The sequence below is a fragment of the Geobacillus zalihae genome (assembly GCF_030414215.1).
GTDB lineage: Bacteria > Bacillota > Bacilli > Bacillales > Anoxybacillaceae > Geobacillus > Geobacillus zalihae.
This window is the reverse complement of sequence record NZ_CP129217.1, coordinates 2,408,744-2,464,886: the sequence shown is the minus strand read 5'-3', so window position 1 is coordinate 2,464,886 and position 56,143 is coordinate 2,408,744. Positions and strand designations below refer to the sequence as shown.

Here is a 56,143-nt window from a genome sequence, read left to right as displayed (position 1 = left end):
AAAGAGGGATTGCGCCCTGGGCAGACCGTTGCCATCCCGGGATACGCGCCGATCGATACGTGGGAAGCGCTCGCTGACCGCCTATCGCTGCCGACGGAGGTGCTGCGGCGGCTGCCGGGGGCGATGGCGGTCATCAACGGAACAGCGCCGCTGCCGAAGCGGATTTCGTCCCCGGTCATCCGCAGCGTCCGTCCGTATGATTTTGCCGCTTTGATGGAGGATATCACCGCCCTCGTCTGTCGCTATCCGTTTGTGCGCCAGCGGACGATCGGTCATAGCGTTCTCGGCTTGCCGCTCGTTGAACTGCAAATCGGCCGAGGACCGGTGCGCGTGCATATGAACGGATCGTTCCACGCGAATGAGTGGATCACGACGGCCGTGATCATGGCGCTCATCGACGAGTACGCGAGGGCGTTGGTTAACGATGACGAGCTTAATGGCCATCGGGTGCTTGATTATTACCGTAAAGTGACTCTTTCCGTTGTGCCGATGGTCAATCCCGACGGCGTCAATCTTGTGCTGAACGGCCCGCCGGAAGAAGAGCCGCATCGGAGTGAAGTCGTCTGCATCAACGGTGGATCGCTCGACTTTTCGCAATGGAAAGCGAACATCCGCGGCGTTGATTTAAACAATCAATTCCCAGCTAACTGGGAAATAGAACAGGCCCGCAAACCGCCGAAAGCGCCGGCACCGCGTGATTTTCCAGGATTCGCCCCGCTTACGGAGCCGGAGGCGAAAGCGATGGCGGCGCTCGCCGAGTCAGGCGATTTTGCGATGGTCGTCGCGTTTCATACACAAGGCAAGGAAATTTATTGGGGATATGAAGGGTTCGAGCCGCCGGAGGCGAAGGCAACGGTTCAGGCGATGGCCGAAGCAAGCGGCTACCAGGCTGTTCGCTACATTGACAGCCATGCCGGCTACCGCGATTGGTTCATTCAAACGTGGAAGCGGCGCGGTTACACCGTAGAGCTCGGCGAGGGTGTCAATCCGTTGCCGCTCTCGCAGTTTGCACGAATATACCGCGACAGCCTCGGCCTGTTTTTAGCAGCGCTCAAAATGGCATAAAAAAACGCAAGAGGCATGATTGGCCTCTTGCGTTTTCAGTGCGTGCCGGTTGGAATGCCGTGATGTAAAATGGTCATAATGGTAAACCAGCCGAATACGGCGGTAGTGGCAAGTCCAAACAAAAATCCGAGCACGTTTTTCTCGCGCAATGTACGGAGCATTCCATAAAGGGCAAGCAGCGTTACAAGTGCAAAAATAATGACCGTACCCATCGTTTTACCCCCTCATGAAACAGTATGTACAAACGTGTCCATTCTTTTTCATTGTAATCTTTTTTCCCCCATTTGTCGAGGTCCCTTTCTCTTTTCTCTTCCATCGCTTGAAAAAAAACAGTAAAATAAAGTTAAATATTGGACATGCCAAGAAAAGGAGGAGATCGTATGGAATGGACGCGCATCCCTGTCGGTCCGATTCAGGCCAACGCTTACTTGTTGTCGTCTGCAGACCGACAATGCCTGATCGTTGACCCCGGCGCGGAAGGCGCGGCGCTTGTCCGACGGATCGAGGAAAAAGGGCTGACCCCGTTGGCGATTTTGCTGACGCATGCGCATTTTGACCATATTGGCGGCATCCCGGACGTGCTTGCCCGCTGGGACATTCCAGTGTATGTGCACGAAAAGGAAAAACAATGGCTGCAAGATCCGGCATTGAATGGCTCGCTTTATTTCGGCGGTCCGGTCGCTGTCCGCTGCGAACCGACATGCCTGAAAGGACCGACGGCGCTGAACATTGGTCCGTTTGCGTTGGATGTCCGCGAAACGCCGGGTCATTCCCCGGGCAGCGTCTCGTATTATTGCAAACAAGCCAATATTGTGTTTTCCGGCGATGCGCTGTTTGCCGGCAGCATCGGACGCACGGATTTGCCAGGCGGCAACCATCAGCAGCTGTTGAAAAGCATTCATGACGAACTGCTTACGCTGCCGGAGGAAACGATCGTTCTTTCAGGCCATGGGCCAGAGACGACGATCGCCGCAGAGATGGATGCAAATCCGTTTTTGCATGGGTTTTCGTAAGAAAAAAAGCCGTCTACGCCGGCTTCACACAAGCAATCCCCTCGGGCAAACGCAGGGGGCTCCTTTGGGCAAGGAAAAGCGCAACCGAAGGCCTCCTGGCGCCGGAACACAAAAAAACCGGCTCTTCACCACAACATGTACTTGACAAGCAATACGGTTTCCTGCCCAAAGATGTGCAAAAATCACTGATTTGTTGATTTTCCCTCACAAGCGTAAATAGAGTATGTTCAGAAAAAATCAAGTACAACTTTTGGTGAAGAGCCAAAAAACCCTTCTTAGCCGCGCCAAGAAGGGTTTTTGGGGGATGTTCTATCCACAATAATGGGAGGGGATATAGTTAAGCTGCTACTATAACAATATATGATTATTTTCACTATGTCAACAGTAAAAAAGTGAACGACTCCCACTTCACTTTGCTTGAGGCGGGAGCTTCTTTCGGAATGATGAGGAAGACGGGGTAGAGAAATGGTGATGGATCGATTGTATGAACAGATTGCCGCGGCGCCGGGTGGGCGGGTGTCGTACGCCGATTACATGCAGATGGCTCTTTACGATGAACGATTCGGCTACTATATGCGAGAGCGGGCGAAAATCGGCAAGAGAGGCGATTTTTTTACGAACAGCTCATTCGCGCCGGTGTTTGGCAAAGCGCTTGCTTCGCTTTGGGTTCGGATGGTGGAACAGAGCGGCCTGCCGCCGGCTGTTTGCGAGTGGGGGGGCGGAGACGGAAGATTGGCGCTTTCGGTATTGGAAGAATGGAAGAAAAAAAGTCCACATACATACGACCGCTTGTCGTATACGATCATCGACCAAAGCCCGTTCCACCGCCGGCGCCAGCGCGAAACGCTTCAACCCGCAGCCGAGAAGGTGGAGCAATATGACGATGTCTCTCGCTGGCTGGCCGAGCGTGGGCCGTTTTCCGGCATTGTGTTTAGCAACGAATTTTTTGATGCGTTTCCCGTTCACGTCATTGTAAAGGAAGGCGGCGTTTTGCACGAATGTTTTGTCGCCGCCCGCGATGGCCGGCTCGTTGAAGAAAAGGCGCCGCTTTGCCGTCCCGCTATTGTCCGCTATTTACATGAGCGCGGATTGGATCTTGCTGAAGGGCAAAGGCTTGAGGTGCCTCTCGCGATGAAGGCGTTTTGGCTCGAGGTTGGGCCGCTGTTTCATCAGGCGGTGATGGTGACGATCGACTATGGCTATACGGACGAACAGTTGCGCGCCCCGGCGCGGCGGCATGGAAGCTTGCGCGGATATTTCCGCCATCAGCTTGTTGCCGACCCGCTTCGCCATCCGGGGGAGATGGACTTGACGAGCCATGTACAATGGGATGCGCTTCGCTTGTACGCCCGTCAGGCTGGGTGGGAGGAAGTGGCGTTCGTTCGCCAAGATCGGTTTTTGCTCGCAGCCGGCCTTTTGCATGAATGGGACGTTTCAGAAGGCGACGATGTCTTTTCGCCGGCAAGCCGCCAAAATCGAATGATCCGCGCGCTGATCGCTGACGATGGCGTCAGCCGCTTTTTTGACGTGCTGATCTTGCAGAAAGGGATGAGTTTTGCCGCGCGCGACTTTTGGCCAGCGCCCGAGTTTTTGCCGGCCGATTAACGGCTTCCTTCGCTGATCTGCAATGGAGAAAAGGAGTTCTGGTCAAAGCGGCAAAAAAACAGGCAGGAGGTTCTGCCTGTTTTTTATTCGCCCATGCCGGGCACCATCATAAACGTCGTCCAATACGTAAACGCCGCGAAGAAGATCGTCAAATACGCCCCGAAAATGTAAATGTACATTCTTTCGGTCAGCTTTAAAAAGCCGAGGAACAGGAAAAACACCGTTTGCCCAAAGAAGATGAGCGACGTCGTATGCATGTGGCCGAGGTAAAACATGACAGCAAAAATGCCGGTCCAAAAGGCGAGCACGCGGAACATGCGGTCCATTCTATATCCCTCCTTTGTTTGAAACCATTGGTCCTTACTTATTATAATGTACAACGATTGGGAATGTAAATAACGCTTTCGGACAAGGGGCAAGAAATAAAGCTAAGGCCGGCCGTTGATTTTTTCAGACAAAAAAGAAGGAAGGAGGGACGCTGTCACGGACGGATGACGATGCGGTAGGCGCAGCGATGGCTGCCTTCCATCATATTTTCCGTTTCCGTTACTTCAGCACCGGCAAACAGCGTCTCGACCATTCCTTCCAAAAAGGAGTGATGCATACCGCAAACCGTATCAGGTGCTTGCGCTGCGATTTCCTTGAACGGGCAGTTGAAAATATCGAGGTAAAGCACTTCTTTTTCTTCATCATGGTGCAACTGCGGCAAACATCCAGCCGCTTCGGCCGCTTCTTCCATTATAGCGATTTTGTCTGCCATGGTGAGCGCGCTCGCTGCGCTGTTATGTGGCAAACGGCTGGCGACGAGCTCACGGCCGAATCGTCTTCCTGTTTCACGCAACGCCTCGCTTCCAACGGGACCGAGTTTGGCCATCGTTTGAATGGCGATGCGGGCGAGGAGTTGATAATCGCGGAACGGAAAATACAGCCCGATCACTTCGTCGGACAGCCGATACAGCCGGCTCGGCCGTCCGCCTTTTCCCGTTTTTTGCGTATCCGATACGACCATTCGAACGTCCTCAAGCTTCGTTAAGTGCAGGCGTGCGACATTTGGATGGATATGGAATTTTTCTGCGATTTCTTGAACGGAAACTTCGCGATGCACTTTTGCCATGTATTCATAAATATGAAATCTTGTCGGGTCAGACAACACGCTTGTGATTTTCAATGTTTGTTCCATCGGTTTCCCTCCCAAATGAATCATTGATATGGTTATTATAATGAAATCGTCCAAAGCGAGGAATGATTTTTGTCACTGCTTTCAGTGAGTGGACTGACATTCAAAAAAATTTCACAAAAAAGCTGCGCCAAAAGCAGGATAACGACTCATGCTCGTCGAAATAGAAAGCAACCTGTCGAAAGGAGGGAATCTGTGCTGAACGAGATCGAACAAACGGCAAACCGCCTCCTCGCTGAAGCGGTGCAGCGCCGCGCCTCGGATCTCCACCTCGTTCCGCGCCGCCGTGATGCCGCCGTTCGTCTTCGGCTCGATGGCATGCTTGTCGACGTTGGCGCTCTTCCGAAAGAAACGGCGGAACGCCTCATCGTTCACTTTAAATTTTTAGCCGGCATGGACATCGGGGAACGACGCCGTCCGCAAAGCGGCGCCATGGAAGTAGCGGAGTTTGGGGAAACGGTGTATTTGCGTTTATCGACATTGCCGACGCTCTACGATGAAAGCCTCGTCATTCGACTTCTGCCGCAGCGCCTCTCGCTGCCGCTTCGCGAACTATCCTTATTCTTCCACTCCACCGCACGATTATTTTCCTTCATGCAGCATCCGCAAGGACTCGTGCTGTTGACCGGTCCGACGGGGTCAGGAAAAACGACGACCCTGTACACCCTTCTTGATCTTTGTCAAGCGGAAAGGCAGCGCAATATCATCACGCTTGAAGATCCAATCGAAAAACAGAACGAACGACTGTTGCAAGTGCAAATCAATGAAAAAGCAGGCATCACGTACGCAGCTGGGTTAAAAGCGGCGCTGCGTCATGACCCGGATGTGTTGATGGTCGGCGAGATCCGCGATCATGACACGGCGGCCATTGCCATCCGTTCAGCATTGAGCGGCCATTTGGTCGTATCGACGATGCACGCCGCCGATGCAGTCGGCGCCGTCTACCGGCTGCATGAATTCGGCATTCCGCTCGGCGATTTGGCTGAGACGCTGCTTGCCGTCTCTGCCCAGCGGCTTGTCGAGCTTTGCTGCCCGTTGTGCGGCGACGATTGCCATCCATCGTGCGGCCGTCTTGGGCGCCGCCGGCGCACGGCTGTTTATGAGTTGCTTTGCGGTTCAGCCCTGGAGGACGTGATTCATTTTCTCTCCAATGGGAGAGGGAAGCCCAAGCGCTCTTATATGACGCTCGCTCGCTTGATCCGCAAGGGGATTGCGCTCGGCTACCTGCCCGTCCGCATGCTTGAGCTCGTCGGAGGGGAAGAAAGATGAAGCGCAAAATGTGGCCGCTTGTTGAACAGGCGTTGTTTTTCACCCGGCTCGGCCGGCTGCTCGAACGCGGTTACCCCCTTGGGCAAGCGCTTGAGTTTTTGGCCATCCAAGCTCCAACACACCGGCGGCTGGAAATAGAGCGCTGCCTGCAGCAGCTGCGCGCCGGGCTGCCGCTGTTTGCGGCTGTCGAAGCGCTGTCGGTCGACCGCATGGCGGTGAACCTTCTCTTTTTTGCCGAACGGCATGGCGACTTGCCGCGCGGCATGGCAGAGACAGGGGAAACGCTGGCGCAAAAAGCGCGCTTCCACGAGCAACTTCGCCGCTTCAGCCGCTATCCGATGTTCCTTCTTTCTTTGCTCATCATCATGCTCGTCTTGATGGAATGGTGGCTGCTGCCGCAGTTTGAACGGGCGGCGGCGGCGTTTTCTCCACAACGCGGGCACACCGCTTGGCTGCTTGCGGTGGTCGCCCATGCCCCTATGGCGATGGCGGCCATCGCCGTCTTGGCGGTGTTCTCCGGGCTGTTTTACACCGCTTGTTTCCGCCGCTGGCCGGTCTCCCGAAAACTTCAATTCGCTTTGCGAATTCCAGGGCTTGCTTCTTTTCTGAGACTGTTTGTCACCTGCCTGACCGCCCGCCAGCTCGGGCGCCTGCTGCAGGCCGGATTGTCGGTTTATGATGCGCTCGGCGTGTTCAGCGAGCCGTCGTCCTGGCCGTTTTTGCAAATGGAAGGCCGGCGCCTTCGCGACGGGTTGATGAAAGGGATGACGCTTGACGGATTAATCGGCGCCGCCCGCTATTACGAACAAGAGCTGGCGCTTGTCATCCGCCACGGCCAGTCGAACGGCGAACTTGGCAAAGAACTTGAACATTACAGCGAGTTTTTGCTGCAGGTGATGGAACAACGAATCGAGTCGGTCTTAAAATGCATGCAGCCGCTTTTATTGGCAGTCGTTGGCTCGTTTGTCGTCGGGATGTATTTGGCGATTTTGCTGCCGATGTTTTCGATGTTGAATGAAATGTAGCAAGGATGGGACGGCTCTGTAGGAACAAGATGCTTAATCTTGATGGGTTGGCTCCTTGGAAGAGGGGCGCGCCCCTCCTCCCAAGGCCCAATCAATGAACAGATTCGATGGTAAAGGAACCGATCGAACTAAACCGATCATTCGCTAAGCGCTCTTTCTGAAATTTCGTATGCGAGGAGGAGTGACAATGAATCAAAAGGGATTCACATTGATCGAAATGTTGATCGTGATGATGGTGATTTCTGTTCTGTTGCTGATTGCCATTCCGAATATAACAAAGCACAACAGCATGATCAATTCGAAAGGATGCGAGGCGTTTTTGAACACCGTGCAAGCGCAGGTGAAAGCGTATGAGATGGAGCATAACAAAATTCCGACGGTGCAGGAATTGCTCGCTGGCCGCTATATCAAGTCGGACAAATGTCCGAACGGTCATGCGATCCAAATCAGCACGAACGGCGATGTGAGTGAAAGTGGCTCGTAACGGCGGGTTTACGCTGCTTGAGATGCTGATCGTTTTCTCGGTGGTGCTCGTGCTTGCCGGGCTGGCTGTTCCGACGCTTGGCGGCGCTGTGCGCCATCAAGAGGAGATGTATATGCTGGCTGTGCTGCGCGCGGATTTGTATGGCGCGCAGCAGCATGCCATCGCCCGGCGGGTGAATGTAGCGGTTTTTTTTACCGACGGTGGCGCTGGGTACAAGGCGATTGATGCAGCGAGCGGCCGGCAGGTTGTCGCTCGTTCGCTCCCTTCTCCGTGGCGGTTTCGGCTCGGCACGCTGCGCAATCCGCTCATCTTTACCGACAACGGCAACATTGAACGGGCTGGAACCATTTGGATAGGGGGTGGCCCAATGACGTATAAAGTCACCTTTTTGCTGGGGAAAGGGCGATTTTATGTGCAAAAAATGTAGCGGCGGATTTTTGCTTGTTGAAGCGTTGTTCGCTTTGGCGCTGCTATGGACGACAGCGGCCGTTCTTCTCCCGCTGTTGACGCAAATGGCGCAAGAGCGCAACAGCCTCATTCTCGAGGAGAAAGCGCGCCGGCTGTTGGCCATCGCGCTGTATGAGGAGCCGCTTGTCGGAGAAACCACCATTGCCGACGGGCGCACGGTATTTCGGCTGCAAGCGAGCGATGAAGGGGGGCGAATGTGGAAAGTATGCGTGCGTTGGAACGATTACGCCGGCCGCGAGATGGAGCGGTGCGGGTATGGCAAGCGGTAGCGGCAAAAGAAAACGGGTTTACGATGATCGAAGCACTGTTGGCGCTGGCGGCTGCGATGGCGGTGGCGGCGGCCGTTCCGGCGCTGTTGTCCGTCCGCTTGCTGGCTCCGGAGCCGACGGACGCGTTTTCCCGATTGGAATGGCGGCTGTTTGTGCAACAGCTGCAAATCGAGCTGAATGAAACGAAGCAATGGTCGACTGGCGGCCGTGTCCTCTATTTGCAAAAATGGAGCGGTGAGACGGTCAGTTTTTCTGTTGTTGCGTCAAGAGCCGAACTGATCCGCCAGGTGGACGGCGCTGGCAATGAAACGGCGCTCCGTCATGTGCGCACTGTTTCGTACCGCGCCGGCGCACGCGGGATATTTTTGCAAGTGACGGCTGATGACGGCACCGTTTGCGAGGCGTTTGTGGCACGGGCGTTTTAGCGGGCGGCTTGTACGGTGAGACCCCCTTGACCGCCGCTTCCCCCTTTTAGACTGGAAAAACGAGGGGAAGGGGAAATGGGTCGACAAGATGGCGTCATGTTTCCGATTGTGGCTGTTGTTTCTTTGTTGCTTGTCTTTTCTGTCATGCATGTCTTGCTCCTCTATGAAGCGGAACGACAGGCGGCTTATGCGGCCCGGCAGGCAGCCGAGGCGGACGAGCTTGTGCAGATGGCCGTGTTTGACGTAAAAGAACGCATCGCATCAGCAGATCCGTCGACCGCGGGAGAGGCTGGGGAATGGACCTATCCGCGCGGAATGGCCGCCTACCGGTGGGTGCGGGAAGATGCAGCGCACGTTCGGGTTTCTTTGTCCATCCGTTCGGCCTCTGGGCTGAGGCGCGCTGTCATGTTTACTGTCACGCTTCCGGCGCTTCATATTGTCGAATGGAGCGAGCAAAACGGTTAAAAGAGGAAAGAAGCGGAAAAACTAAAAGAAAAAAGGGGGGATTTGATGGCGGTCAATGATTATGTCAAGTTTGTCACCCAACAATTTGTCGCCTACATGGACTTGCCGAAAGAGGAGCGGAGGCAGCGGCGTCAGGTGCGGAAACAAGAGCAGCTTCCGCTTTCATACCGATTGTTTGGCATGGTGCCGCTTTCGCTTCGCTTGCTGTTTCGGCGCCGCCCGTAGCAGCCGCCCGCTGGCCTAGGCCGGCGGGCGGTTTTCGTGTGCGCCCGGCATGGGTGCAGTCTATAGGGTGAAAGTCCCGAACTGCGAAGGCAGAAGTAGCAGTTAGCTTAACGCAAGGGTGTCTGCGGCGACGCAGAATCTGAAGGAAGCGGGCGGCAAACTTCCGGTCTGAGGAACACGAACTTCATAGGAGGCTGGGTATCATTGGGTGAGTTTGCACGACAAAACGAAGCCCTTTCTGCCGAAGGTGATACCGAGTAAATGAAGCAGATGGATGGAAGGAAAGACTGCACTCTTACCCGGGGAGGTCTGTCCGGGAAGCCAAGTGCGCTTGGCAACCGTTGGAGCGATCCAACGCTGAACGGACAGAAGTCAGCAGAGGTCATAGTACCCGTCTAGCTTAGATAGAAGGGGAAGGACCGAACCATGAAGGAGAACGGCCACTAGGCGTTCATCTTCTTTGATGAAGCAGATAACCCGAAAGGGCCTGCTTGAGGGGGGAAATGGTGAAGTCCATGGGGAACCTCAAGAGGGTGGAGAAGAAGATGGCACAAATAGAACGGACCGTTCACGTAGAGAGGAAGAATCGGAATGTGGATGAAACAGGTAATGTCACGGGAGAATCTCCTGCGAGCACTCAAACAAGTGGAAAAGAATAAAGGGTCCCATGGAACCGATGGAATGTCCGTCAAAGACCTGCGAAGACACCTCGTGGAACATTGGGACGCGATACGGCACGCTTTAGAAGAAGGGACCTACGAACCTTGCCCGGTCCGACGGGTCGAAATCCCGAAACCGAACGGAGGAGTCAGGTTACTAGGAATCCCGACCGTGACAGACCGGTTCATCCAACAGGCCATCGCCCAAGTGCTCACGCCGATCTTTGACCCATCCTTTTCGGAACACAGCTACGGGTTTCGTCCCGGTCGAAGAGGACACGACGCGGTGAAAAAGGCGAAGCAGTATATTCAGGAAGGATATACATGGGTGGTAGATATCGACTTGGAAAAGTTCTTTGATCGAGTCAACCATGACAAACTGATGGGGATATTAGCGAAACGAATTCCAGACAAAATCCTCCTAAAGTTGATACGGAAGTATCTACAGGCAGGGGTCATGATCAACGGGGTGGTCATGGAAACACAAGAGGGGACTCCACAAGGAGGGCCGCTCAGTCCACTCCTGTCCAACATTCTCCTGGATGAGCTGGACAAAGAATTGGAAAAACGAGGGCACAAGTTTGTACGGTATGCGGATGACTGCAATATCTACGTAAGGACGAAGAAGGCCGGGGAACGGGTGATGAAATCGATCACGGCATTCATCGAAAAGAAACTCCGGCTGAAAGTCAACGAAACCAAATCGGCAGTGGATCGTCCGTGGAGGAGAAAATTCCTCGGTTTTAGCTTCACCCCAAGTAAGGAGCCAAAAATCCGAATTGCAAAGGAAAGCATTCGGCGCATGAAGCAAAGGATACGCACCATGACGAGCCGATCGAAACCGATTCCCATGCCCGAACGAATCGAACAGCTCAATCAATACATTCTGGGATGGTGTGGATACTTTTCGCTAGCAGAGACCCCAAGTGTGTTCAAAGAACTAGATGGATGGATTCGACGAAGGCTGCGCATGTGCCAATGGAAAGAGTGGAAACTTCCGAGAACCAGAGTCCGAAAACTGCAAAGTTTAGGAGTGCCCAAGCAGAAAGCATATGAATGGGGAAACACTCGGAAGAAATATTGGAGAGTGGCCGCCAGTCCCATCCTGCATAAAGCCCTTGGCAACTCCTATTGGGAGAGCCAAGGGCTGAAGAGTCTTTATCAACGATATGAATCTCTGCGTCAGACTTAATGGAACCGCCGTATACCGAACGGTACGTACGGTGGTGTGAGAGGACGAGGGTTAGTCACCCTCTCCTACTCGATGCCGACGGAAGGGGGTTCGTCGGTTTGAGCGTTCCGAGCCGGATGGACCCATCTCGGAGTTGATTCACGATGAGCGGGGCAGCAAATAAAACAGTCCGCCGTTGATGACGGAAACGGTGATGCGCGGCTTGTACTGCTTTTCCAACGCTTCCTTCTCAATATAATAGCACTCCGGCTTTTCTTCGCAGTCTTTGTAAAATTCATCAAGCAACGCCAAATCGTCGGCCCAGCGTCGGCGCGCCTCATCCGCCCACGCATGGTCGTCGGCGGCGATGCGGCTGCGTATGTATTGCTCGAGACGGCCGATGCCGCTTCTCGGCTTAATGAGCGGGGAGATGGTGAAACAGTAATCAGGGATTTTCGGCGTCAGCCGTCGCTCGCGCATCCGCTCATGAAACGACTCGACGATCGTTCCGCTAATGAGATGAAGGCCAAGGGAGACGATTTCATCTTTTTTTCGGTCGCATTCGTACGAAATCGTGACGTTCATGCCGAGCCATGGATGGAGGGCGGCGTTGCCGTCCAAAGGCGCGCTTGGCTCCTCATACAGGCGGATGAAGCTGCCGCGTTTTTGCGCTGAGCGGAACAACTGGTGCAGCCGGGGAGCGCCGAAATGGAGGCGCTCGCCTTTGAGTTTGTCCGTCCGCTCGCTCGCGCGGGTGATGAGCGTCAGTCGCATCGGCTGCGGGACGCCGCCTGTCCGTTCAATATAATGCCAGTAAAACGGCCGATTCATCAGCTCTTTGTCCATTTCTGCCGTCAGTTGCACGGTAAGGTAGTCGTCGTTCGCCTCAACAAACGTGCAGCCGTTAGCGGCAAAATAGCGTTCGACAAAGCGGCGGATTTCATGTTGCTGCATGCCGCTCTCCTCCTTCCTTTCCGAGCTGCTCCGCCAGCTCGATCATCGCGACGATGTTTTCCATTTTGATTTTCATCTCCCCTTCGCTCCGTGAATGAACGAAGGCGTCTTCGAAGTAGCGCTCCAGGTTGGCGAGGTTCATTTTCGCCAAAATGTCGTCCAGCTCGCCGACGACTCGTTCGAACAGGCGGATTTTTTCGTACAGAAGCGTTAAAATATGTTCTTCGACCGTCTGTTTGACAGCGAAGTTATAAATGTAGACGTCATCCGTCTGCCCGAGCCGGTGGACGCGGCCGATTCGCTGCTCAAGGCGCATCGGGTTCCACGGCAAGTCGTAGTTGATGACATAGCGGCAAAACTGCAAGTTGATGCCCTCGCCGCCCGCCTCGGTGGCGATGAACACTTGGGCGTGGTGTTTAAACAGTTCCTGCATCCAGTCTTTTTTGCCGCGCCGGAAGCCGCCGCGAAACGGAACGGACGAAATGCCGTGCTGCTTTAAAAACCATTGCAAGTACAGCTGCGTCGCTCGATATTCGGTGAAAATAATCACTTTGTCATTGATCGAGCGGATGAGCTCGAGCGCTTTTTCAGCCTTTGAATTCGTCTTGACGGCGTTGATTTTTTCCAATACGCGTTCAAGCGGCTCTGGAACCGCTCCACCGCATTTATCGATCATGTTTTTGATCGTGAGAAACAGCGCCTCGCGGCTGCTGCACGCCTCGCGAAGAAGCGTGATGAGCGAAAACGAGCCGGCGAACGATTCGCGGCGGAGCGCCTTGACCGCTTCATACAGTTCCCGTTCCTCATTCGTAAACTCGATCAGCACCGGTTCAACGTGGCGCTTCGCCCATTCGATCGGCGTATCGGCGCGGCGGTTGCGGATCATCACTTTGTTGACGAGCGCTTTTAAATGGTCGTTCGTCTGTACGGCCCGCGTTTTTCCATACGTTTTGGCAAACTGTTCCGAGCTGCCTAAATGACCGGGTTTCAACAGCGAGACGAGGTTGAAAATTTCTTCGATCCGGTTTTGGATCGGCGTCGCTGTCAGGAGCAAACAAAACTTCTTTTTTAAATTTTGCACAAACTCGTAGTTTTTCGTTTTGTTATTTTTCAGTTTGTGCGCCTCGTCGATGATGATCATGTCGTACGACTGCCCGTAGATGATGTCACGGTGCGGCGGTTTTTTCGCCGTGTCGATCGAGGAAACGACGATATCGCACTGCTCCCAGACGTAGCTCTTTTTCTGCTGGACGGCCGGGATGAAAAATTTTTCGTTCAACTCTCTCACCCATTGCGAAACAAGGGAGGCGGGAACGAGAATCAGCGCTTTTTTCACAAGGCCGCGAATCATATATTCTTTTAAGACGAGCCCGGCCTCGATCGTTTTTCCAAGCCCGACTTCATCCGCCAAAATGGCTTTGCCGTTCATCTCCTCGACGACGCGGCGCGCCACTTCAAGCTGGTGCGGAAGGATCGTCAAGTGGGGCAGGTGTTTGGGCGCCTGCAAGCCATGAAATTCTGGGACGCTTAAATGATGGGCGGCCTCAAGCGCCAGTTCGTACATTTCCCAGCTCGCCCACGGACCGTCTTTTTCGACGCGTGCCAAAAATTCCTCCTTCCATGTTTCATCCATTTCAAGGTCAATGTTCATGGCGATCCCCTTCCCTTGTTGCGAATGTTTATATAGATTGCATGTGGTATGTTGGGTAAAACAAGAACATTATTATGACTAATTGCCATGAAAGTTCGATTATTTCCTATTGCCCTTTGACTGTGATTGATGGTAGTATAAATTTAGAACATTCTCATGACTCGTTGATCAGGGTGTTTGTTAGTATGCCCGATATGGAAACAATTTATTGATGGGCGGATGACGGCAAGGGGAGAGACTACGGAATGTAGCGCCGAAGGAGCAAGCGGAAACGCGAATCTCTCAGGCAAAAAGACTCTTGCTTGACGCAGCTCTGGAGAGCGCCTGCGTTCACGCAGGCCACCCAAGAGGAAACCGATCGGCCCCATGGACCGCGAACGGACGCGCCAAACGGGCCGGCGGGAAACTTTCAGGTGCCAGGACAGAGCCCCCTTACTTGTTGATAGGGGGAAGTCTGTCCTTTTTTGTGTGACGTGGATCAAAGGAGGGAATCAGATGCTAAAGCGCACGCCCCTATTCTCGGTGTACGCCCGTTACGGCGCCAAAACGATTGAATTTGGCGGCTGGGAAATGCCGGTGCAGTTTTCCAGCATAAAGGAAGAACATGAGGCTGTAAGAACGCGCGCCGGGCTGTTTGACGTCTCCCATATGGGGGAAATTGTCGTCCGCGGCCGTGGGAGCCTCGCGTTTTTGCAAAAGCTCATGACCAATGACGTCGCCAAACTGCGGCCCGGCCGGGCGCAATATACGCTCATGTGCTATGAGGACGGCGGCACAGTCGATGATTTGCTCATCTATCAAAAAGGAGAGAATGACTACTTGCTGGTCGTCAACGCGGCGAATACGGAAAAAGACTTCGCTTGGCTAAGCGGGCATGTTGAGGGCGACGTCGAGCTTCAAGATGTATCGTCCGAAACGGCTCAGCTTGCCTTGCAAGGGCCGGCAGCGGAGCGCGTCTTGCAGCGATTGACGGATTTTGATTTGGCGGCGCTGCGCCCGTTTTCATTCGCTGACGGCGTCGAAGTCTCGGGCGTGAAGGCGCTCGTTTCGCGCACCGGCTATACGGGGGAAGACGGGTTTGAGCTATATTGTAAAGCGGAAGACGCCGCCGCGCTATGGGAGGCGATCCTAGCGGCCGGAGCTCGTGACGGCGTTCTCCCATGCGGACTGGGGGCGCGCGATACGCTCCGCTTTGAAGCATGCCTGCCGCTTTACGGTCAAGAGCTGTCCGACTCGATTTCACCAGTTGAAGCCGGGCTTGGTTTTGCCGTCAAAACGGAAAAAGAGCCGCCGTTTATCGGCCAAGCTGTATTGAAACGGCAAAAAGAGGAAGGGCCGCCGCGCCGGCTCGTCGGCATTGAAATGATCGACAGAGGCATTCCGCGCCACGGATACCTTGTATTTGCCGACGGCGAAGAGGTCGGGTTCGTCACGACCGGCACGCAGTCGCCGACGCTGAAGAAAAACATCGGCTTGGCCTTGGTGAAAGCGGATGTGGCTGCCATCGGCCGGGAGGTGGAGGTGGACATCCGCGGCAAGCGGCTGAAAGCGAACATCGTGCCGATTCCGTTTTACAGGCGGGCCAAGTGACGATTCCAAAGCGACAAGGAAAGGGGAAAAACGCAGTGCTCCATCGTTATTTGCCGATGACGGAAGAAGACAAACAGGAGATGCTGAAGACGATCGGCGTTGCCTCGATTGACGACTTGTTTGCCGATATTCCAGAACAAGTCCGCTTCCGCGGCGAGCTGAAGGTGAAACCGGCCAAATCCGAGCCGGAGCTGTGGAAAGAGCTTGCGGCCTTAGCGGAAAAAAACGCCAGCGTAAAACAATACGTTTCCTTTTTAGGAGCCGGGGTGTACGACCATTATATTCCGGCTGTCGTCGACCATGTCCTGTCGCGCTCTGAATTTTATACGGCCTATACGCCGTATCAACCGGAAATTTCCCAAGGCGAGCTGCAGGCGATTTTTGAGTTTCAAACGATGGTGTGCGAGTTGACCGGCATGGATGTCGCCAACTCGTCGATGTACGACGGCGGCACGGCGCTTGCCGAAGCGGTGCTTCTTAGCGCCGCGCATACGAAGCGGAAGAAAGTGCTCATCTCGACCGCCGTTCATCCGCAATATCGGGAAGTCGTGCGCACGTACGCCAAAGGACAGAAGCTCGAAGTGAAAGAAATTCCGTATGACGGCGGCATCACCGATCTTAAGGCGCTTGAAGCGGAAATGGGGGATGATGTGGCGTGCGTTGTCGTCCAATACCCGAACTTTTTTGGTCAAATCGAGCCGCTGAAAGCGATCGCGCCGCTTGCGCATGAAAAGAAAAGTTTGTTTGTCGTCGCCAGCAACCCATTGGCGCTTGGTGTGTTGACTCCACCCGGAGCGTTTGGCGCCGACATTGTGGTCGGCGACATGCAGCCATTTGGCATCCCGACGCAATTTGGCGGCCCGCATTGCGGCTATTTCGCTGTCAAAGCGCCGCTCATGCGCAAAATTCCAGGCCGTCTTGTCGGGCAGACGACCGATGAGGACGGGCGCCGCGGGTTTGTCTTGACGCTTCAAGCGCGCGAACAGCACATCCGCCGCGATAAGGCGACATCCAACATTTGCTCCAATCAAGCGTTAAACGCCTTGGCCGCTTCCGTTGCGCTGTCGGCGCTTGGCAAGCGGGGCGTGAAAGAAATGGCGGCGATGAATATGCAAAAAGCGCATTATGCGAAGGTGGAACTTGAAAAGCGCGGACTGTCGTCGCCGTTTGCCGGTCCGTTTTTCAACGAGTTTGTCATCCGGCTTGGACGGCCGGTTTCTGATGTGAACGATCGCCTGCTCGAAAAAGGAATCATCGGCGGCTATGACCTTGGGGCTGACTATCCGGAGCTTGCCGGTCATATGCTTGTTGCTGTCACCGAACTGCGGACAAAAGAAGAAATCGATCGGTTTGTCAATGAATTGGGGGATGGCCATGCGTAACGATCAACCGCTCATTTTCGAACGAAGCAAGCCGGGGCGCATCGCCTACAGCCTGCCAGCGCTTGACGTGCCGGCTGTCGATGTCAGCGAGCTCGTGCCGGCCGATTATCTTCGCACTGAAGAGCCGGAGCTCCCGGAAGTGTCGGAGCTTGACTTAATGCGTCATTATACGGCGCTCTCGAAACGAAACCACGGCGTCGATTCCGGGTTTTACCCGCTCGGGTCGTGCACGATGAAATACAATCCGAAAATCAATGAAAACGTCGCCCGCCTCGCCGGGTTTGCTCACATTCATCCGCTTCAGCCAGAGAAAACGGTGCAAGGGGCGCTTGAGTTGATGTACGACTTGCAAGAGCATTTAAAAGAAATCACAGGCATGGATGCGGTCACCTTGCAACCGGCGGCCGGCGCCCACGGCGAATGGACCGGGCTGATGATGATCCGTGCTTACCATGAAGCAAACGGCGACTTCAACCGGACGAAAGTGATCGTCCCGGATTCAGCGCACGGCACGAACCCGGCGTCGGCAACGGTCGCGGGTTTTGAGACGGTGACGGTCAAATCGACCGCCGATGGACTTGTCGATTTAGAGGACTTAAAGCGCGTCGTCGGTCCGGATACAGCGGCGCTTATGCTCACGAATCCGAACACACTCGGGCTGTTTGAAGAGCATATTGTCGAAATGGCCGAAATCGTCCACAAAGCCGGCGGCAAGCTGTATTATGACGGCGCGAATTTAAACGCGATTCTTGGCAAGGCGCGCCCGGGGGACATGGGCTTTGACGTTGTTCATTTGAACTTGCATAAAACGTTCACCGGCCCGCATGGCGGCGGAGGCCCAGGCTCGGGCCCGGTCGGGGTGAAAGCCGACCTCGTTCCGTTTTTGCCGAAGCCGGTCATCGAAAAAGGGGAAAACGGTTATTACCTTGATGATGACCGTCCGCAATCGATCGGCCGCGTCAAGCCGTTTTACGGCAATTTCGGCATCAATGTTCGGGCGTACACGTACATCCGCTCGATGGGGCCGGACGGCTTAAAAGCGGTGAGCGAATATGCGGTGTTAAACGCCAACTATATGATGCGTCGGCTTGCTGAGTATTACGATTTGCCGTATGACCGCCATTGCAAGCACGAGTTCGTTCTCTCTGGCCGCCGGCAAAAGAAACTCGGTGTCAGAACGCTCGACATCGCCAAGCGACTGCTTGATTTCGGGTTTCATCCGCCGACGATTTACTTCCCGCTCATCGTTGAAGAATGCATGATGATCGAGCCGACGGAGACGGAGTCGAAAGAGACGCTCGACGCGTTTATTGACGCCATGATCCAAATCGCCAAAGAGGCGGAGGAAAATCCGGAAATCGTTCAAGAAGCGCCGCATACGACCGTTGTGAAGCGACTTGATGAAACGACCGCGGCGCGCAAGCCGATTTTGCGCTATCAAAAACCAAAACATAGCGACAACTGATGTTTGAGCATTGATGAGCGCTCGCTCCCTAACGGAGCGGGCCGTTTCTTTGTACGACGGATGAGTCATTGACAGAAATGTTGAATTAGTTTATTATATAAACTAAGATCAAGAAAGAAAAAGCATGTGTCCATATGGAGAAGTTAGCCTTAACAGTCGGTGCACGGGCGCCCGACGGCTTGGGCGAAAAAGCTGATGGTCAAGAGTCGAACACGGCAGGAATCGACGGATGCAGCAACCGCCATAATAGCGAGGCGCCCCTGCCCTTTCGCAAGACACATTCGATCAATCAAATGAAAAGGATGACAGAGACGTGCGGACAGGAAACATTTCTCTTGTAAAAAAAATGAATAAACAGCTCGTCTTAAAATTGATTCGCGACCAGCATCCGATTTCGCGCGCCGATATCGCCAAGACAACCGGATTGAACAAGGCCACTGTCTCCGCGCTTGTTGACGAACTGATCGCCGAGCATTTCGTCCATGAAAGCGGAATCGGCGAGTCAACCGGCGGGCGCCGGCCGCTCATGCTTCGCTTCAACGCCGACGCCGGCTCGCTTATCGGCGTTGAGCTGGGGGTGAACTATTTGTATGCCGTGTTGACCAATTTAAACGCGGACATTCTTTGGGAGCAACGGCGTTCGTTCCGCCCGTCTGAAGGGCAGGAGGCGATCATCGGCGAAATGATGGAGCTCATCGAGGCGGCCATCCGCCGGGCGCCGGCGACGCCGTACGGCGTGATGGGAATCGGCATCGGCGTGCCGGGCGTCGTCCATACCGAAAGCGGGACCGTTGTGTTTGCTCCGAACTTGCGCTGGGACGATGTCGCCTTGGCGGCTGTTTTGCGGCAACGGTGGCCTGAGCGTCCTGTCATTGTCGAGAATGAGGCGAAACTGGCGGCGCTTGGAGAAAAGTGGTTCGGCGCCGGCAACGAGTTCGCCCACTTTGTTTACATCAGCGCCGGAATCGGCATTGGCGCCGGCGTCGTTCTTCACCATCAGCTCTATCGGGGTGTCAGCGGCCTAGCTGGTGAAATCGGCCATCATACGATCGATGTCAACGGCATTCGCTGCAGCTGCGGCAACATCGGCTGCTGGGAAATGTATGCGTCGGAAAAATACATTGAACGCCGTTTGGCTGAAGAAGGGCGTTCCGAATGGCTCGATGAACGCTTTTCCATCGCTGCGATGGCGTTGGCAGCAGAAAGCGATGAACAGCTGGCGCGCATTTTGGAGGAAACAGGGCGCTATCTCGGCGTTGGATTGTTGCAGGTGATTTATGCGTACAATCCAGAAGCGGTCATCATCGGCGGCCCGCTTGCCCAAGCGGGCGAGTATGTGATCGGTCCGGCGCGCCAAGAAGTGAGAAAGCGAATTCTCGTCAAAAAAGAAAGCGAGCCGTCCATCATCTCCTCCAAGCTGAAAGAGAAAAGCTGCGCCATCGGCGCGGCTGCTTCGGTGCTTGAGGCGGTCGTCCTGCCGCCGGAATTTGCGGCGGTCTAGCGCATGCGAAAAGAGGCGCCTGCCTGTTTCGGCAGAGCGCCTTTTTGGTTAACGGGCTACGCTTTTTTCTTCACTTTCCCGGTCCATGTTTTAAATCCGCCTTTTAAATGGTACAAGTCGCGGTATCCTTTTCGGTAGAGCATTTGCGCGGCCCGCCCGCTGCGCAGTCCGTTTTGGCAGTACAAATAGATCGGCTGGTCTTTGCGCAATTCTTTCATGCGCACGCGAAGCTGCGTGAGCGGGATGTTGCGCGCCCCTAAAATATGTCCAGCCGCAAACTCATCCGGTTCGCGGACATCAATCAATTGCGCTTTCCGGTAGCCGGCGCGGAATTCTTCTTCCGTCAACGATTTGACAATTCGTCTTTGCCAAATGTATGTGATCACCGAATAAATGATGATCGCGCCGAGAATAATGAGCAATGCTTCCACCCCATCATGCCTCCCTTCGCTTCGTCTGCTATTTCCTATTATATAAAGTCGCCGCCGGGAAGCAAAGAGATTTTCGCCATGCCATTTTTCTTTCCTTCACCGGCGTTGTTTGCTAAACTAATAAAGGCGGCCAAAAGCGTCCCGCCCCTTGGCGGTGGTCGACAAGCCGCCGCAGCGTTTAGAGTATGGAACAATAGAGAAGGTGGAACGATGGCAAAAGAAGTATGGCGCTTTATCGATTCCGGCTATTGCCCGCCGGCGTTCAATATGGCGCTCGATGAGGCGCTTCTCGATTGGCACAGCGAAGGCAAAATTCCGCCGACGATCCGCTTTTATGGCTGGAATCCGCCGACGTTGTCGATTGGTTATTTTCAAAAAGTGGAGAAAGAAATTGATTTAGAGGCGGTCAAACGGCACGGCCTCGGCTTTGTCCGTCGGCCGACCGGCGGGCGCGGCGTCCTGCACGATAAAGAATTGACATACAGCGTGATCGTCTCCGAGTCGCACCCGGCGATGCCGAAGACGGTGACGGAAGCATACCGCGTCATTTCCCAAGGCATTTTAGAGGGATTTCGTTATCTTGGATTGGATGCGTATTTTGCCGTGCCGAGGACAGAAGAAGAGAAAGCCGATTTGCGCAGCCCGCGTTCGGCTGTTTGTTTTGACGCGCCGTCATGGTACGAACTTGTCGTTGAGGGGCGGAAAATCGCCGGCAGCGCGCAAACGCGGCAAAAAGGCGTCATTTTGCAGCATGGTTCGATTTTGCTCGATTTGGACGAAGACTTGCTGTTCAGCTTGTTTAAATATCCAAACGAGCGGGTGAAAGAGCGTCTGCAGCGCGATTTTAAAAAGAAGGCGGTCGCGATCAATGAGTTGACGAGCCGCACGGTGACGATCGAGGAAGCGAAAGAGGCGTTTTACAAAGGATTTGAAAAAGGATTGAACATCGTATTGGAACCGTACACGCTCACCGCCGAAGAGCGGGCGTACGTCGAAGAGCTGGCGCGGACGAAATACGAAAGCGACGAATGGAACTTCAAGCGCTGAGCAGCGACGCGGTAAATCGTTCGTTTTCCGGCAAAAACAGCGGCACTCCCCCGTTTTTCTCCGCTTTTCGCCGTGTTTTGTTTTTTTTTTTTTTGCTTGACAAAATGAAATCATTTGTTCTCTTTAACAATATATAGTATGATTTTCATAAAAAATCATACTATATATTGTTTTTTTCTGTTTGATATGGTAAGGTAGAGAAGACAGGACAACTTTGCCAAAAACATGAGAGATTATATAAAAGAGGAGAGATAGGAGAATGACGGTGGCGTCATCCGAAAAAATGAAGATCAATATTGACAAGCTGAACGAGGATATCCGCCTATTTCCGCAAGTGCATCCGATTACGCCGGATATGCACATCACCCATAAAGGCGTATCCCGTTTGGTCATGCTTGACCGGTATTCATTCAAAGATACGGAGAAGCTGACGCTCACACCGGGCGACTTCGTCGTGTTGACGATCAAGGAGGATCCGAAATTCCCGGCACGAGGGCTCGGGTTTATCGTCGACATCGATTGGGAGGCGAAAAAGGCGCGCGTGTTGATTGAAGACGAATACCGGCACGTGCTCGAAGGGGAAGAGGCGGAGACCGGCATTGTGGTTCGGTCGCTCGACATTATTGATAAGCCGCTCGAGATTTTCTATGAGCAAATCGCCAAGCGCAATGCGACCGGGCTGGCGGCGGTGGAAAAGACGGAAGAAAAGCGGAAAGAGTGGTTCGAAAAGTTTTATCAAGAGCTCGCAAGCTTGAATTTTGTTCCGGCCGGCCGCGTGTTGTACGGGGCGGGTTCGGGCAAGGAAGTGACGTATTTCAACTGCTATGTGATGCCGTTTGTGAAAGACTCGCGCGAAGGAATTTCCGAACATCGGAAGCAGGTGATGGAAATCATGAGCCGCGGCGGCGGCGTTGGGACGAACGGCTCGACATTGCGGCCGCGCCATACGCTTGCGCGCGGGGTGAACGGCAAATCGTCCGGGTCGGTCTCGTGGCTTGACGATATTGCGAAGCTGACCCACCTTGTCGAGCAAGGTGGCTCCCGCCGCGGCGCCCAAATGATTATGCTTGCCGACTGGCACCCGGACATTATCGAATTCATCGTCTCGAAAATGCAAAACCCGCGCATTTTGCGCTACCTGCTCGAAAATATGGAAGACGAAGGCATCAAAAAAGCAGCGCGCGACAAACTGAAATTTACGCCGCTCACCGAGCGGGAGCGGGCGATGTACGAAGCGATCGTCCGATACAAGAACGCGCCTGACTACGGCGGTTTCACCGAAGACATCATCAAAGACGCCGAAGAAAAACTGCGCACCGGCGGTACATATACGGTGCACAACCCAGACTTTTTGACCGGTGCGAACATTTCCGTCTGCTTGACGAAAGAGTTCATGGAAGCGGTCGAAAAGGACGAAGAATACGCGCTCCGCTTCCCGGACGTGGAAACCTATTCCGAAGAGGAAATGCGCATTTACAACGAAAAATGGCATGAAGTCGGCGATGTACGCGAATGGGAGAAAATGGGCTATCGCGTCCGCGTCTACCGGAAAATCCGTGCCCGCGAACTGTGGAAGCTGATCAACATTTGCGCGACGTATTCGGCCGAGCCGGGCATTTTCTTCATCGACAACGCCAACGAAATGACGAACGCCCGCGCGTACGGGCAAAAAGTCGTTGCGACCAACCCGTGCGGGGAACAACCGTTGGCACCGTATTCGGTGTGCAATCTGGCCGCCATTAACTTGGCGAACATGGTCGACAAAGAACGGAAGGTCGTGGACTACGAAAAACTGAAACGCACGGTCGAAATCGGGGTGCGGATGCAAGACAACGTCATTGACGCCACGCCGTACTTCCTTGAGGAAAACAAAAAACAAGCGCTCGGCGAGCGCCGCATCGGCCTTGGCGTCATGGGGCTTGCAGACTTGCTCATTTACTGCGAAAAAGCGTACGGCTCTGAGGAAGGAAACCAGCTTGTCGATGAGCTGTTCCGCACGATCGCCACGACCGCATACCGGGCATCGATCGAGCTGGCGAAAGAAAAAGGCAGCTTCCCGTTTCTTGTCGGCGAAACGGAGGAAGAGACGCGCAAGCTGCGTGAAGCGTTCATCAACACCGGCTACATGAAACGGATGCCGGAAGATATTCGTCAAGATATTTTGAAATACGGCATCCGCAACTCGCACTTGCTGACGGTGGCGCCGACAGGATCGACGGGAACGATGGTCGGCGTCTCAACCGGGCTTGAGCCGTACTTCTCGTTCTCGTACTACCGGAGCGGGCGCTTGGGCAAATTTATCGAAGTGAAAGCGGACATCGTCCAAGAATATTTGGACAAACACCCGGAAGCCGACCCGAACCACTTGCCGCCTTGGTTTGTGACGGCGATGGACTTGCCGCCGGAAGCGCACGCCGATGTGCAGTGTATCATTCAACGCTGGGTCGACTCGAGCTTGTCGAAAACGGTCAACGCGCCAAAGGGCTACACCGTCGAGCAAGTGCAAAAAGTGTACGAGCGTTTATGGCGTTGCGGTGCGAAAGGCGGAACCGTCTATGTCGACGGCAGCCGCGATGCGCAAGTGTTGACGTTAAAGGCTGAGGAGAATCGGATTGAAGAGCAACTTGAACTGCTTCCAGAGGAGCTCGAGGAAAAAGAGACGAAACGCGCCGTTGTGCTTGTGGATACGATTCAAGATGTGCGCGCCACCGATGTGACGATTGGTTCGGAAGTTGGCAATATTTGTCCGATTTGCCGCGAAGGGACGGTCGAAGAGATCGGCGGCTGCAACACGTGCACCAACTGCGGCGCGCAGCTGAAGTGTGGCCTGTAATGGTGATACGGATGGGTTTGGATGGATGAAACGCTGGTTTCCGTAGAGGAACCGGCGTTTTTTTTACATAAAAGGCAAAAGCCAAAATATAGTGGTAAAAGGAGGGAACGAAAGGGGGAGCGTCATGATTGTTCATGTCGTAAAGCGCGGGGAGACGCTTTGGCAGTTGGCTCAGCGTTACGGCGTTCCACTCGAGCGGATTGTCGCCGCCAATGAACTGAGCGACCCGAACCGGCTAGCCGTTGGCCAAGCGCTCGTCATCCCGGTTCCATATCGTTACCATACGGTCCGCACAGGGGAAACGTTATGGCAAATTGCGCGCCAGTATGGAGTGGCGGTCGAAGCGATTATACAGGCGAACCGGATCACGAATCCGTCGCTCCTTTATCCAGGGACAACGTTGTTCATCCCAGCGCGCATCCATACGGTGCGAAGCGGGGAGACGCTGGCGCAAATCGCTTCGTTCTACGGAGTGACGGTTCAGCAGCTGATCGAAGTAAACGATATTACCGATCCGAACCGGATCGTCCCCGGACAGCGGCTCATCATCCCGCCGGCGAAGCCGCTCATCGAGGTGAACGCATTTACGGTGGACCAAGGGGAGAAAGGAGCGGAGCAAGTGCGCGAAGTCGGCCGCCATTTGACCTATGCCGCGCCATTCGCCTACACGATCCGCGCCGATGGCGGGCTCAATCCGATCAATGATACAGCATTCATTCAGGCGGCTTATGCCGCCCGTGTCGTGCCGATGATGACGATCACGAACTTTACGTACCAAGACCCGGGCTCGAGGCTGGCGCAGACGATTCTGGCCGACGTTGCGCTGCAAACGCGATTGCTTGACAACGTCATTCAAGTGATGCGAGCAAAAGGGTACCGCGCGTTGAATGTCGATTTTGAAAATGTCTATCCGTCCGACCGCAAGCGGTATAACGAGTTTTTGCAGCGGGCGGCCAACCGGCTTCACGCCGAAGGGTATGTTTTATCGACGTCGCTGGCGCCCAAAATAAGCGCTGAACAAAAAGGGCTGCTGTACGAAGCGCACGACTACCCAGCCCACGGACGCATCGCTGATTTTGTTGTCCTTATGACCTATGAGTGGGGCTACCGGTTTGGGCCGCCGCAAGCCATTTCGCCGGTGAATCAAATTCGGCGCGTGCTCGATTATGCGGTGACCGCCATTCCGCGTAGCAAAATCATGATGGGGTTTCAAATTTATGCCCGCGACTGGGTGCTGCCGCACGTGCAAGGGCAAGAGGCGGAAACGTTCAGTCCGAAAGAGGCGCTAGAGCGCGCCATTCGCTACGGGGCGTCCATCCAATACGATGCGGCGGCCGCCTCGCCGTTTTACCGGTACACGGACGAGCAAGGCCGCCAGCACGAAGTATGGTTTGAAGACGCCCGCAGCGCGTTGGCGAAATTTGAATTGGTGAAAGAATACGGATTGCGCGGAATCAGCTACTGGGTGCTCGGGTATCCGTATCCGGAAAACTGGGTGCTGTTAGAAGACAATTTCCGCATTCGCAAGCGGGGATAAGCGGTTCGAGCGTATGCGCCGGTCATCGGGCATGCGCTTTTACTTTGTTTCTTGGAGTTCGAGCCGCTTTTTTAGCTGATAAATTTCCAGATCGTGCTGGCCGATCTTATGGTTTAAATATTCAATCGCAATGTTCGCGTTGCGCCAATCATGTGACAATATCTCGAACATGCGCCGATGGTCGGCCAGCTCGTCCTCGATTTTTTTGAAATGGCTGCGCGTCTCGATAATGAAATGGTCCAACTTTTCCTCGAGGCGTTGTTGCTGTTCTTCGAGGCGTTGTTGCTGTTCTTCGAGGCGCTGTTGTCGTTCTTCGAGGCGTTGTTGTCGTTCTTCGAGGCGTTGTTGTCGTTCTTCGAGGCGTTGCTGTCCGGCTTCTAGGCGGTCGAGGCGTTCATGAATGGGCTGCAACTCCTCTTTCAGCACCGAGCGAAGCAATTCGACAAGCTCGTGAGACATTCTGCATCCCTCCTTTCAGTTTAGTTTTATTGTATCATTGCGTTCATGAGCTGTCATGGCAAATCGCAAAGGTGTGCGAATGTTTTGCAGGGCAATCTGTATGTTGGAACGAATATAGTAAGCGAAAGGATCGAGTTTCTAGTTGATGGAATTCAATGGCATGAAGAGAGCGAAGAATGTTGTGAAAAGTCGAAGAATAAGGGAGATGATCAAGTTGAATTTCACATGGGTCGCTGAACGGATCGGTATCGATTTGCATGTGATTGACTTGAAAAAAGAGGATGATCGACGATGGATGAAGGCGCTCATTTGGCCCGAACATAAAGACCGGCGCCAATTGTTTGAAAAGGCAGCCCGATGTCTGGAACAAACGCCGATTCGTCTGATCGAGGGAGACGGGGTTGAACTTCTCTCTGATCTTGTTGCACAAGTTCCGTCCGATACCGTTGTTTGCATCTTCCACACGCATGTCGCGAACCAAATGTCAGATGAGGCAAAGCGTGGATTGCTTGAGCAGCTTCGTGAAATCGGCCGCCAACGGGATTTGTTCCATGTGTATAACAATATGTGGGATCCGAAACTGCATCTGGATCGCATGATCAATGGCCGAGAATGCCGGCAAATCGTTGCCGAAACCGACGGCCATGCCCGCTGGTTTCGTTGGGAGGCGGATGGATGTGGATGAGGAGGCGACAAGGAAACGAAAAAAGAATTCCAAATAAAGTAAGATAACGACTCCCCCGTTCTCGTCCATACTAAACTGTAAAGATGGACGAAATGGGGGAAAACGATGAAACCGTTTGTGCCAAAACTTGTGTATTTCGAACCGGAGGCGTTGTCGTACCCGCTCGGAAAGGAATTGTACGAGAAATTTACACAAATGGGAATCGAGATTCGCGAGACGACATCGCACAACCAAGTGCGCGGCATTCCGGGAGAGACGGAGCTGGCCCGGTATCGAAATGCGAAATCGACGCTCGTTGTTGGCGTGCGGCGGACGCTGAAATTTGATTCATCGAAGCCGTCCGCCGAATACGCCATTCCGTTGGCAACCGGATGCATGGGTCATTGCCATTATTGCTATTTGCAAACGACATTAGGAAGCAAGCCATATATCCGCGTGTATGTCAACTTGGACGACATTTTCGCCCAGGCGCAAACGTATATTGACGAGCGCGCACCTGAGATCACTCGTTTCGAGGCGGCATGCACGTCCGACATTGTCGGGATCGATCATTTGACCCATTCGCTGAAAAAAGCGATTGAATTTATCGGCGCGACCGACTACGGGCGGCTCCGATTTGTGACGAAGTATGAGCATGTCGATCATTTGCTTGATGCCAAGCATAACGGCAAGACGCATTTTCGCTTCAGCGTCAATTCCCGCTATGTCATCCGCCATTTCGAGCCAGGGACGTCCTCTTTTGACGCGCGGCTTCAAGCCGCGCGCAAAGTGGCCGGTGCCGGCTATCAGCTCGGTTTTGTTGTTGCGCCGATTTACCGGCATGACGGCTGGGAACAAGGGTATTTTGAATTGTTTCAGGAGCTCGCCCGGCAATTGGAAGGAGTGGATTTATCTAGTTTGACGTTTGAGCTCATCCAGCATCGGTTTACCAAGCCGGCCAAGCGGGTCATCGAGCAGCGTTACCCGAAAACCAAGCTCGATTTGGACGAATCGAAGCGCAAGTATAAGTGGGGGCGGTACGGCATCGGCAAATACGTGTATCGTGACGAGGAGGCGCAGGAGCTGGAGGAAACCATGCGCTCGTATATTGCTCGCTTTTTTCCATCGGCCCAAGTGCAGTATTTTACGTAATGTTCCCTTCATGGTATAATAGGATTGATTGCTATTTTTTGTTTGCCTGGGCGGCCGACTGGCCCGGCAGCGTCTAGCCGAAATGGACAGGGCGGCCATGTTCATGAGAGATGCTGACGGCCGCTGCACTTGTCTGCGGCAGACAAACGTGATGGGAGGGGACAAACGTTGCCGACACCAAGCATGGAAGATTATATTGAGCAAATTTACATTTTGATTGAAGAAAAGGGCTATGCCCGTGTCTCTGACATCGCTGAAGCGTTGTCCGTCCATCCCTCCTCGGTGACGAAAATGGTGCAAAAGCTCGATAAAGATGAGTATTTAGTGTATGAGAAATACCGCGGACTCGTCTTGACGCCAAAAGGAAGAAAAATCGGCCAGCGGCTCGTCTACCGCCATGAGCTGCTTGAGCAGTTTCTCCGTTTGATCGGTGTCAGCGAAGAAAACATTTACCGCGACGTGGAAGGGATTGAACACCATTTGAGCTGGAACGCCATCGACCGGATCGGCGATTTGGTGCAGTATTTTCAAGAGGACGAACGCCGCCTTGAAGCGCTGCGCGATGTCCAAAAGCGCAATGAACAAGGAGAGTAAGCCGATGCTTGCTCTTTTTTGTTTGCCGTACTAAATGCCCTCCTTTTTTCTTACATATGTATAAACGGCAAAAAGGGGGAGGCGGCGGTGGACATTGATCTTGTCTTTTCCGGCGGCGGGGTGAAAGGGTTTGCGTTGCTTGGAGCGTATGAAGCGATTGAGGAAAAAGGTCTGCGCTGGAAGCGGCTTGCCGGCACGAGTGCGGGAGCGTTGCTTTCGGCGTTGCTATCGGCAGGCTACAGCGCCCGCGACATCGCCCGACTGCTTGAGGAGTTGGAGTTGGAGCAGTTTTTGGATGAACGGCCGCTATGGATTCCGTTTTCGCTTTGGAAATGGGTGCGCTTGTATTGGCATCTTGGGCTGTATCAAGGAAAGGCGTTTGAGCGGTGGCTCGAGGCGGCGCTCGCCGCCCGCGGCGTGCGGACGTTTCAAGATGTGCCGGCCGGCAGTTTGTATATCGTCGCTTCCGATGTGACGAACGGGCGCATCGTCGTGCTGCCGGACGATTTAGCCATATACGGCATTGACCCTGGGTCGTTTTCCATCGCCAAAGCAGTGCGGATGAGCATCAGCATTCCTTATTTCTTTGAGCCGGTCCGCCTTCGCGGGCGAAACGGTGTGGCTTTCATTGTCGACGGGGGGGTGCTCAGCAACTTTCCGCTGTTTTTGTTCGATGAAGAAAAGAAGAAAAAACGGCCGGTGCTGGGCGTTCAGCTGAGCCCAAAACCAGGGGAGCGGCCGAAACGAACGATCACCAATGCGCTCGATTTGTATGAGGCGCTGTTTGCGGCCATGAGAGAGGCGCATGATGCGCGCTACATTTCGCGTCGCCATGAAAAAAACATCGTCTTTTTGCCGGTGGACAACGTTATTTCTACGGAATTTTCCATCGAACTGGAAGCGCGCCGGCGCCTGATCGATTACGGACGCGAGCGGACGCGGCAGTTTTTGCGCCAATGGGCGTACTAGACGGGAAAGCGGCAATAGGGCACACCTCTGCCGCCGATTTTTCAGCTGAACGGCAGAGGCAAACAAAAAAGAATCAAGCTAAAACGAAGCTCGATTCTTTTTTTTGCCTTTTTTGCCCTCGATCACGGTCAAGTGCGGAATGGCCGTCCGTTTTTTCAGCGGCCGCTTCAGTTTCGCCGGCTTTGCTTGTTTGCGCCCGGAGCGGGGATGGAGCTTTTTCGACTGCCGCACCGCCTTTAAATACGATAACCGATCTTTATCGGTGCGGCGTTGGTATACGAACCGGTAGAAGAGATAAATGGCGGCCAAAAACAGCGCAACAAACAACAGCTGGCGGAACAGCACCGTCGGATGGGCAAAAAGGGTATAGACAATGCCAAGCGTTCCAAGCAAAATCATAAGCCCGACAAGCGGATGAATGGCCCGGCGCCGCAATGAGTCCACCCCCTTTGATCGATTACTGCACCGCTTGTTTCCTTTCGGCTTCCGCTTCCAAATCGAGAAGCCGCTGAAACGAGGCGATGGCCACTTCCACTTGGTCATCGTCCGGTTCTTTTGTCGTCAACCGCTGCAGCCATAGCCCGGGATAACCAAGCCAGCGAAGCAGCGGAATATCTCTCAATTTATTTGTAAACTGCAAGACTTCAAACGAAACGCCAAGCACGACAGGAATTAAAGCAAGCCTGTTTGCGATTCGCAGCCAAAGCGGATCCGTCGGCACGAACAAATAAAGGAATAAGCTGATCATGACCGTAAATAAAATGAAGCTGCTGCCGCATCGGTAGTGAAGGCGCGAGGCGCGCTGGACGTGCTCAACAGTGAGCGGCCACCCCGCTTCAAAGGCGTTGATGACTTTATGTTCCGCCCCGTGGTATTGGAACACGCGCCTAACAAGCGGCGTCAATGAAATAAAGTAAATGTAGCCGAGCAAAAGAGCAAGCTTAAAGGCTCCTTCAAGCAAAATTTGCCCCATTTTCCCCGGTACGAGCGGTTTAAAGGCGTCGGCGGCGAGCGCCGGAACGAGCGTAAAAATGGTTTTGGCGAATAAAAACGATAGCACGCCGATGACGGCGGCGCCGAGAATCAGCCCGAATTTGGAGCGGCTTTCTTCGGCGGCCTGTTTTTCGTCCGAGGACGCCTCATATTGTTCGCTGGCAAACTGCAAATGCTTGGCCCCGTTTGCGCTCGCCTCAATAATGGCGACAATGCCGCGGACAAACGGGATTTTTTTCAGGGCAGCCAGCGTCGGATGGCTGCGGCGAGGCAGCGTAAAATAGTCAATCGTCCCGTCATGGCGGCGAATAGCGGTGACGGAGTGCGTCTTGCCAGCAAACATCACCCCTTCAACGACCGCTTGGCCGCCGTATAACGGTTTCTCCATTGATGATTTCATCAGGCCAACACCAACCTATTTTTTATGTTTATTATTTTATTCTACAAGAAATATCCGGAAACCTCTAGGTTGATGCTACGATTATGATTTCCAAAAAATCCATGATTTACACAAGAGCGGTCATTTTTTTCGTTTGATTCATGGGACGGTCGGCTTTCGGTCATACTACCAGACAAGGAGGTGCACGATGATGGCGGAACAAAAAGGGGAGCTCGAGCAAGAGAAAACGGAGCGGCCGATGACGCTCATACAAAAAACGATCATCATCGGGTTTGTCGGCGGGGTGTTTTGGAGTTTGATCGGCTATTTGGCCTATTTTTTCCATTTCAGTGAAATCAGTCCGAATATGATTCTCATCCCGTGGGTGGCCGGGGACTGGAAATATGGGAAAGCCGGCAATTATGCGGCCATCGTGCTGATCGGCATCATTTCCATTGCGGCGGCGCTTTTGTACTATGCGTTCCTGCGCAAGATCGCCGGTATGTGGGCGGGAATTGTATATGGCGTGGTGCTTTGGATGATGGTCTTTTATTTGTTTAATCCACTGTTTCCAAACGTCCAACCAGTTGCAGACTTAGAAGCGAATACGATTATTACGACGCTTTGCCTATACATTTTATATGGCGTATTTGTCGGCTATTCGATTTCGTTTGAAACGCAAGAAATGAATCGACCGGCGTCAAATGTCGGAAAAGAGGAGGCAAATGAAGGAAACTGATGAAGCTTCTTTTCGCTCTCACCCGCTCGAGTGAGTGCTGCATCAAGCGCCGCGCGGATGTCTAGCGGAAACGACCATCTTTATGGTAAAATAAAGAAGGTTTTGGAACGTTTCAGCATCAGGCGTGTTGATGAACCAATAAAAACCAGATGAGAAGGCTCTGTTCCCAGTCTTTCTGCCGTCGTCGGCAAGCGGTTCGCTTGCCGACTGGGCATATGACGGCATGCTCTCCTCAAACAATGAACGCTTTGCTGGCAAATGACATTTGCCAGCCGGCGTTCTTGTTCGAGGGAAGAGACAGAAAAGCTTGTGTTCAGCCATATGATTCTGTGTTTTTTTATCAATTTGAAGTTTTCGAATTTGTAGCTTTTACTGAGCATTGGATCGGCGTGACGGAGGCAAGCAAAGGCTTGCCCTCGACAGTCGAAAAATCGATAAGTGGCTTTTCTGTCAAAGATATGTTAAACGTTTTGGTTGCACCTATATAGTAAAATAATGGATCATCAACACTTGTGTTTCACCATCAGTCCATGGCTGCTGCGGGCGCTGCGTGAAACTGGCGCGCCTACGAGGTCTTTCGCGTCATCCTGACCGCGAAGATTTTCTCCGCTCTCGACGCAGGCAGCCAAGGAGACGAGCACACTCTAAGGGAAGAGGAGACGGAAACATGGAAAAGCTGGAAAAGCTTCGGGAGCTTCTTGACGAGCAGCATATCGACGGGCTGTTAATCACAAACGGCTACAACCGCCGCTATTTGACCGGGTTTACTGGCACGGCCGGCGCTGTACTTGTCAGCCGTCAAGGGGCGGTGTTGGTTACGGACTTCCGCTACGTCGAACAAGCATCGAGGCAAGCCCAAGGGTTTGAAGTCGTCCAGCACAGCGGGCCGATCATCGAAGAAATTGCCAATCAGGTGAAGCGGCTTGGCATCAAGAGGCTTGGCTTTGAGCAAGAACATGTCACCTATGCCGCATACAAGTCGTATGAAGAAGCCATCCGCGCTGAACTCGTGCCAACGTCTTGGCTCGTAGAAAAATTGCGCTTGATTAAGTCAGAGGCAGAGATTAAGATATTAAAGGAAGCAGCAGAAATCGCCGATGCGGCGTTTTCGCACATTTTGTCGTTCATCCGTCCAGGCGTTAAAGAAATCGAAGTGGCGAATGAGCTGGAATTTTTTATGCGCAAACAAGGGGCGTCTTCGTCCTCCTTTGATACGATCGTTGCCTCCGGCTACCGTTCGGCGCTGCCGCACGGGGTGGCGTCAGAGAAAACGATCGAGCGCGGCGAGCTCGTCACGCTTGATTTCGGGGCTTACTATAAAGGGTATTGTTCCGATATGACGAGAACGGTCGCCGTCGGCGACATTAGCGCGGAGTTGCGGACGATCTATGACATCGTTCTTGAAGCGCAGCAACGAGGCATGAACGGGCTCAAGGCAGGCATGACCGGCAAGGAAGCCGATGCGCTCACGCGCGATTACATCCGCGAAAAAGGGTATGGCGACTATTTCGGCCATTCGACCGGCCATGGGATTGGATTGGAAATTCACGAAGGGCCGACGCTTTCGTTCCGTTCGGATGTCGTGCTTGAGCCAGGCATGGTTGTCACCGTCGAGCCGGGCATTTACATCCCGGGGCTTGGCGGGGTGCGCATCGAGGACGATACGGTCATCACTGCTGACGGGAACGAAGCGCTCACCCATTCGCCAAAAGAACTGATCATTTTATAATGGATTGCGTGAGGAGGATTTCGGCTAATGATTTCAGTCAACGATTTTCGCACAGGACTTACGATTGAGGTGGACGGCGAGATTTGGCGCGTCCTTGAATTCCAGCACGTCAAGCCGGGCAAGGGGGCGGCGTTCGTCCGTTCGAAGCTGCGCAATTTGCGCACCGGCGCCATTCAGGAGCGGACGTTCCGCGCCGGCGAAAAAGTGAACCGGGCGCAAATCGACACACGCAAAATGCAATATTTGTACGCCAACGGCGACCAACACGTTTTTATGGATATGGAAACGTACGAACAAATCGAGCTGCCGGCGAAACAAATCGAGCATGAACTGAAGTTCTTGAAAGAGAATATGGAAGTATTTATTATGATGTACCAAGGCGAAACGATCGGCGTCGAGCTGCCGAACACCGTCGAGCTGAAAGTCGTTGAAACAGAGCCGGGCATTAAAGGTGACACCGCTTCTGGCGGCTCGAAGCCGGCGAAGCTCGAAACCGGCCTTGTCGTTCAAGTGCCGTTTTTCGTCAACGAAGGCGACACGCTCATCATTAATACGGCCGATGGCACGTACGTTTCGCGGGCGTAAGCGCAAGCCCGACAGGCACCGTCTCGGACACCTTCCGGGGCGGTGTTTTTTATGCGCAAAATGGGCGCCGTTTTGCTCTCCCCCATCGTTTTCCTCAGTAAAAACTTCTTCTGAAACGGCTTGTTTTCGCATACGTTTGTACTAATCGATCCCATTTGGCAAAACAGGAGGGGAACATGAAACATTGGCTGCGATCGATCGACCCGTCCGTTATGGCCATGGCTGGCATGCGGATGGTGTCCGCGTTCATTGAACTGAGCGCGGCGCTGTTGATGCTTGTGTTCAATGACGTGAAAAAAGCGCTTGCCGTTAATGCTGCGCTTGCTGTCGTCGGTCCAACCGTCATGATGGTGACCATGGCGATTGGACTGCTTTCGCTTGCGGACGAGCTCTCGTTTTCACGGCTTGGGCTTGTGGCGCTCGGGATCGCGCTCATTTTGTTCGCGATTTACAAGTAAGGCATAAACGGCGCATTCCGCCCATACATATGAACTAGTCCACAAGAAAAGGGGGAGGGCCATGGAAGCGGTGTGGGGAATTTTGCCGAAAACGGTCGCCGCCGCGTTGCAGCACCATCTTCCTTCATGCCGCCGCGGAATTGAAGAAATCCGCATCCGCGTCTCCCGGCCGCTTGAGGTGATCGTCGACGGAACGGCCCGATTGCTGCCGTATGAAGTGACGAAAGAAGACGGCGTGCATTTGCTCAACAAATTGAGTCATTATTCGATCTATGCCGTCGAAGAAGAGCTGAAGCGCGGATTTATGACGATTGAGGGGGGGCATCGCGTTGGGCTGGCCGGCAAAGTCATTACTGAAGGGGGCAAGGTGAAAGCGATCCGCGATGTTTCCTCGTTTAACATTCGCATCGCCAAGGAACAGATCGGCATCGCCGAGCCGCTGATTCCGTATGTGTACGACGGCCGCTGGCGTCATACGATGATCATCGGCTCGCCGCAGACGGGAAAAACGACGCTCCTGCGCGATGCGGCGCGCTTGATTAGCAGCGGGACGGGGCGCATTCCGGCGCAAAAGGTGGCGATCGTTGACGAACGGTCGGAAATCGCTGGCTGTGTGAAAGGGATTCCTCAGTTTTCGTTCGGCCCGCGCCTTGACGTGTTGGACGCCTGCCCGAAAGCGGAAGGGATGATGATGATGATCCGCGCGATGAGCCCTGATGTCATGATTGTCGACGAAATCGGACGCGAGGAGGACAGCGAGGCAGTGCTTGAAGCGGCCAATGCTGGCGTCTCTGTATGGACGACTGTGCACGGCCGCAACATCCAAGACGTCTGGCAGCGTCCGACGCTCGGCCCGGTGATGGAACAAAAGGTGTTTGAACGGTTTATTGAGCTGACGAACATTCCCCATCCCGGCTCAATCCGACGCATTCTCGACGCTGGCGGAACGGTGCTGTATGAAAGGGCGGTGGTCCATCGATGAAATGGTTTGGCGCTCTGTTGATTCTCGCCGCCTCAACATGGCTTGGGTTTGCCGCCGCCCGCTTGTTGCACGAGCGGCCGCGCCAGCTCCGCCAGCTGAAAGCGGCGCTGAGGGCGCTTGAGGCGGAAGTGATGTATGGCCATACGCCGCTTGCCGACGCCGCTATGCATCTCGCCCGGCAAACGGCCGCCCCGTTGTCCGAATTGTTCGAGCGGTTTGCCGCCGCGTTATGCACAGAAGAAACGAGCGCCGCCGAGGCATGGGAAAAAAGCTTGCGAGCCGTATGGGGAAAAACCGCTCTAAAGCAAGGAGAATTTGAAGTGATGAAACAATTTGGCGCCACGCTTGGCCAATACGACCGGCTCACCCAGCAAAGGCAAATCGCGCTGGCGCTCGCCCATCTTGAGCGGGAGGAAGCGGAAGCGCTAGACAACCAAGCGCGCTACGCCAAGATGGCGAAAAGTTTAGGCGTGTTGGCCGGCCTGCTGCTCGTCATTTTACTCATGTAGACAGGAGGCAGAATCATGGGCATCGATGTCGATCTCATTTTGAAAATCGCCGGCGTCGGCATCGTCATCGCGTTTTTGCATACGGTGCTCGATCAGATGGGGAGGAAAGAATACGCCCAATGGGTGACGCTGCTCGGCTTTATTTATATTTTGTTTATGGTCGCTTCCATCGTCAGCGACTTGTTCCAAAAAATCAAGGATGTCTTTTTGTTCCGCGGGTAGGAGGGATCGGCCATTGACATTTTGCAAATCGTCGGCCTCGGGTTGATCGCGACGTTTTTGATCGTGTTGCTGCAAGAGCAAAAGTCGAATCTGGCCTTTTTGTTGACCGTGTTTGTCGGCTGCACCATTTTTCTGTTGTTGGTCGATCAAATCAGCAGCATTTTGGCGATGTTGCGAAAAATGGCCGAAGGCGCCCATATTCAGATGGTGTATTTAGAGACGATGCTGAAAATCATCGGCATTGCCTACATTGCCGAGTTCGCCGCGCAAATTTCCAAAGACGCCGGCCAAGGGGCGATCGCCGCCAAAATTGAGCTCGGCGGCAAAATCGTCATTTTGGCGCTGGCTGTTCCGATTTTAACCGCGATCATCGAAGCGGTCATCGGCCTCATCCCGTCGGCGCGCTAAAGGGGGGAACGGATTGAAGCGAACAGCGTTCCTTATTGTCGGGCTGCTTTCTCTCTTTTTTTGCCCGTTGGTCGTACAAGCCGCAAGCGATGGACCGTCGGTCAGCGAGCAGCTCGCTCAGCTCGATGTGAGCGATATCCGCCGCTATTGGGAAACGATCGTCAGCGAGTATGGCGGGTTTTTGCCGGAAAGCGAGAAAGGGCCGCTCACCGATTTTTTAAGCGGCGACAAGCAATGGTCGCCGTCCGAATGGCTGAAGGCGCTCGCCCGCTATTTGTTTTATGAACTGCAGGTGAACGGCAAACTGCTCGGCACGCTCATTTTGCTTGCTGTCTTCAGCACGGTGCTGCAATCGCTGCAAAATGCATTCGCTCAGCAGGAAGTAAGCAAAATCGCCCAGGCGGTCGTCTATATGGTGCTCTTGTTGATCGCCTTAAACAGCTTTCGCCTCGCGGCGGATTATGCGCTTGAGGCGGTGCGGACGATGAGCCATTTCATCATCGCCCTCGTTCCGCTGCTGCTCGCCCTGCTCGCCACTTCCGGCGGGGTCGCGTCGGCGGCGTTTTTCCACCCGATCATTTTGTTTGTGATGAACACCACCGGCACGGTCGTTGAATACGTCACCTTGCCGCTTTTGCTTCTGGCTGCGCTGCTTTCGGTCGTCAGCACGCTCAGCGACCGTTACAAGGCGACTCAGCTCGCCGATTTGCTCAACAAAGCCGCCCTCGGTTTGCTCGGCCTCATTTTGACCGTGTTCCTTGGCGTCATGTCCGTGCGAGGAGCGACAGCGGCCGTGGCTGACGGCGTGGCGCTCCGGGCGGCGAAATTTGTCACCGGCAATTTCATCCCGGTCGTCGGCAAGCTGTTCACCGATGCCGCCGATACGGTCGTCGCCGCTTCCATGCTGTTGAAAAATACGGTCGGGTTGGTGGGGGCGGCGATTTTGCTCATGATCGCCATCTTTCCAGCGGTGAAAATTTTCGCCGTCGTCATCGTCTACAAACTATCGGCTGCTCTTCTGCAGCCGCTTGGCGGCGGACCGGTATTGTCCTGCCTCAACATCATCGGCAAAAGCATCGCTTACGTGCTGGCAGCGCTGCTCATTGTGTCGCTCATGTTTTTCTTAAGCCTCACCGTCATGGTGATGGCCGGGAACATTACGATGATGGTCCGCTAGGGGGAGCGCTATGCAGCTAGTCATTGAGTGGGTGACAAACATCATTTTGTTTTTGTTGTTTGCTATCATCATCGATTTTTTGCTGCCGTCGGGGACGATGCAAAAATACGTGAAAATGGCTGTCGGGCTTATGCTCGTTCTCGTGATGCTCGCTCCGGTACTCAGGCTCGCTTCCGTTGATCCCGAGCAGCTCATCGCGTCGGCGCTCGTCCATTTTTCCAACGGCCGTGCGGGGGAGGAGGCAATAAAAAATCAAATCGAACAGCAGAAAAAAGAAATACAAGCCTCGCAACGCGCATATATTTTAAAACAAATGGCTGTCCAGCTCGAAAACGATGTCAATGAGGAGTTGATGGAAAAGTATGGGCTGAAAGCGGATGTCAACGTTTACGCCAAGCCAGGCGACGACTGGCGCATGCCGGATGACATCAAGACGATTGAGGTCGTCCTTTCGAAACAGAAGTCAGCCGGTTCGGTGGAACCGGTTGTCATCGATACGACGAAGCCGCCGGCTTTGCCGGAGGGCGATGCTTCGCTGGCAGAGGAGGTGCGCGCTTTTCTCGCCGGCCGATGGGAAATCGATGAAGATAAAATTGACGTGCAATTTAGGGGGAGGGAATAGAGGGGGGATGTTGCCGCTCATCAAACGGCTCTTTTCTTCAGCGCCGAAAGACGGGGAAGGAGCACAGAAAAAATGGCCGTTTTCGTACGTCGTCGTCCTGCTGTTGGCTGGTGTCGCCTTGATGGCGGCAAGCCATTGGGCAAACAGTGGAGAGGAAGCCGAAGCGAAGCCTTCCGCCGGGCAGCCGTCCGCTCCAGCCGAGCCGGCATTCCTGGCAAGCAAGGAGACGAAAGAGAAAGTGATCGCCGCCTATGAGGAGCGGTACGAAAAAGAACTGAAAGCCGCTCTTGAGGCGATCGAAGGGGTGGATGATGTCACGGTCGTCGTCAATCTCGATTCCACGGAGTTGAAACTGTATGAGAAAAAGCGTTCGACTCAGCAGCAGACAACGGAAGAGAGCGACAAGGAAGGCGGGAAGCGGACGATCGAAAACGAGTCGACCAATGAAGAAGTCATCATTATTCATAACGGCGAAGAAGAAACGCCGCTTGTCGTCGCCACGAAAAAGCCGGACATCCGCGGCGTTCTCGTTGTCGCCAAAGGGGCGGATAATTTGCAAATCAAAAAATGGATCGTCGAGGCGGTGACGCGCGTGTTAAACGTTCCGAGCTACCGCGTCGCTGTCTTGCCGAAAAAATGACCGGGTAAGGGGAGGAGATCGGCATGTTGAAAAAACAAACCGTATGGCTGTTGACGATGTTGAGCTTGGTCGTTGTGCTGTCGGTCTATTACGTGACAGCTCCAAAAAATATGAACGACAGTCCGGCATTTACCGCCAATAAGAAAACGGAAAAAACAACCGATCAGCCGAGCGTCGCTGTCGAAGAGGCGAAAAAGCCGTCCGCGTCTGGCGAAACGGGCGACGACTTGTTTACAGCGCTGCGCATGAAAATTGAGGATGAACGGAGCCGGCTGCGCGATGAGCTGAACGCCATTGTCGCTTCAGCGAACGCGACGGCGGAAGAAAAAAGTGAAGCGCTCGACAAAATTGAAAAATTGCAAGCATTGTCCGAAAAAGAAGCAACGTTGGAGACGCTCATCAAATCGAAAGGCGGTTATGAAGACGTGCTCGTGCGCGCCGATGACAACCAAGTGCGCGTGACGATCAAATCGAAACAAAGCTCAGCGAAATCGGCGAATGAAGTCATTCATATGGTGAAAAAAGAAATACCCGATGCTGAATACGTGACGGTTGAGTTTCAGCCGGCTGGATGAACGCGCTGCTCTTTAGGGCAGCTTCTTTTTTTGCGGAAAAGTCTTTTGTTTGTCCTACTGTTGTGTGTATAATCGTTATGGACACGTTTAGGCACCGCCAGAAAGGAACGGGCTGCACGATACTTGGAGAAAGGTGTGAGATCGATGAAAATTCAAGAAATCCGTGAATTGATCCGCTTGGTCGACCAGTCCTCAATTGACGAATTCGTATACGAACAAGGCGAAACAAAAGTACATATGAAAAAAGGAACGGCTGCTGTCGCCGTTGCGTCGGCTGCGGCCGCACAGACGGCGGTCGCGCCGCCGGCGCCTGCCGCTCCGGCAGCGGTCGAACCGGCTTCGGCAGCTGCTCCCGTTCAAGCAGCGGCCTCAGAAGCGCCGGCACCGAAAGCGGAAACGCCGGTAGTCAAAGAAGAAAAGCCGGCTGTGGAAGGCAACTTGCATCAAATTACTTCGCCGATGGTCGGCACGTTCTACGCAGCGCCGGCGCCGGACAAGCCGCCGTATGTGAAGCCGGGCGACAAAGTGAAAAAAGATACGGTCGTTTGCATCATCGAGGCGATGAAGCTGTTTAATGAAATTGAAGCGGAAGTCGATGGCGAAATTGTCGAGGTGTTGGTGCAAAACGGCCAGCTCGTCGAATATGGCCAGCCGTTGTTTTTAGTCAAGCCTGAATAAGGGAGAGAACGGACGATGATCAAAAAAGTGTTGGTGGCGAACCGCGGGGAAATCGCCGTCCGCATCATCCGCGCCTGCCGCGAGCTTGGGATTGAGACGGTCGCTGTCTTTTCGCAAGCCGACCGCGACGCCTTGCACGTGCAGCTGGCTGATGAGGCGTACTGCATCGGGCCGACCGCTTCGAAAGACAGCTATTTAAATTTCACAAACATTATGAGCGTCGCCACGCTGACTGGCTGTGACGCCATCCACCCCGGTTACGGGTTTTTGGCGGAAAATGAAGCGTTCGCGGAGCTGTGCCGTGAATGCAACGTGACATTTATCGGCCCAAGTCCGGAAGCGATTGCAAAAATGGGCATGAAAGACATCGCTCGCGAGACGATGCGCGAGGCGGGGGTGCCGATCGTGCCTGGGTCGCGCGGGGTGATCGAAAGCCTTGATGAGGCGCGGGCGATTGCCGAAGAGATCGGCTATCCGGTCATCATTAAAGCGACGGCCGGCGGCGGCGGGAAAGGAATCCGCGTCGCCCGCGACGAAGGCGAGCTCGTCAAAGGCATCAACATCACCCAGCAGGAAGCGGCGACGGCGTTTGGCAACCCAGGCGTCTATATTGAAAAATATATCGAAGATTTCCGCCATGTCGAAATTCAAGTGCTCGCTGATTCGTACGGCAATACGATTCATCTCGGTGAGCGCGACTGCTCGATCCAGCGCCGGCTGCAAAAACTGGTCGAGGAAGCGCCGTCGCCGGCCATTGACGACGAGATGCGCCGGAAGATGGGCGAGGCAGCCGTCAAGGCGGCAAAAGCGGTCAACTACACCGGCGCCGGCACGGTTGAATTTATTTATGACCACCGGAACAAGCAATTTTACTTCATGGAGATGAATACGCGCATTCAAGTCGAGCATCCGGTCACCGAACTGATCACCGGCATCGATTTGGTCAAGGAGCAAATCCGCATCGCCGCCGGTGAAAAGCTGTCGATCACCCAAGAGGACGTCACGTTTAACGGCTGGGCGATCGAGTGCCGGATCAACGCCGAAAATCCAGCGAAAAACTTTATGCCGTCGCCGGGGAAAATCGCCATGTACCTGCCGCCGGGCGGCCCGGGCGTGCGCGTCGATTCCGCCGTCTATCCAGGCTATACGATCCCGCCGTATTATGATTCGATGATCGCCAAATTGATCGTTCATGCGCCGACGCGTGCGGAAGCGATCGCCCGCATGAGACGGGCGCTTTCGGAGTTTATCATCGAAGGCATTCATACAACGATTCCGTTCCACATAAAATTAATGGAGCATGAGAATTTTCAAAGCGGTGAGTTTAATACGAAGTTTTTGGAGTTATATGATATTATGAAGGCGGAATAGGAGGTGCCTTATGTCTGAGCATGTCTTTGAAACAGAGCAAGTGTACCCGGCGCTCGGCAAGGTGGAAATTGCACCGGAAGTGATTGAGGTGATCGCTGGCATCGCGGCGTCAGAAGTCGACGGCATCGCGCAAATGCGCGGCAATTTTGCCGCCGGCGTCGCCGAGCGGTTTGGAAAGAAACACCATGGCAAAGGCGTCAAGGTTGATTTGCGCGACGACGGCGTCGTCATCGATCTTTATTGCCTCGTCCAGTTTGGCGCATCGATTCCGAACGTGGCGAAAAAGGTGCAGGAAAATGTGCGCCAGGCGCTTTGGAACATGACCGGCCTCGAGGCGAGCGAAGTGAACGTTCATATCGTCGGCATCCAGTTTGAGGGCGGCAAGCAGGAACAAGGCGTGGTCGAACAGTGATCTCGCAAGGCAGTTGCTTTTTCGGCGGCTGCCTTTTTGTTTTTTTGGCCAAAGTTTGTTATTGTAATGAACGAGGCCGTTATGGCGCAACCAACGGCAGCGCGAATGATTTGTGGGAAAAGGCTGGCTTTTTCCGAAAAATATGATATGATTTCATTGTGAATGTTCGTTTTTTGGAAAGGGGGACCGCCATGAAGCGGCATGAAGCACGGGAAAAGGCGTTGCAGGCGCTGTTTCAAATCGATGTCGGACGCATTCCACCAGACGAGGCGCTCCACAATGTCACGGGCGGCGGCGACATCGACCCGTTTTTGCGCCAGCTCGTCTTTGGCGTCGTCGAGCACCAGGAGGAGATTGACGAGCTGTTGCGCGCCAATTTGGAAAAATGGACGCTTGAACGCGTCGCCAACGTTGACCGCGCCATTTTGCGCATGGCGACGTACGAGATGAAATACGCCGATGATGTGCCGGTAAGCGTCAGCCTCGATGAGGCGGTCGAGCTGGCGAAAAAATTCGGCGATTGGAAATCCGGAAGTTTTGTCAACGGCGTGCTTTCGAAAGTGAAGGCGGCGCTGCAAAAATAAAACCGGCTGCATCGCGGGCAGATATCGAACGATGAACGAGGAGAGGGGAACGAAACACGATGACAGCACAAATCATTAGCGGAACGGAGATGGCGAGGACGATTCGCACCGCATTGGCGGATGAAGCCGCACAGTTGAAAGCGGACGGCGTTGAGCCGGGGCTGGCCGTCATTCTAGTCGGCGACGATCCGGCATCGCATTCGTATGTAAAAGGAAAACAAAAAGCGTGCGCCGAGGTCGGCATTCGCTCGTTCCTTTACACGTTTCCGGCGGCGATCGACGAAGAGACGCTGCTTGCGAAAATCCGCGAGTTAAACGTCGATCCGGCGGTGCACGGCATTTTAGTGCAGCTGCCGCTGCCGGATCACATTTGCGAATGGTCGGTCATTGAAACGATCGCACCGGAAAAAGATGTCGATGGGTTTCACCCGATCAATGTCGGAAAAATGATGATCGGCCAACGGGCGTTTCTCCCTTGCACTCCGCATGGCATTTTAGTGATGGTGCAATCGGCCGGCATTGACATCGCCGGCAAGCACGTCGTCGTCGTCGGCCGAAGCAACATCGTCGGCAAACCGGTTGGCCAGCTGTTTTTGCGCGAACATGCCACCGTCACCTACACTCACTCGAAAACGCCGGATTTGGCCGCCATCACTCGGCAGGCGGACATTTTGATCGTCGCTGTCGGCAAGGCGCGCCTCATCGGCCCGGAACACATCAAGCCCGGGGCGGTCGTCATCGACGTCGGCGTCAACCGGCTTGAGAACGGCAAATTGTGCGGCGATGTCGATTTTGACGCTGTGAAAGAAGTGGCTGGCTATATTACGCCGGTGCCGGGTGGAGTCGGGCCGATGACGATTACAATGCTCTTGCACAACACGATTGAAGCGGCACGGCAGCTGGCCGCAAAGTGAGGGCAGGATCAGTGGAAGTGAAATATGTGACGGTCGGGGCGTTGACGAAGTACATCAAACGCAAGTTCGATGTCGACCCGCATTTGCGCGATCTATGGGTGAAGGGCGAGATTTCGAATTTTAAGCAGCATTCGCGCGGCCATATGTATTTTACGTTGAAAGACAGCCAAGGACGCATTGCCGCCGTCATGTTCGCCGGCTACAACCAGCATTTGCCGTTTCGTCCTGAAGATGGGATGAACGTGCTCGCGCGCGGGGAAATTTCCGTCTATGAACCGAACGGCAACTATCAGCTTTATGTCAAAGAAATGCAGCCGGAAGGTGTCGGAAGCCTCTATTTAGCCTACGAACAGCTGAAGCAGCGGCTCGAGGCGGAAGGGTTGTTTTCGCCGGTCCATAAAAAGCCGCTTCCAGCTTTCCCTCGCTGCATCGGCGTCGTTACATCGCCGACTGGAGCGGCGGTGCGCGATATTATGACGACGATTCGCCGCCGCTATCCCCTCGCTAAAGTCATTTTGTTTCCAGCGCTCGTTCAAGGGGACGGGGCGGCGCCCTCCATCGTGCGCGCCATCGAGCGGGCGAATGCGTTCGGCGAGGTTGATGTGCTGATTGTCGGCCGCGGCGGCGGCTCGATCGAAGAATTGTGGGCGTTCAATGAAGAAATCGTCGCCCGCGCCATCTTCGCCTCAAAAATACCGATTATTTCCGCTGTCGGCCATGAAACAGATTTTACGATCGCCGACTTTGTCGCCGATTTGCGGGCGCCGACGCCGACGGCAGCAGCTGAGATGGCGGCGCCGCATGTTGGGGAGCTCGCTGAGCGGCTCGCCGAGCGGAAATGGCGGCTCATCCGCGCCATGAAAGAGCGGCTTGCCGCTGATAAAGAGCAGCTTCGCCGGCTGCAAGGATCCTACGCATTCCGCTATCCCAAGCGGCTCTATGAACAAAAAGAACAGCAGCTTGATGCGTTGCTTGAGAGGCTTAGCCGCCAACGCGAACGGCTCGTCGACAAACATCGTCAGCGGCTGCATGAGCTTGACATGAGACTATGGCGGCACCATCCGGCTGCAGAGCTTGAGCGGATGAAAGAACGGCAAAAGGCGACCGCCAATGCGCTGGAAAAAGCGATGCGCACCGCGGTGGAGCGCCATCGGTTCCGCTTTCGCTCCAACCTCGCCCGGCTTGAGGCGCTCAGTCCGCTTCGCATCATGGAGCGCGGCTACAGCTTGGTGTACAATGAGCAGGGCGAGCTCGTGAAACGAACGAACCAGCTTCGAATCGGCGAGCATCTTTCCATTCAAGTTCAAGACGGACGAGTCGATTGTCAAGTGACGGGAGTGGAGGAAAAACAAGTATGAGCGAAGAAAAAGAGATGACGTTTGAAGAAGCGATGAAAAAACTGGAGGAAATCGTCGAAAAGCTCGAGGAAGGGAACGTGCCGCTTGAGGAGGCGATCGCCTTTTTTCAAGAAGGCATGAAACTGTCCAAGCTTTGCCATGATAAATTGCAGCATGTGGAGAAACAGTTGGAGTACATGCTGCGCGAAGACGGCGAGCTTGTCCCTTTTTCGCCGGAGGAGGAGTGACGGGTGGCGCAGCTTTCGGTTGAACAGTTTCTCAACGAACAAAAACGGGCCGTCGAGGCGGCGCTTTCCTCCTATATGGCGCGGCTTCGTGGGCCGGAGACGCTGAAAAAGGCGATGGCCTACTCGCTTGAGGCTGGCGGCAAACGAATCCGCCCGCTTTTGTTGCTGGCGACCATCCAAGCGCTTGGCAAAGACCCGGCGATCGGTCTGCCAGTCGCTTGCGCCATTGAAATGATCCATACGTACTCGCTCATTCATGATGATTTGCCAAGCATGGACAACGATGATTTGCGGCGCGGCAAACCGACGAACCATAAAGTGTTCGGCGAGGCGATGGCCATTTTGGCCGGGGACGCTTTGTTGACGTATGCCTTTCAATTGATGGCCGAAATCGATGATGATCGCGTGCCGCCTCCCGTCCGTCTGCAGCTCATCGAGCAGCTCGCGAAGGCGGCCGGCCCGGAAGGCATGGTCGCTGGACAGGCGGCTGATATGGAGGCGGAAGGAAAAACGCTGGCGCTTGCGGAACTGGAATACATCCACCGCCATAAGACGGGGAAAATGCTGCAATACAGCGTGCACGCCGGCGCCCTGCTTGGCGGCGCCGATGGTCGGCAGACGCGCGAACTCAACGAGTTCGCCGCACATTTAGGCCTCGCCTTTCAAATTCGCGACGATATTTTGGACATTGAAGGAATGGAAGAAAAAATCGGCAAGCGAGTCGGCAGCGACCGCGACAACAAGAAGGCGACATATCCGGTGCTTCTTTCGCTAGGCGGTGCTAAAGAGAAACTGGCGTTTCACATTGACGCCGCGAAGCGCCATTTGCAGCAAGCCAAAATCGATGACGCGGTGCTGGCCTACATTTGCGAGCTTGTCGCGGTCCGCGACCACTGATGCGGGGCGGCCGCCTCTTGTTCCCGTTGTTCGCTTTCCTTCGGGGCGGAGGCGGCCTTGTTTTTTTGGTTGTTTTCCGCCGGGCGGCCGCCGCAAGTTCTATAGATACACCACAAAACGCGTCCTAGTGGTGACGGGCTGCGTTGGCGGGAAAAGTCGATTTTTCGCGCCGGATCATGTATAATAATACTACCTGTACGAGGAGAAACGGCTCGGAGAACGACAGAATGAAAGCGAGTGATCTTTGTTGGACTTGACAAAAATTGACCATCCGCGCGTTGTCAAAAACATGTCCATTCCTGAGCTGAAACGGTTAAGCGCCGAGATTCGGCGGTTTTTAATTGAGAAGTTGTCGAAAACAGGCGGACATATCGGCCCGAACTTAGGGGTCGTCGAGCTGACGATCGCCCTCCACCGCGAATTCGACAGCCCAAAAGACAAGCTCATTTGGGATGTCGGACACCAGTCATACGTGCATAAAATTTTGACCGGACGCGCCGCCGCGTTCGACACGCTCCGCCAATACAAAGGGCTGTCCGGGTTCCCGAAACGGAGCGAAAGCGAGCATGACGTGTGGGAAACGGGCCATAGCTCGACGTCGCTGTCGGCGGCGATGGGAATGGCGATCGCCCGTGATTTGAAAGGGACGGATGAATACATCGTGCCGATCATCGGCGACGGGGCGCTCACCGGCGGCATGGCGCTTGAGGCGCTCAACCATATCGGGCATGAGAAAACGGATATGATTGTCATCTTAAACGACAATGAAATGTCGATCGCCCCGAACGTCGGCGCGTTGCACAACATCCTCGGTCGGTTGCGCACCGCAGGCAAATACCAGTGGGTGAAAGATGAACTGGAGCTGCTGCTCAAGCGCATCCCAGCGGTCGGCGGCAAGTTGGCGGCGACGGCCGAGCGGCTGAAAGACAGCTTGAAATATTTGTTTGTCTCCGGCGTGTTTTTCGAAGAGCTCGGGTTTACGTATTTAGGCCCGGTCGACGGCCACGATTTTGAGGATTTGCTTGAGAACTTGCGCTATGCGAAGAAGATGAAAGGCCCCGTGCTTGTCCATGTCATCACGAAGAAGGGAAAAGGGTACAGTCCGGCGGAAAACGACAAAGTCGGCACATGGCACGGCACAGGGCCGTACAAAATCGAAACCGGCGCTTTTGTCAAAACGAAAGAGGCAGGTCCGTCATGGAGCGCGCTTGTCAGCGAAACCGTGCGCCGGCTCGCCCGCACCGACCCGCGCATCGTCGCGATTACGCCGGCGATGCCGGTCGGCTCGAAGCTGGAAGGGTTCGCAAGCGAGTTCCCCGATCGGATGTTTGATGTTGGCATCGCCGAGCAGCATGCGACAACACTTGCGGCTGGATTGGCGACACAAGGGATGAAACCGTTTTTGGCCATTTATTCGACATTTTTGCAGCGCGCCTATGACCAAGTCGTCCATGATGTATGCCGGCAAAACTTAAATGTCTTTTTCGCCATTGACCGTGCTGGGTTGGTCGGGGCGGACGGCGAAACGCACCAAGGGGTGTTTGACATCGCCTTTTTGCGCCATGTGCCGAATTTGGTGTTGATGATGCCAAAAGACGAAAACGAAGGACAGCACATGGTGTACACCGCCATCCGCTACGACGACGGGCCAATCGCCATGCGTTTCCCGCGCGGCAACGGGCTTGGCGTACCGCTTGATGAGGAGCTGAAAGAAATCCCAATCGGCACGTGGGAAGTGTTGCGCGACGGCTGCGATGCGGCGATTTTGACGTTTGGCACGACGATTTCGATGGCGCTTAAGGCGGCCGACGAGCTGGCGAAAGACGGCATATCGGTGAAAGTCGTCAACGCTCGCTTTTTGAAGCCGATGGACGTGGCGATGCTTCACGAACTGCTTGAGAGCCGCCTGCCGATCTTAACGGTCGAAGAGGCGGTGCTGCAAGGCGGCTTTGGCAGTGCTGTGTTGGAGTTTGCTCATGATCATGGTTATCACGGAGCGGTCATCGAACGGATGGGCATCCCGGACCGCTTTATCGAACATGGAAGCGTCAGCGAGCTGCTCAATGAAATCGGGCTGACGTCGACCCATATCATCGACCGCATCAAAACGATGGTGCCAAGAAAACAGAAAAGGGCTTGAGACATGAAAGGAAAAAAAGAACGGCTCGATGTGCTGCTTGTCGAACGAGGGCTGGCGGAAACGCGGGAAAAGGCGAAGCGAGCGATCATGGCCGGGCTTGTCTATTCAAACGACGTTCGACTCGATAAGCCCGGGGAAAAAGTGCCGGTTGACATTCCGCTTGAGGTGAAAGGCAACCCGCTTCCGTACGTCAGCCGCGGTGGGTTGAAACTGGAAAAAGCGTTGCGCGAGTTTCATATTCGCGTGGAAAATAAAATTGTTCTTGACATCGGCGCGTCGACCGGCGGTTTCACCGACTGCGCCTTGCAGCATGGGGCGAAGCTGACGTATGCCGTCGATGTCGGCTACAACCAGCTTGCCTGGAAGCTGCGTCAAGACGAGCGCGTCGTTGTAATGGAGCGGACGAACTTCCGCTACGTGACGCCGGATCAGTTTACGAAAGGGCTGCCGGAAGTAGCTGTCATCGATGTCTCGTTTATTTCGCTGCGGCTCATTTTGCCGGTCGTCAAGACGGTCATGGTGCCGGGCGGCGATGTGATTGCTCTCGTCAAGCCGCAGTTTGAAGCCGGCAAGGAAAAGGTCGGCAAAAAAGGGATCATCCGCGATCCGAACATTCACGAGGAAGTGCTCGAATCGATCATTCAATTCGCCTGCGCGGAAGGGTTCGATGTTCTTCATTTAACGTATTCACCGATTACCGGCGGCGATGGCAACATTGAGTTTTTGCTTCACGCCGTTTATTCGGGAGAAAATCGCAAAGGGGAAAACCGTCTGTCGATGCCGATCGCACATATCGTACGTGAGGCGCACGCCCATCTACGTGGCGACAGGACAGAGGGGCATGGCGAATAGAGGCGGGAAACAACAGCGTGGCATTTTGCAAGCAAAGAGGTGGCGCAATGTGAACAAAGGGCAAAGGCATATTAAAATTCGCGAAATCATTATGAACCATGACATTGAAACGCAAGACGAGCTTGTCGACCGGCTGAGAGAAGCTGGCTTTAACGTCACCCAGGCGACCGTCTCGCGCGACATTAAAGAAATGCAGCTCGTCAAAGTGCCGATGGCCAACGGCCGCTACAAGTACAGCCTTCCGTCCGACCAGCGCTTCAATCCGTTGCAAAAGCTGAAGCGGGCGCTTGTTGATGTGTTTGTGAAGCTTGACGGAACGGGCAACTTGCTTGTGTTGCGGACGCTGCCGGGCAACGCCCATGCCGTCGGCGTCTTGCTCGACAATTTGGATTGGAACGAAATCGTCGGTACGATTTGCGGCGACGATACGTGCCTGATCATCTGCCGTACTCCGAAAGATGCGGAAAAAGTGTCCGACCAGCTGTTGTCCATGCTCTAGGCGAGGACCGGCCCAGCTCCCGTTCTGCGTTCAAGGACGGAACGACAGGGCGGTCCTCGTTTGCAAATCCGAACATACGTGCTATAATCAAAAGTGGAATCAATCGGACAGGCAAGGAGTGGTGAAATGCTCGCCGAGCTGTCGATTAAAAATTTCGCCATTATCGAGTCGCTCTCGTTGTCGTTCGACAAAGGGCTGACGGTGTTAACCGGCGAAACGGGAGCCGGCAAATCGATCATCATCGACGCGATTCATTTGTTGATCGGCGGACGCGGCTCCGCTGAATTTGTCCGCTTTGGGGCGGAAAAGGCGGAAATCGAAGGGCTGTTTTTGCTTGATGATGACCGCCATCCATGCTGGCAAAAATGCGCAGACGTTGGCATCGACGCCAGCGACGGCATGATCGTGTTGCGCCGCGATATTTTCGCCAACGGCAAAAGCGTCTGCCGCATTAACGGCAAGCTCGTCACGACGGCGGTGCTGCGCGACATCGGGGCGACGCTTGTGGATATTCACGGCCAGCATGAACATCAAGAACTGATGGATCCGTCCCGCCATCTGCCGCTTTTAGACGAGTTCGGCGGCCTAGAGGCAGCAGAGGCGCTTGCTCGCTACCGCGCCGTCTACGAGCGGTATGAGGAGCTCGGAAAAAAATTGAAAAAGCTGAGCGAAAATGAACAGCAAATGGCGCACCGGCTTGATTTGTTGACGTTTCAGTTGCGCGAAATCGAACAGGCGGCGCTCGAGCCGGGCGAGGACGAGCGGCTGATGGAGGAAAAAGTTCGCATCGTCAATTTTCAAAAAATTTATACCGCGCTGCAGAAAAGTTATGAGGCCCTCTCCGGAGAGGGACGCGGACTTGATTCGATCGGGGAGGCGATGCGCCATCTCGATGACGTCGCAGGCATGGATGCAGCGCTCAAAGATGCGCATGAAACGACGTCGAACTGCTACTATTTGCTCGAGGAAGTCATGTACAAGCTGCGCGATCAAATTGAGGAGATGGAGTACGACCCAGAGCGGCTCGATGCCATTGAAAGCCGTCTCGCGGAAATCGGGCAGCTCAAACGAAAATACGGGGCGACGATCGCCGATATTTTGCACTATGCCGAGACGATCGCCGAGGAAATCGAGACAATCGAAAATCGCGAAACGCATGTGCATGAGCTTAAGCAGCAGCTCGCTCTGGTGACGGACGAGTTGCTTACGGAGGCGAAAAACGTCACCGCTGTTCGGCAAACATATGCCCAGCGCCTGATTGAGCGCATTCATCAAGAACTGAAAGACTTGTACATGGACAAAACGAAATTTGACATCGTATTTGCCAAGCGCGAAGGATCGCTTGACGCCCCCTTGGTCGACGGCGTGCCGGTTAGGTTCCAAGAAGACGGCATCGATGTCGTCGAGTTTTACATTTCGACGAACGTCGGCGAGCCGTTAAAACCGCTCGTCAAAGTCGCTTCCGGCGGCGAGCTGTCGCGCATTATGCTGGCGTTGAAAACGATTTTTTCCAAACATCAAGGAGTGACGTCGATTGTTTTTGATGAGGTCGACACCGGTGTCAGCGGACGCGTCGCCCAGGCGATGGCGGAAAAAATTTACCACATCGCCAGCCAGTCGCAAGTGCTTTGCATTTCCCATCTGCCGCAAGTCGCTGCGATGGCGGACACGCACTTGTTGATCGCCAAAGAGACGGATGGGGAACGGACGAAAACAGTCGTGAGGAAGCTCAATGAGGAGGAGAAAGTGAAAGAAATCGGGCGGATGATTTCCGGCGTCGAGATGACGGAATTGACGAAACGGCATGCCAAAGAGCTGTTGGAACTGGCGGCGAAAATGAAACATTGATTCCTGTTTCCCCTGTTCGTCGAGGGGAGGCGCATCCCTCTCAAAGCGGGCCGATTCCGCCTGCCTGTTCTCACTTGGCGCTCGCTTTCCTTAAGAGAACTACGGTGTTTCATAAAGATAAGCAAAAAGCCGCGCGGCTGTCCGGATGCAAGTCCATCCAATTCCGGGCAGCTTTTTTATCGGCAGGGCGATTATATTTTCCCCGGTTCAGGCAAAATTAAAACTGTAACCGTTTTGGCATGGTGTAGGCGGGAGCGAGGAGAGTGGACGACATTGAATAAAGAAACGGCGCGAAAAGTCGCAGGAGTGCTTCTCCTTGGTATATTGACGGCCATCGCTTTTTCCAAACCGATGAAGGAATATTGGCAAATTCCGAAGCAGCTTGTCCTGTTTGAAGGCGATGCGGTTGAATTTCCTGCCGCTTCCCTTCCCGTACAAGCGGCCGTCAATGACCGAAACGCTCCCGAAACGCTCAATATTGAGCGAAAAAACGGTTCTCTGTCTGTAAAGGCGAAACGCCGCGGACATGAAACGATGGTGTTGCAGGTTGCCGGAATGCCGATCAAGCAAGTGGATGTCAACGTGCTGCCGACGCTCAAAGTCATTCCCGGCGGACAATCGATCGGCGTCAAGCTCAATACCGTCGGCGTTCTTGTCGTCGGTTACCACCTTGTCGAAACCGAAAACGGGAAAAAATCGCCGGGAGAGGCAGCCGGCATTCAAGTCGGCGACATCATTATCGGCATTAACGGCCAAAAAATCGAAAACATGAGCGACCTCTCCCCTTTCATCGAGGAGGCCGGCAAAACGGGAAAACCGCTTCATCTAAAAATTCTGCGCGATCAGCACTCCATGACGGTGAAGCTCGTTCCGCTGAGAGACAGGCATGACGATGTGTACCGCATCGGCCTGTACATTCGCGATTCGGCCGCCGGCATCGGGACGATGACATTTTACGACCCCAAATCAAAAACATATGGCGCACTTGGCCATGTCATCTCTGACATGGATACGAAAAAGCCGATTGTCGTGCAAAACGGGCAAATTATGCGCTCGACCGTCACATCGATCGAAAAAGGGACGAGCGGCAATCCAGGTGAAAAATTAGCCCGCTTTTCCGACGGCGAAGAAGTGATCGGCACGATCACCACCAACAGCCCGTTTGGCATTTTTGGCAAGCTTACAAAGCCACTGCCGAACGGTCCGTTCACAAAACCGATCCCGGTTGCCTTGGCGAACCAAGTGAAAGAAGGACCGGCAAAAATATTGACAGTGGTGGAAAACGACAAAGTCGAGCAGTTTGACGTGGAAATTGTCAGCACCATTCCGCAGAAATTTCCGGCGACCAAAGGCCTCGTGATTCGCGTCACGGACCCGCGCTTGTTAAAGAAAACAGGGGGCATCGTCCAAGGGATGAGCGGCAGTCCGATCATTCAGGATGGAAAACTCGTCGGCGCAGTGACGCACGTTTTCGTGAACGATCCGACATCCGGCTATGGCGTCCACATTGAGTGGATGCTGCAAGAGGCAGGCATCGATCTATACGGCAAACAAAAGAAAGCGAGCTGACAAAGTCGGCTCGCTTTTTCCCGGCAGCCAACATTCGATTCTTGCGTATATTTGGTGAAATGACGAGTGATGATTTGGTCACCATTCATCTCTTCCTGATCATCCCAAGGCCAATGTTTCGAAATGCTGTGAGCGGCTTGATTGATCCCGCCATATTGGTTAGGCTGCCACTAAAAATTTTTCAAAAAAGGCGGCAAAAATTTTGCCGGTTTGGCATAGATATTTGGTGAAACATCCGTTAAAATGAAATTTGTAAAGATTTTTCGACAAACGCATCGCTGGTGAAAACGGATATTGTCTAATGAGCTCGTTTTTTGTTATAATTTTTATTTTTTGAAAAATAAAAGGATTTTTTGCTGCTGTTGTCGAATGTACGTTAACGGAATGTTACATAGCAAGAAAAAGTGGGGGAGGACGATCGTTTTGAGCATTAAGGTGTGCATTGCCGATGATAACCGCGAATTGGTGACATTGCTTGACGAATATATCTCGAGTCAGCCGGACATGGAGGTGATTGGCACGGCGTATAACGGCCAAGACTGCCTTCATATGCTCGAGGAAAAGCGGCCGGATATTTTGCTTCTGGACATCATTATGCCGCACTTGGATGGGTTGGCTGTGCTTGAGAAAGTCCGCGCAGGTTGTGAGCATCAGCCGAGCGTCATTATGCTGACGGCGTTCGGCCAGGAGGATGTCACGAAAAAGGCAGTGGAACTCGGCGCTTCCTACTTCATTTTAAAACCGTTCGACATGGAGAATTTGGTCCATCACATTCGGCAGATTCATGGCAAAACGGCGCCGATGGTCAGAAAAACCGGCTCTGCCTACCAGGCGCGCGACAACAAACCGAAAAATTTGGATGCGAGCATTACGAGCATCATCCATGAAATCGGCGTCCCGGCGCATATTAAAGGCTATCTGTACTTGCGCGAAGCGATCGCGATGGTGTACCACGACATCGAACTGCTCGGCTCCATCACGAAAGTGCTCTATCCGGACATCGCGAAAAAATACAACACGACGGCCAGCCGCGTCGAGCGCGCCATTCGCCATGCGATCGAAGTCGCTTGGAGCCGCGGCAACCTCGAATCGATTTCCTCGCTGTTCGGCTATACGGTGAGCGTCTCAAAGGCAAAGCCGACAAACTCGGAATTCATCGCCATGGTGGCCGATAAGCTCCGGCTTGAGCATAAGGCATCGTAACGGAAAACGAATGATAGCCAAAGCAGCAAGACGCTCCGCAATCGGGGGCGTCTTTTTTGCCGTTTGGCGGCTTGCTGGAACGAAAAAAGGGGGAACGTGGCTTGCGCCGGTGTGGTGTACAGAGGCGGCTTTACCGCCAAGGGCCAGACGGTTAAGACGGGTCGTTTTCTTTTTCTTTTTTCTCCAATTCCAGCAGCTTGTTCACCAAAATGTGCGGCGGCATATGCATGATCTGCTCGATCGGCACGCCGAGCGCTTTGGCCAGCTTTTGCGCTGTTTCCAGCGAAATTTTCAACGGCTGCATCATCTCACCTCGTTTGTTCATAGTATTACTTTTAGTATAACGAACGACCGCCGGTTTCGGCCAGCTCGTTGGCTGAACGGCCAATAAAGGCGAAAGGAAGAAGGCAGAATGACATTGATTTTTGCCCACCGCGGGGCGGCGGGGACGCACCCGGAAAATACGATGGCGGCGTTTATCGAGGCGGAAAAAGCGGGAGCGGACGGCATTGAATTGGATGTGCAGCTCACAAAAGACGGCGAAGTGGTCGTCATTCATGACGAAACGGTCGACCGGACGACGGACGGCAGCGGCTGGGTGAAAGACATCACGTACCGTGAACTGCGCCGATTGAACGCGGCGGCGAAATGGAGCGGCAAGCACGGCCATTGTCCGATTCCGCATCTTGAGGAAGTGCTTGCTTGGCTGTCATCAACACGGATGGCGGTCAACATCGAGCTGAAAAATAGCCTCATCGCCTACGAAACGCTTGAGCAAAAAACGATCTCCCTCGTGCGCCGCTATGGGCTTGAGAAGCGGACGATTTTGTCATCGTTCAATCATCATAGCATGCGCCTTTGCCGAACGCTTGCACCGGAAATCGAGACGGCGCTTTTGTACATCGAGCCGCTGTATGACCCATGGACGTATGTGCGCGCCATGAACGCCGACGGGGTGCATCCGCACTATCGGACGGTGACGGCGGAATTTGCCGCCGAAGCGCGGCGGCGCGGGGTGGCGGTCCGCCCGTTTACGGTAAATAAGCGAAATGTGATGAAAACGATGTTTGCTTATGGCGTTGACGCCGTCTTCACCGACTACCCGCGCCAAGCGAAGCAATGGAAAGAGAAAACGCCTTAACGAGAGACGTTAAGGCATTTTTTGTTTGCCTTGAAATGGATGTTTTCCCAGTGTAATAGGCATCAACGTTCCGGGTCAAGGCGTTTTTCGTTTTCGTTGAAAACGCGCCTGCACTTTGTTGCGTTTCCGGTCGCGGTGCAGCAAAAAACCGCCGAGAAACGCCAGCCCAGCGGCAAACAGCGCGAGCCCGGCGAGAAATTGCAGCCATAAGGCAGAAAACAGCGGCCCGTTGATGCCAAACAACGCATCGCGCATCCATTTGATGCCAAGCGCCGCTCCAAGCCCGGGAATGACTAAAATCAACAGCGCAATCATTCGCCCCATCGCGATCGCGTTCCTTTCCGAAAAGAGTAGCCTTATCGACTATCATAGCGGTTATTGGGCGTTTGTCAAGGAAAGAGCAAATCAAGTATGATAAAAGTGTCTGCAAAAATTGGCATACTATAAAGTGTGGTGAATGGACATGAAAAAAGTGATGATCATTGGGGCTGACTCGCGCGGAATGTCGCTTTTGAAGCTGCTTCACGGGGCGTCGGGATTTGACGTTGTGGCGGTTGTTGACGTCGATGAACAAGCTCCGGGGGTGCAACTGGCGCAAAAATGGGGCATCGCTGCTGCGAGCGACTGGCGTCCATGGATGGCCGAGCCGCTTGATTTGATCATTGAAACGACGGGCAGGGCGGATGTCCTTGAGGAAATCCGTCGATTGGCGCCAGAGGGAGCCAATATTGTCCCAAGTGCAGTCGCGCAGATGATGGCCGAGCTCGTTGAAGAAAAAGAAGCGCTCATCGCCAAATTGAAAAGCGAAGCGGCTCGGCGCGCGCTCATCTTTCATTCGTCCCACGATGGCATGATTGTCGTTGATGAATATGGTTACATTACC

At 54.1% G+C, this 56,143-nt stretch carries 62 protein-coding genes and 1 riboswitch (2 of these 63 cut by a window edge); of the genes, 51 read left to right on the top strand and 11 right to left on the bottom strand.

Features of this window, described 5'->3' with window-relative positions; translation table 11 throughout:
- Positions 1-1,065: the 3' portion of a M14 family metallopeptidase gene (locus QWV57_RS12455; RefSeq protein WP_020755609.1), read on the top strand. Its footprint begins 96 nt before the window's first position; the window shows 1,065 of its 1,161 coding nt (coding positions 97-1,161); its start codon lies beyond the left edge, outside the window; the stop codon is at positions 1,063-1,065.
- A gap of 35 nt (positions 1,066-1,100) precedes the next feature.
- On the opposite strand, the gene QWV57_RS12450 is transcribed toward QWV57_RS12455, so the two are convergent.
- The gene (locus tag QWV57_RS12450; RefSeq protein ID WP_011231921.1) at positions 1,101-1,277 is read right to left on the bottom strand and encodes a DUF2759 domain-containing protein; all 177 of its coding nucleotides are present in this window, start codon (positions 1,275-1,277) and stop codon (positions 1,101-1,103) included.
- Between the two features lie 168 nt (positions 1,278-1,445).
- Here QWV57_RS12450 and QWV57_RS12445 point away from each other — a divergent pair, with 168 nt between their 5' ends.
- Both QWV57_RS12445 and QWV57_RS12440 read left to right on the top strand, forming a co-directional pair.
- The gene (locus QWV57_RS12445; protein WP_012820544.1) at positions 1,446-2,078 is read left to right on the top strand and encodes an MBL fold metallo-hydrolase; all 633 of its coding nucleotides are present in this window, start codon (positions 1,446-1,448) and stop codon (positions 2,076-2,078) included.
- 471 nt (positions 2,079-2,549) lie between these two features.
- Positions 2,550-3,683: a class I SAM-dependent methyltransferase gene (locus QWV57_RS12440; RefSeq protein ID WP_081132472.1), complete on the top strand. Its 1,134-nt coding sequence runs from the start codon at positions 2,550-2,552 to the stop codon at positions 3,681-3,683.
- 83 nt (positions 3,684-3,766) lie between these two features.
- Here the strand turns inward: QWV57_RS12440 and QWV57_RS12435 are convergent, their stop codons facing one another.
- Together QWV57_RS12435 and QWV57_RS12430 are read right to left on the bottom strand one after the other, a co-directional pair.
- Positions 3,767-4,009 carry a DUF2626 family protein gene (locus tag QWV57_RS12435; protein ID WP_008879854.1) on the bottom strand — a complete coding sequence of 81 codons (243 nt, stop codon included), beginning with the start codon at positions 4,007-4,009 and terminating at the stop codon, positions 3,767-3,769.
- Between the two features lie 155 nt (positions 4,010-4,164).
- Positions 4,165-4,863, bottom strand: a complete 699-nt coding sequence (locus QWV57_RS12430) for a helix-turn-helix transcriptional regulator (RefSeq protein WP_020753839.1) — start codon at positions 4,861-4,863, stop codon at positions 4,165-4,167.
- Between the two features lie 192 nt (positions 4,864-5,055).
- Between QWV57_RS12430 and comGA the strand changes: the two genes are divergently transcribed.
- The 9 genes from comGA (at position 5,056) to ltrA (ending at position 11,341) form a co-directional block, all read left to right on the top strand.
- A complete protein-coding gene (gene comGA / locus QWV57_RS12425; RefSeq protein WP_015375397.1) occupies positions 5,056-6,129 on the top strand; it encodes a competence type IV pilus ATPase ComGA in 1,074 nt (357 codons plus the stop codon).
- Positions 6,126-7,154 (top strand): competence type IV pilus assembly protein ComGB, encoded by a 1,029-nt coding sequence (gene comGB, locus QWV57_RS12420; RefSeq protein WP_060787692.1) that lies wholly within the window; start codon positions 6,126-6,128, stop codon positions 7,152-7,154. The genes comGA and comGB overlap by 4 nt, the downstream gene beginning before the upstream one ends.
- Before the next feature lie 187 nt (positions 7,155-7,341).
- Entirely contained in the window at positions 7,342-7,638 is a 297-nt protein-coding gene (gene comGC / locus QWV57_RS12415) for a competence type IV pilus major pilin ComGC (protein ID WP_015375395.1), read from the top strand.
- Complete coding sequence (comGD, locus tag QWV57_RS12410; RefSeq protein WP_033004731.1) at positions 7,628-8,065, top strand: competence type IV pilus minor pilin ComGD; 438 nt, start codon at positions 7,628-7,630, stop codon at positions 8,063-8,065. The genes comGC and comGD overlap by 11 nt, the downstream gene beginning before the upstream one ends.
- Positions 8,049-8,375: a type II secretion system protein gene (locus QWV57_RS12405; RefSeq protein ID WP_042380986.1), complete on the top strand. Its 327-nt coding sequence runs from the start codon at positions 8,049-8,051 to the stop codon at positions 8,373-8,375. The genes comGD and QWV57_RS12405 overlap by 17 nt, the downstream gene beginning before the upstream one ends.
- A complete protein-coding gene (comGF, locus tag QWV57_RS12400; RefSeq protein ID WP_012820554.1) occupies positions 8,354-8,800 on the top strand; it encodes a competence type IV pilus minor pilin ComGF in 447 nt (148 codons plus the stop codon). Before QWV57_RS12405 ends, comGF begins: the two co-directional genes overlap by 22 nt.
- A 75-nt stretch (positions 8,801-8,875) precedes the next feature.
- Positions 8,876-9,265, top strand: coding sequence for a competence type IV pilus minor pilin ComGG (comGG, locus tag QWV57_RS12395; RefSeq protein WP_012820555.1), 390 nt, complete (start codon positions 8,876-8,878; stop codon positions 9,263-9,265).
- Positions 9,266-9,310: 45 nt separating this feature from the next.
- Positions 9,311-9,490 carry a YqzE family protein gene (locus QWV57_RS12390; protein ID WP_011231910.1) on the top strand — a complete coding sequence of 60 codons (180 nt, stop codon included), beginning with the start codon at positions 9,311-9,313 and terminating at the stop codon, positions 9,488-9,490.
- Between the two features lie 591 nt (positions 9,491-10,081).
- A complete protein-coding gene (gene ltrA / locus QWV57_RS12385) occupies positions 10,082-11,341 on the top strand; it encodes a group II intron reverse transcriptase/maturase (protein WP_011230853.1) in 1,260 nt (419 codons plus the stop codon).
- Positions 11,342-11,479: 138 nt separating this feature from the next.
- Here ltrA and QWV57_RS12380 read toward each other — a convergent pair whose 3' ends face one another.
- A complete protein-coding gene (locus QWV57_RS12380) occupies positions 11,480-12,274 on the bottom strand; it encodes a YqhG family protein (RefSeq protein ID WP_060787691.1) in 795 nt (264 codons plus the stop codon).
- Entirely contained in the window at positions 12,261-13,925 is a 1,665-nt protein-coding gene (locus tag QWV57_RS12375; RefSeq protein WP_060787690.1) for a DEAD/DEAH box helicase, read from the bottom strand. The genes QWV57_RS12380 and QWV57_RS12375 overlap by 14 nt, the downstream gene beginning before the upstream one ends.
- A gap of 219 nt (positions 13,926-14,144) precedes the next feature.
- A riboswitch (glycine riboswitch) is annotated at positions 14,145-14,233 on the top strand.
- Positions 14,234-14,420: 187 nt separating this feature from the next.
- Between QWV57_RS12375 and gcvT the strand changes: the two genes are divergently transcribed.
- The 4 genes from gcvT (at position 14,421) to QWV57_RS12355 (ending at position 19,863) form a co-directional block, all read left to right on the top strand.
- Positions 14,421-15,515, top strand: a complete 1,095-nt coding sequence (gcvT, locus tag QWV57_RS12370; protein WP_013144750.1) for a glycine cleavage system aminomethyltransferase GcvT — start codon at positions 14,421-14,423, stop codon at positions 15,513-15,515.
- A 35-nt stretch (positions 15,516-15,550) separates the two neighbouring features.
- Complete coding sequence (gcvPA, locus tag QWV57_RS12365; RefSeq protein WP_033004728.1) at positions 15,551-16,897, top strand: aminomethyl-transferring glycine dehydrogenase subunit GcvPA; 1,347 nt, start codon at positions 15,551-15,553, stop codon at positions 16,895-16,897.
- The gene (gene gcvPB, locus QWV57_RS12360; RefSeq protein ID WP_012820559.1) at positions 16,890-18,362 is read left to right on the top strand and encodes an aminomethyl-transferring glycine dehydrogenase subunit GcvPB; all 1,473 of its coding nucleotides are present in this window, start codon (positions 16,890-16,892) and stop codon (positions 18,360-18,362) included. Before gcvPA ends, gcvPB begins: the two co-directional genes overlap by 8 nt.
- A gap of 313 nt (positions 18,363-18,675) precedes the next feature.
- Positions 18,676-19,863: an ROK family transcriptional regulator gene (locus QWV57_RS12355; RefSeq protein ID WP_020753853.1), complete on the top strand. Its 1,188-nt coding sequence runs from the start codon at positions 18,676-18,678 to the stop codon at positions 19,861-19,863.
- Between the two features lie 56 nt (positions 19,864-19,919).
- On the opposite strand, the gene QWV57_RS12350 is transcribed toward QWV57_RS12355, so the two are convergent.
- Entirely contained in the window at positions 19,920-20,294 is a 375-nt protein-coding gene (locus QWV57_RS12350; RefSeq protein ID WP_012820561.1) for a rhodanese-like domain-containing protein, read from the bottom strand.
- Positions 20,295-20,504: 210 nt separating this feature from the next.
- Between QWV57_RS12350 and QWV57_RS12345 the strand changes: the two genes are divergently transcribed.
- The 3 genes from QWV57_RS12345 to QWV57_RS12335 all read left to right on the top strand — a co-directional run bounded on the left by QWV57_RS12345 (position 20,505) and on the right by QWV57_RS12335 (position 25,711).
- Positions 20,505-21,341: a lipoate--protein ligase family protein gene (locus QWV57_RS12345; protein WP_012820562.1), complete on the top strand. Its 837-nt coding sequence runs from the start codon at positions 20,505-20,507 to the stop codon at positions 21,339-21,341.
- A gap of 259 nt (positions 21,342-21,600) precedes the next feature.
- Positions 21,601-24,174 carry a vitamin B12-dependent ribonucleotide reductase gene (locus QWV57_RS12340; RefSeq protein ID WP_063193025.1) on the top strand — a complete coding sequence of 858 codons (2,574 nt, stop codon included), beginning with the start codon at positions 21,601-21,603 and terminating at the stop codon, positions 24,172-24,174.
- A 124-nt stretch (positions 24,175-24,298) separates the two neighbouring features.
- A complete protein-coding gene (locus QWV57_RS12335) occupies positions 24,299-25,711 on the top strand; it encodes a glycoside hydrolase family 18 protein (RefSeq protein ID WP_015375388.1) in 1,413 nt (470 codons plus the stop codon).
- A 39-nt stretch (positions 25,712-25,750) separates the two neighbouring features.
- Here QWV57_RS12335 and QWV57_RS12330 read toward each other — a convergent pair whose 3' ends face one another.
- Entirely contained in the window at positions 25,751-26,170 is a 420-nt protein-coding gene (locus QWV57_RS12330; protein WP_020756522.1) for a hypothetical protein, read from the bottom strand.
- A gap of 205 nt (positions 26,171-26,375) precedes the next feature.
- Here QWV57_RS12330 and QWV57_RS12325 point away from each other — a divergent pair, with 205 nt between their 5' ends.
- From QWV57_RS12325 to QWV57_RS12310, 4 genes are all read left to right on the top strand, one after another.
- The gene (locus QWV57_RS12325) at positions 26,376-26,855 is read left to right on the top strand and encodes a DUF2332 domain-containing protein (protein WP_230982701.1); all 480 of its coding nucleotides are present in this window, start codon (positions 26,376-26,378) and stop codon (positions 26,853-26,855) included.
- 105 nt (positions 26,856-26,960) lie between these two features.
- Entirely contained in the window at positions 26,961-27,986 is a 1,026-nt protein-coding gene (gene splB / locus QWV57_RS12320) for a spore photoproduct lyase (RefSeq protein WP_301099939.1), read from the top strand.
- Between the two features lie 168 nt (positions 27,987-28,154).
- Positions 28,155-28,580: a transcriptional regulator MntR gene (mntR, locus tag QWV57_RS12315; protein ID WP_011231898.1), complete on the top strand. Its 426-nt coding sequence runs from the start codon at positions 28,155-28,157 to the stop codon at positions 28,578-28,580.
- A gap of 87 nt (positions 28,581-28,667) precedes the next feature.
- Positions 28,668-29,549 carry a patatin-like phospholipase family protein gene (locus QWV57_RS12310; protein ID WP_015375384.1) on the top strand — a complete coding sequence of 294 codons (882 nt, stop codon included), beginning with the start codon at positions 28,668-28,670 and terminating at the stop codon, positions 29,547-29,549.
- A 78-nt stretch (positions 29,550-29,627) separates the two neighbouring features.
- On the opposite strand, the gene QWV57_RS12305 is transcribed toward QWV57_RS12310, so the two are convergent.
- Both QWV57_RS12305 and QWV57_RS12300 read right to left on the bottom strand, forming a co-directional pair.
- The gene (locus QWV57_RS12305; RefSeq protein WP_013144760.1) at positions 29,628-29,984 is read right to left on the bottom strand and encodes an SA1362 family protein; all 357 of its coding nucleotides are present in this window, start codon (positions 29,982-29,984) and stop codon (positions 29,628-29,630) included.
- A 22-nt stretch (positions 29,985-30,006) separates the two neighbouring features.
- Complete coding sequence (locus tag QWV57_RS12300) at positions 30,007-30,942, bottom strand: DUF1385 domain-containing protein (RefSeq protein WP_015375383.1); 936 nt, start codon at positions 30,940-30,942, stop codon at positions 30,007-30,009.
- A 187-nt stretch (positions 30,943-31,129) separates the two neighbouring features.
- Here QWV57_RS12300 and QWV57_RS12295 point away from each other — a divergent pair, with 187 nt between their 5' ends.
- The 26 genes from QWV57_RS12295 (at position 31,130) to spo0A (ending at position 54,119) form a co-directional block, all read left to right on the top strand.
- Positions 31,130-31,660: a YqhR family membrane protein gene (locus QWV57_RS12295; protein ID WP_015375382.1), complete on the top strand. Its 531-nt coding sequence runs from the start codon at positions 31,130-31,132 to the stop codon at positions 31,658-31,660.
- A 667-nt stretch (positions 31,661-32,327) separates the two neighbouring features.
- Positions 32,328-33,389 (top strand): M24 family metallopeptidase, encoded by a 1,062-nt coding sequence (locus QWV57_RS12290; protein WP_015375381.1) that lies wholly within the window; start codon positions 32,328-32,330, stop codon positions 33,387-33,389.
- Positions 33,390-33,416: 27 nt separating this feature from the next.
- Positions 33,417-33,974, top strand: a complete 558-nt coding sequence (gene efp, locus QWV57_RS12285) for an elongation factor P (protein ID WP_011231892.1) — start codon at positions 33,417-33,419, stop codon at positions 33,972-33,974.
- Positions 33,975-34,150: 176 nt separating this feature from the next.
- On the top strand, positions 34,151-34,432 hold the full coding sequence (locus QWV57_RS12280; protein ID WP_011231891.1) for a YqhV family protein: 282 nt from the start codon (positions 34,151-34,153) through the stop codon (positions 34,430-34,432).
- A gap of 61 nt (positions 34,433-34,493) precedes the next feature.
- A complete protein-coding gene (gene spoIIIAA, locus QWV57_RS12275) occupies positions 34,494-35,414 on the top strand; it encodes a stage III sporulation protein AA (RefSeq protein ID WP_060787685.1) in 921 nt (306 codons plus the stop codon).
- Complete coding sequence (gene spoIIIAB, locus QWV57_RS12270; RefSeq protein WP_301099938.1) at positions 35,411-35,923, top strand: stage III sporulation protein SpoIIIAB; 513 nt, start codon at positions 35,411-35,413, stop codon at positions 35,921-35,923. Before spoIIIAA ends, spoIIIAB begins: the two co-directional genes overlap by 4 nt.
- Positions 35,924-35,938: 15 nt before the next feature.
- Positions 35,939-36,145: a stage III sporulation protein AC gene (spoIIIAC, locus tag QWV57_RS12265; RefSeq protein WP_011231888.1), complete on the top strand. Its 207-nt coding sequence runs from the start codon at positions 35,939-35,941 to the stop codon at positions 36,143-36,145.
- Positions 36,146-36,166: 21 nt separating this feature from the next.
- Positions 36,167-36,553: a stage III sporulation protein AD gene (spoIIIAD, locus tag QWV57_RS12260; protein WP_301099937.1), complete on the top strand. Its 387-nt coding sequence runs from the start codon at positions 36,167-36,169 to the stop codon at positions 36,551-36,553.
- A 13-nt stretch (positions 36,554-36,566) separates the two neighbouring features.
- Positions 36,567-37,730: a stage III sporulation protein AE gene (gene spoIIIAE / locus QWV57_RS12255; protein ID WP_301099936.1), complete on the top strand. Its 1,164-nt coding sequence runs from the start codon at positions 36,567-36,569 to the stop codon at positions 37,728-37,730.
- Between the two features lie 10 nt (positions 37,731-37,740).
- Positions 37,741-38,352 (top strand): stage III sporulation protein AF, encoded by a 612-nt coding sequence (gene spoIIIAF, locus QWV57_RS12250; protein ID WP_015375379.1) that lies wholly within the window; start codon positions 37,741-37,743, stop codon positions 38,350-38,352.
- 7 nt (positions 38,353-38,359) lie between these two features.
- Complete coding sequence (gene spoIIIAG / locus QWV57_RS12245; RefSeq protein ID WP_011231884.1) at positions 38,360-38,992, top strand: stage III sporulation protein AG; 633 nt, start codon at positions 38,360-38,362, stop codon at positions 38,990-38,992.
- A gap of 23 nt (positions 38,993-39,015) precedes the next feature.
- Positions 39,016-39,567, top strand: coding sequence for a SpoIIIAH-like family protein (locus tag QWV57_RS12240; protein WP_020756962.1), 552 nt, complete (start codon positions 39,016-39,018; stop codon positions 39,565-39,567).
- Positions 39,568-39,711: 144 nt separating this feature from the next.
- A complete protein-coding gene (accB, locus tag QWV57_RS12235) occupies positions 39,712-40,245 on the top strand; it encodes an acetyl-CoA carboxylase biotin carboxyl carrier protein (protein WP_011231882.1) in 534 nt (177 codons plus the stop codon).
- Between the two features lie 15 nt (positions 40,246-40,260).
- Positions 40,261-41,616 (top strand): acetyl-CoA carboxylase biotin carboxylase subunit, encoded by a 1,356-nt coding sequence (accC, locus tag QWV57_RS12230; RefSeq protein ID WP_060787684.1) that lies wholly within the window; start codon positions 40,261-40,263, stop codon positions 41,614-41,616.
- A 10-nt stretch (positions 41,617-41,626) separates the two neighbouring features.
- The gene (locus QWV57_RS12225) at positions 41,627-42,028 is read left to right on the top strand and encodes an Asp23/Gls24 family envelope stress response protein (protein WP_011231880.1); all 402 of its coding nucleotides are present in this window, start codon (positions 41,627-41,629) and stop codon (positions 42,026-42,028) included.
- Positions 42,029-42,219: 191 nt separating this feature from the next.
- On the top strand, positions 42,220-42,612 hold the full coding sequence (gene nusB / locus QWV57_RS12220; RefSeq protein ID WP_011231879.1) for a transcription antitermination factor NusB: 393 nt from the start codon (positions 42,220-42,222) through the stop codon (positions 42,610-42,612).
- A gap of 59 nt (positions 42,613-42,671) precedes the next feature.
- Positions 42,672-43,526 (top strand): bifunctional methylenetetrahydrofolate dehydrogenase/methenyltetrahydrofolate cyclohydrolase FolD, encoded by an 855-nt coding sequence (gene folD, locus QWV57_RS12215; protein ID WP_011231878.1) that lies wholly within the window; start codon positions 42,672-42,674, stop codon positions 43,524-43,526.
- 11 nt (positions 43,527-43,537) lie between these two features.
- On the top strand, positions 43,538-44,884 hold the full coding sequence (gene xseA / locus QWV57_RS12210; RefSeq protein WP_015375372.1) for an exodeoxyribonuclease VII large subunit: 1,347 nt from the start codon (positions 43,538-43,540) through the stop codon (positions 44,882-44,884).
- Positions 44,881-45,111: an exodeoxyribonuclease VII small subunit gene (locus QWV57_RS12205; protein WP_012820585.1), complete on the top strand. Its 231-nt coding sequence runs from the start codon at positions 44,881-44,883 to the stop codon at positions 45,109-45,111. Before xseA ends, QWV57_RS12205 begins: the two co-directional genes overlap by 4 nt.
- Before the next feature lie 3 nt (positions 45,112-45,114).
- On the top strand, positions 45,115-46,008 hold the full coding sequence (locus QWV57_RS12200) for a polyprenyl synthetase family protein (RefSeq protein ID WP_012820586.1): 894 nt from the start codon (positions 45,115-45,117) through the stop codon (positions 46,006-46,008).
- Between the two features lie 247 nt (positions 46,009-46,255).
- Positions 46,256-48,148, top strand: coding sequence for a 1-deoxy-D-xylulose-5-phosphate synthase (dxs, locus tag QWV57_RS12195; RefSeq protein WP_301099935.1), 1,893 nt, complete (start codon positions 46,256-46,258; stop codon positions 48,146-48,148).
- Between the two features lie 3 nt (positions 48,149-48,151).
- Positions 48,152-49,000, top strand: a complete 849-nt coding sequence (locus QWV57_RS12190; RefSeq protein WP_301099934.1) for a TlyA family RNA methyltransferase — start codon at positions 48,152-48,154, stop codon at positions 48,998-49,000.
- Between the two features lie 49 nt (positions 49,001-49,049).
- Positions 49,050-49,499 carry a transcriptional regulator AhrC/ArgR gene (gene ahrC / locus QWV57_RS12185; RefSeq protein WP_011231872.1) on the top strand — a complete coding sequence of 150 codons (450 nt, stop codon included), beginning with the start codon at positions 49,050-49,052 and terminating at the stop codon, positions 49,497-49,499.
- A 126-nt stretch (positions 49,500-49,625) separates the two neighbouring features.
- Positions 49,626-51,347 carry a DNA repair protein RecN gene (gene recN / locus QWV57_RS12180; RefSeq protein ID WP_033004872.1) on the top strand — a complete coding sequence of 574 codons (1,722 nt, stop codon included), beginning with the start codon at positions 49,626-49,628 and terminating at the stop codon, positions 51,345-51,347.
- Between the two features lie 273 nt (positions 51,348-51,620).
- Positions 51,621-52,916, top strand: a complete 1,296-nt coding sequence (gene spoIVB, locus QWV57_RS12175) for a SpoIVB peptidase (RefSeq protein ID WP_015375368.1) — start codon at positions 51,621-51,623, stop codon at positions 52,914-52,916.
- A 384-nt stretch (positions 52,917-53,300) separates the two neighbouring features.
- Positions 53,301-54,119 (top strand): sporulation transcription factor Spo0A, encoded by an 819-nt coding sequence (spo0A, locus tag QWV57_RS12170; protein WP_025038882.1) that lies wholly within the window; start codon positions 53,301-53,303, stop codon positions 54,117-54,119.
- Positions 54,120-54,270: 151 nt separating this feature from the next.
- On the opposite strand, the gene QWV57_RS12165 is transcribed toward spo0A, so the two are convergent.
- Positions 54,271-54,423: a YycC family protein gene (locus tag QWV57_RS12165; protein ID WP_011231868.1), complete on the bottom strand. Its 153-nt coding sequence runs from the start codon at positions 54,421-54,423 to the stop codon at positions 54,271-54,273.
- Between the two features lie 108 nt (positions 54,424-54,531).
- Here QWV57_RS12165 and QWV57_RS12160 point away from each other — a divergent pair, with 108 nt between their 5' ends.
- On the top strand, positions 54,532-55,260 hold the full coding sequence (locus QWV57_RS12160) for a glycerophosphodiester phosphodiesterase (protein ID WP_301099933.1): 729 nt from the start codon (positions 54,532-54,534) through the stop codon (positions 55,258-55,260).
- Between the two features lie 75 nt (positions 55,261-55,335).
- Here the strand turns inward: QWV57_RS12160 and QWV57_RS12155 are convergent, their stop codons facing one another.
- Complete coding sequence (locus QWV57_RS12155; protein WP_011231866.1) at positions 55,336-55,584, bottom strand: DUF2627 domain-containing protein; 249 nt, start codon at positions 55,582-55,584, stop codon at positions 55,336-55,338.
- Between the two features lie 139 nt (positions 55,585-55,723).
- Here QWV57_RS12155 and QWV57_RS12150 point away from each other — a divergent pair, with 139 nt between their 5' ends.
- Positions 55,724-56,143: the beginning of a sigma-54 interaction domain-containing protein gene (locus QWV57_RS12150; protein WP_033004876.1), read on the top strand. Its footprint extends 1,644 nt past the window's final position; the window shows 420 of its 2,064 coding nt (coding positions 1-420); the start codon lies at positions 55,724-55,726; its stop codon lies beyond the right edge, outside the window.

Excerpts from the sequence above, each read along its gene's own strand:
- QWV57_RS12450 (WP_011231921.1), bottom strand. The coding sequence starts at position 1,277 with ATGGGTACGGTCATTATTTTTGCACTTGTAACGCTGCTTGCCCTTTAT.
- QWV57_RS12445 (WP_012820544.1), top strand. The coding sequence starts at position 1,446 with ATGGAATGGACGCGCATCCCTGTCGGTCCGATTCAGGCCAACGCTTAC.
- QWV57_RS12440 (WP_081132472.1), top strand. The coding sequence starts at position 2,550 with ATGGATCGATTGTATGAACAGATTGCCGCGGCGCCGGGTGGGCGGGTG.
- QWV57_RS12435 (WP_008879854.1), bottom strand. The coding sequence starts at position 4,009 with ATGGACCGCATGTTCCGCGTGCTCGCCTTTTGGACCGGCATTTTTGCT.
- QWV57_RS12430 (WP_020753839.1), bottom strand. The coding sequence starts at position 4,863 with ATGGAACAAACATTGAAAATCACAAGCGTGTTGTCTGACCCGACAAGA.
- comGB (WP_060787692.1), top strand. The coding sequence starts at position 6,126 with ATGAAGCGCAAAATGTGGCCGCTTGTTGAACAGGCGTTGTTTTTCACC.
- comGC (WP_015375395.1), top strand. The coding sequence starts at position 7,342 with ATGAATCAAAAGGGATTCACATTGATCGAAATGTTGATCGTGATGATG.
- QWV57_RS12405 (WP_042380986.1), top strand. The coding sequence starts at position 8,049 with ATGTGCAAAAAATGTAGCGGCGGATTTTTGCTTGTTGAAGCGTTGTTC.
- comGG (WP_012820555.1), top strand. The coding sequence starts at position 8,876 with ATGGGTCGACAAGATGGCGTCATGTTTCCGATTGTGGCTGTTGTTTCT.
- QWV57_RS12390 (WP_011231910.1), top strand. The coding sequence starts at position 9,311 with ATGGCGGTCAATGATTATGTCAAGTTTGTCACCCAACAATTTGTCGCC.
- ltrA (WP_011230853.1), top strand. The coding sequence starts at position 10,082 with ATGTGGATGAAACAGGTAATGTCACGGGAGAATCTCCTGCGAGCACTC.
- QWV57_RS12380 (WP_060787691.1), bottom strand. The coding sequence starts at position 12,274 with ATGCAGCAACATGAAATCCGCCGCTTTGTCGAACGCTATTTTGCCGCT.
- QWV57_RS12375 (WP_060787690.1), bottom strand. The coding sequence starts at position 13,925 with ATGAACATTGACCTTGAAATGGATGAAACATGGAAGGAGGAATTTTTG.
- gcvT (WP_013144750.1), top strand. The coding sequence starts at position 14,421 with ATGCTAAAGCGCACGCCCCTATTCTCGGTGTACGCCCGTTACGGCGCC.
- gcvPB (WP_012820559.1), top strand. The coding sequence starts at position 16,890 with ATGCGTAACGATCAACCGCTCATTTTCGAACGAAGCAAGCCGGGGCGC.
- QWV57_RS12345 (WP_012820562.1), top strand. The coding sequence starts at position 20,505 with ATGGCAAAAGAAGTATGGCGCTTTATCGATTCCGGCTATTGCCCGCCG.
- QWV57_RS12340 (WP_063193025.1), top strand. The coding sequence starts at position 21,601 with ATGACGGTGGCGTCATCCGAAAAAATGAAGATCAATATTGACAAGCTG.
- QWV57_RS12335 (WP_015375388.1), top strand. The coding sequence starts at position 24,299 with ATGATTGTTCATGTCGTAAAGCGCGGGGAGACGCTTTGGCAGTTGGCT.
- QWV57_RS12330 (WP_020756522.1), bottom strand. The coding sequence starts at position 26,170 with ATGTCTCACGAGCTTGTCGAATTGCTTCGCTCGGTGCTGAAAGAGGAG.
- QWV57_RS12325 (WP_230982701.1), top strand. The coding sequence starts at position 26,376 with ATGATCAAGTTGAATTTCACATGGGTCGCTGAACGGATCGGTATCGAT.
- splB (WP_301099939.1), top strand. The coding sequence starts at position 26,961 with ATGAAACCGTTTGTGCCAAAACTTGTGTATTTCGAACCGGAGGCGTTG.
- QWV57_RS12300 (WP_015375383.1), bottom strand. The coding sequence starts at position 30,942 with ATGAAATCATCAATGGAGAAACCGTTATACGGCGGCCAAGCGGTCGTT.
- QWV57_RS12295 (WP_015375382.1), top strand. The coding sequence starts at position 31,130 with ATGATGGCGGAACAAAAAGGGGAGCTCGAGCAAGAGAAAACGGAGCGG.
- QWV57_RS12290 (WP_015375381.1), top strand. The coding sequence starts at position 32,328 with ATGGAAAAGCTGGAAAAGCTTCGGGAGCTTCTTGACGAGCAGCATATC.
- efp (WP_011231892.1), top strand. The coding sequence starts at position 33,417 with ATGATTTCAGTCAACGATTTTCGCACAGGACTTACGATTGAGGTGGAC.
- QWV57_RS12280 (WP_011231891.1), top strand. The coding sequence starts at position 34,151 with ATGAAACATTGGCTGCGATCGATCGACCCGTCCGTTATGGCCATGGCT.
- spoIIIAA (WP_060787685.1), top strand. The coding sequence starts at position 34,494 with ATGGAAGCGGTGTGGGGAATTTTGCCGAAAACGGTCGCCGCCGCGTTG.
- spoIIIAB (WP_301099938.1), top strand. The coding sequence starts at position 35,411 with ATGAAATGGTTTGGCGCTCTGTTGATTCTCGCCGCCTCAACATGGCTT.
- spoIIIAC (WP_011231888.1), top strand. The coding sequence starts at position 35,939 with ATGGGCATCGATGTCGATCTCATTTTGAAAATCGCCGGCGTCGGCATC.
- spoIIIAF (WP_015375379.1), top strand. The coding sequence starts at position 37,741 with ATGCAGCTAGTCATTGAGTGGGTGACAAACATCATTTTGTTTTTGTTG.
- spoIIIAG (WP_011231884.1), top strand. The coding sequence starts at position 38,360 with ATGTTGCCGCTCATCAAACGGCTCTTTTCTTCAGCGCCGAAAGACGGG.
- QWV57_RS12240 (WP_020756962.1), top strand. The coding sequence starts at position 39,016 with ATGTTGAAAAAACAAACCGTATGGCTGTTGACGATGTTGAGCTTGGTC.
- accB (WP_011231882.1), top strand. The coding sequence starts at position 39,712 with ATGAAAATTCAAGAAATCCGTGAATTGATCCGCTTGGTCGACCAGTCC.
- accC (WP_060787684.1), top strand. The coding sequence starts at position 40,261 with ATGATCAAAAAAGTGTTGGTGGCGAACCGCGGGGAAATCGCCGTCCGC.
- QWV57_RS12225 (WP_011231880.1), top strand. The coding sequence starts at position 41,627 with ATGTCTGAGCATGTCTTTGAAACAGAGCAAGTGTACCCGGCGCTCGGC.
- nusB (WP_011231879.1), top strand. The coding sequence starts at position 42,220 with ATGAAGCGGCATGAAGCACGGGAAAAGGCGTTGCAGGCGCTGTTTCAA.
- folD (WP_011231878.1), top strand. The coding sequence starts at position 42,672 with ATGACAGCACAAATCATTAGCGGAACGGAGATGGCGAGGACGATTCGC.
- QWV57_RS12205 (WP_012820585.1), top strand. The coding sequence starts at position 44,881 with ATGAGCGAAGAAAAAGAGATGACGTTTGAAGAAGCGATGAAAAAACTG.
- QWV57_RS12190 (WP_301099934.1), top strand. The coding sequence starts at position 48,152 with ATGAAAGGAAAAAAAGAACGGCTCGATGTGCTGCTTGTCGAACGAGGG.
- recN (WP_033004872.1), top strand. The coding sequence starts at position 49,626 with ATGCTCGCCGAGCTGTCGATTAAAAATTTCGCCATTATCGAGTCGCTC.
- spo0A (WP_025038882.1), top strand. The coding sequence starts at position 53,301 with ATGTTACATAGCAAGAAAAAGTGGGGGAGGACGATCGTTTTGAGCATT.
- QWV57_RS12165 (WP_011231868.1), bottom strand. The coding sequence starts at position 54,423 with ATGCAGCCGTTGAAAATTTCGCTGGAAACAGCGCAAAAGCTGGCCAAA.
- QWV57_RS12160 (WP_301099933.1), top strand. The coding sequence starts at position 54,532 with ATGACATTGATTTTTGCCCACCGCGGGGCGGCGGGGACGCACCCGGAA.
- QWV57_RS12155 (WP_011231866.1), bottom strand. The coding sequence starts at position 55,584 with ATGGGGCGAATGATTGCGCTGTTGATTTTAGTCATTCCCGGGCTTGGA.